The organism is Thermus albus (assembly GCF_022760855.1).
Taxonomy (GTDB): domain Bacteria; phylum Deinococcota; class Deinococci; order Deinococcales; family Thermaceae; genus Thermus; species Thermus albus.
In genome coordinates this window covers 10,939-66,298 of the sequence record NZ_JAKTNR010000010.1, presented here as the reverse complement: position 1 = coordinate 66,298, position 55,360 = coordinate 10,939, and the positions used below count along the sequence as shown (strand labels likewise).

Below are 55,360 nucleotides of genomic sequence, written 5' to 3'. Positions count from 1 at the left end.
CGTCGTAAGGTCCCACCCACTCGGCGGCGTCCACCACGCCCCGCTCCAAGGCCGGGTAGATGTCCCCACCCGCCAACACCTGAGGCACCACCCCAAGCCGGCTCATCACCTGGCCACCTGGGCCAGGAATGCGCATCTTGAGCCCCTTAAGGTCGGCCAGGCCCTTGATCTCCTTGCGGAACCATCCCCCCATCTGGGCACCGGTGTTGCCCCCGGGGAACTGGATGATGCTGAAGTCGGCGAAGATGGGGCGGAAAAGCTCAATACCGCCCCCGTAGTACATCCAGGCGTTCTGCTGCCGGGCGGTGAGGCCAAAGGGGACCGAGGTATCAAAAGCCAAGACCTGGGCCTTGCCCACGAAATAGTAGCTGGCGGTATGGCCGATCTCCACCGTGCCCTGTTGCACGGCATCCATCACCTGTAGCCCGGGCACGATCTCCCCGGCCTGGTAGGGGCGGATTTGGAACCTCCCGCCGGTTAGGGCGGAAACCCGCTCCGCTAGGACCTCTGCCGCCCCGTAGATGGTGTCCAAGCTTTTAGGGAAGCTGGAGGCCAGCCGCCACCTCACGCTGGGCTGGGCCTGGGCAAAGGCTGGTCCGAAAGCCGCGCTGGCCGCTACGCCGATACCTGCTTTCTTCAAGAAGTCACGCCGCTTCATCTTTGACCTCCTTAGCGGTCCGGGGGGATTATACCCCACCTGGGGGTAGGAGGCGCAAGCCCCTTCCGCAACTTCTTGCAGTCCAGCGGCTAGCGGATGTAAAAGTAGGTCTCCGCCACCTGGTAACGGCGGGCCCCGGAGGTTTCCAAGTACAGCCTTAGCCGGGCATCCCAGTCAGTGAATACCCCTTCCAAGCGCAGGCTCCCGGGATGGGTATCCGTGTAGATGGCCCGCACCCGCTGGAGCCCTCGAGGCGGCGTGACCGTGTAGCGGTAGGCCCCCGGGGGCAGGACATGGGTGCCCCGGCCCAGGTAGAAGCGGTCAAACTCGTAGGTGCGCCCGTCGGGATCTATGGCCACCAGGCTTATCCAGCCGGGTTCAGCCAGGGTGAGGAAGAAGCGCACCTCCTCCCCCACGTAATAGGTGGCCCCTGCCCCCCGGTCCGGCTCAAAGCGCAGGATGGCCGGGGTGAAGTCCAAGCGGTAGCTTACCGTGACCCCCTCGAGGGTCACGGTGCAGGCGGAAAGTAGCCCCACCAAAAGAAGGCCCAAAAGCCGCATACCCACCTCCTCCTCCAGCTTAGCCCTAAGGGCACCTACTCCCCTTCAGAAAACCTTAAGGGAGCTTGGGCCACAGGGGAAAAGCGCCTGCGGTGCACAGGGGAGGGCCCCAAGGTCTTAAGGGCTTCCCGGTGCTCTGGGGTGCCGTATCCCTTGTGCTGGGCAAAGCCATAACCAGGGTAAAGGCGGTCTAGCTCCTCCATGAGCCGGTCCCGGTGCACCTTGGCCAGGATGCTGGCCGCAGCCACGCTGGGGCTATGCTGGTCCGCCTTGGGAGGAGCCAGGAGGGGCAAGGAGGTGGCCACCTGGAGGTAATCGGTGACCAGGGCCTCCGGAGGAGGGTGCAAAAGGGCCAAGGCCCTTTGGGCCGCAAGGAGGGTGGCCCTTAGGACCCCCAGTCGGTCCACCTCCGCCACCTCCGCTACCCCCAAGGCGTAGGTCAAGGCCACCCCCTTCACCTCCTCCGCCAGGCGCTGGCGTTCCTCAGGCCTTAGAAGCTTGGAATCCCGAAAGGGGTAGCGGCCAGGCGGTAGGATCACCGCCCCCACCACGATGGGCCCCGCCCAGGCTCCCCGGCCCGCCTCGTCTATCCCGGCCACCCTTAGGCCCATGGCCCAGAAGGACGCCTCGAGGCCCTCCATCCCTTGGCATTATGCCTCTCCCCCAGGGTTGACACCCCCGGTTATATTCTGGATACACTTTATATATGCTCCCCCTTGCCCTCCTTATGGCATCCGCGCTGGCGCTGGGCCTCTCCCTAGCCCAGGAGGTGGTGGTCCAGACCCCCCTGGGCCCAGCCCAAGGCCAGGTGGAAAAGGGAGCCATCGCTTTCTATGGGCTTCCCTATGCAGAGGCGGGCCGCTTCCAAGCCCCTAGGCCCGTGGCCTCCTGGCCCAAAGGGGTGGGGAAGGAAAGGCTCTCCTGCCCCCAAAGACCAGGCACCACTGCCCGCCTAGGAGGGTACATCCCTCCGCAACAGGAAGACTGCCTGGTCCTTAACCTCTTTCTACCCCTAAGGCCCCCACCCCCAGGGGGGTTCCCGGTGATGGTTTACCTGCACGGGGGCGGCTTCACCTCAGGAAGCGCCGCCGAGCCCCTTTATGGGGGGCACCTCTTAGCCCAGGAAGGGGTGGTGGTGGTCTCGGTGAACTATCGCCTGGGGCCCTTGGGGTTCTTGGCCCTTCCCGCCTTGGCCCAAGAAGACCCTCGGGCCGTGGGCAACTATGGGCTTTTAGACGTAATAGAGGCCCTCCGCTTTACCCAGCGCTACATCCCATTCTTTGGCGGCAACCCGCAGAACGTCACCCTCTTCGGGGAATCGGCGGGGGCCATGCTGGCCTGCGCCCTGCTGGCCACCCCGGAGGCCCAAGGGCTATTCCACAAGGCCATCCTCCAATCGGGAGGGTGCCAAGAGGTGCGCCCCTTGGAGGGAGACCTCGCCTTTGGGGAAAGGTGGGCCAAGCGCCTTGGCTGCCCACCAGACGACCTGGTCTGCCTAAGGAGCCTTCCCCTGACGCGCCTTTTCCCCAGGGAACCCCCCCCGGGGCCCCCCGACATCACCGCCTCGGCCCTGGGCTTTCCCCTTTCCCCCTATAAGCCCCACCTGGGTCCCCTGCTTCCGGAAAGCCCCGAGGAGTCCCTAAGAAAGGGCTGGGCTCGAGGCATCCCCCTCCTTGTGGAGGCCAACGGGGAAGAGCTTAGCTTCCCCGGCCTAGCCAGGCTTTTGGGACCCAGGTCCTGGGAGGAGTTCGGCAAGAGACTCGCTGCCCAAGGCCTTTCCCAAAAGGCCCAGGAAGCCCTAGTCGCCGCCTACCGGAAACGCTTTGCCGATCCTCAAAGGGCCTGGGGGGAGACCCAGACGGACCTTCTTCTCCTCTGTCCTTCCCTAAAGGCTGCGAGGCTGCAAGTCCCCTTTGCCCCCACCTACGCCTACCTCTTCACCTTCCGAGTCCCCGGCTTTGAGGGTTTGGGAGCCTTCCACGGCCTGGAGCTGGCCCCCCTCTTTGGAAACCTGGAGGAGATGCCCTTTCTGCCCCTTTTCCTCAGCGCCGAGGCCCGGGATAAGGCCAGGGTTTTGGGGAAGCGCATGCGCCGCTACTGGGTGAGCTTCGCCCAGGAGGGGGAACCCCGAGGCTGGCCCCGCTGGCCCCAGTATGGGGAAGGGTACCTCCTACGGCTGGACGAGCCCCCAGGCCTCCTCCATGACCCTTACCAGGAGAAGTGTGGTCCCCTCGAGGCCTTAGGGCTACTATAGGCACATGAAGCCCCGCGCCACCTGCCCCCTGGACTGCCCGGATGCCTGTAGCCTCCTCCTCACCCTGGAAGGGGGCCGCCTCGCCCGGGTGGAGGGCGACCCCCGCCACCCCATCACCCAAGGCTACGCCTGCGCCAAAACCTACCGCTACCCCGAAAGGGTACGGGAGCGCCTCCTCTACCCCTTGCGCCGGGTGGGCAGGAAGGGGGAAGGCCGCTTTGAGCGGGTTTCCTGGGAGGAGGCCCTAGGGGAGATTGCGGAACGGCTCAAGGCCATCCTGGACGCCTACGGGGGCGAGGCCGTTCTTCCCTACCACTATGCCGGCACCATGGGGCTCATAGAAAACCAGCACCCCTTGGCCTTTTTCCGGGCCATCGGGGCCAGCGAGCTAGAGGAAACCATCTGCTCGGCTGCGGGGAGCGCCGCCTGGGAGATGACCTACGGGCCTAAGCTGGGCCCCGATCCTGAGGAGGTGCCGGAGGCCCGTTACATCCTCCTTTGGGGCATCAATAGCCTTTCCACCAATAGCCACCTAACGCCCTTTCTCAAGGAAGCGAGAAGGCGAGGGGCCAAGGTGGTGCACCTGGACCCCTACGAGAACCTCACGAGCCGCTTCGCCGACTAGCACATCAAGCTTCGCCCGGGCACCGATGCCGCCTTAGCCTATGCCCTGGCCCACGTGCTCTTCCGGGAAGGACTGGTGGACTGGGAATACCTAAAGGAAGCCGCCACCGGGGTAGAGGATTTCCAAAGGGAAGCCCAGAACTGGACCCCAAGGAGAGCCGAGGCCCTCACGGGGGTGCCCAAGGAGACCATGGAGCGCCTGGCCCGGGAGATGGGGGAGGCCAAACGGGTTTTCCTAAGGGTGGGCTACGGCATGACCCGGCACCCCGGTGGGGGGAACGCCCTAAGGGCGGTGATCCTGCTCCCCGCCCTCCTGGGGGCCTGGCGCTACCCGGGGTGCGGGGCGTTGCTTTCCACCAGCGGGGCCTTTGCCCTCAACAAACGCTTCCTCGGGGGCAGGCACCTTCTAGAAGGAGATCGCCCCCACAAGGGCTACTTCCGGCCCAACCCGAAGGCGCGCCCGGTGAACATGAACCAGCTGGCAAGCGCCCTAACCCGGCTTGAGCCCCCCATCCGGGCCCTTTTCGTCTTCAACGCCAATCCCGCGGTGGTGGCCCCGGATTCGGGAAGGGTACGGGAAGGTCTTTTGCGGGAAGACCTCTTCACCGTGGTGCTGGAACAGGTCTTAACGGAAACCGCCCTTTACGCCGACTACCTCCTTCCCGCCACCTTCTTTTACGAGCACCCCGACCTCTACACCAGCTACGGCCACTACTACCTTTCCTGGAACGAGCCCCTGGGGGAGCCCGAAGGGGAAGCCAGGCCCAACACCTGGGTTTTCCGCGAACTTTCCAAGAGACTTGGCCTAAAGGAGCCCACCCTTTACTGGAAAGCAGAGGAGGTGGCGGAAAGCCTCCTCTCCACGGACCACCCCTATCTAAAGGGCATCACCTTGGAAAGGCTCAAGCGGGAAGGTTTCGTGAAGCTATCCCTTCCCAAACCCTTCCTCCCCTTCCAAAAAGGCCCCGTGCGCTTTAGCCCACCCCCTGAGGTCATTCCCACGAAGGCCCTTCCCGGCTACCCCTTAATCCTCCTCACCCCCCCGGCCCACCGCTTCCTCAACACCACCTACGGAAACATCCGGGCCCTTCTGGAAGCGGAAGGCGGCGAGCCCAGGCTTCTCCTCCACCCCCAGGACGCAAGGGAACGGGGGATCACCGACGGTATGCTGGTCTACATCCACTCCCCCCAAGGGAGGGTGGTGCGCAAGGCCCAGGTGACGGAGGCCCCCATGCCGGGCACGGTGGTCCTCGAGGGGACCTGGTGGGAGAAGTGGGCCCCGGATGCCAAGGGCATCAACCACCTCACCGCGGAAACCCTCACCGACTTAGGGGGTGGCAGCACCTTCCACTCCACCCCGGTGGAGGTGGAGCCCCTCCGCCTGGCCTGATTGCCGCCTGGGCTACGGTTTTGCTACCCTGGTTGGGTGCAGGTGCCTAAGCCCCTTAAGCACGCCGTGGCCCTGGCCGCCTGGTCCCATAAGGGCCTCCTCCTGGTGAAGCGCCCCGAGGAGGACCCCGAGTTCGGCGGGGCCTGGGGCCTGCCAGCGGTGAGCCTAAAGGAGGGGGAAAGCGTGGAAGAAGGGGCCTTGAGGGTGGGCTGGGAAAAACTGGGCTCCCCCGTGGAGGTTCTCCAGCCCGTGGCCTTCGGGGTGGAGGATCGGAGGGCCTACACCCTAAGGCTTTGGGTGGTGGAGGCCAGGCTCCTCACCGAGCCCCTCCTGCCCGAGCCCCAGCCCGGGAAGACCTACTACCGCGCCTACCGTTTCGGCACCCCTCAAGACCTTAAGGAGGCCGCCAGGGAAGGCTCCTTGTGCAGCCGCCTCTACCTGGCGGTGAAAGGCCTTTGCCCATAAGCCATGGAAACCCTGCTTCTCGTAAACCTATTCCACGAGCTGGCCCTAAAAGGGGGCAACCGCCCCTTTTTCCTGAAGAGGGCCAAGGCCCATGTGAAGCGGGCCCTAAAGGGCCTTAGGGCCCAGCTGGAGGCAGCGTGGCCCATGGCTCTTCTCTTTCACCTGCCCGAGGAAGCCTGGCCCGAGGCTAAGGAACGCCTACAGGACACCCTGGGGGTGGAGGGCTTCGCCCGGGTCCTGCGCACGCCTCCGGACCTGAAGGCCCTCGAGGCCGCCTTGGAAAGGGTTTTGGAAGGAGAGCGCTTTTTAAGCTTCCGCATCACCGCCAAGCGCTCCGACAAAACCTTCCCCCTCACCTCCCCCGAGTTGGAGCGCCTGCTTGGGGCCTTTGTCAAGGAGAGGACGGGGGCCAGGGTGCAGCTCAAGGGGGCGGAAAGGGAGTTCGTGGTGCGCATCCTGCCCCATGCCGCCCTTCTGGAGGTGGAGCGCCACCCAGGACCCGGGGGGCTTCCCCCTGGAGTCTCGGGAAAGGTGGTGGCCTTGCTCTCTGGGGGGATTGACTCCCCGGTGGCCGCCTACCGCCTCATGCGCCGGGGGGCCGAGGTAGTCCTGGTGCACTTCCACCCTTTTCCTCTCCTCTCCGGGCAAAGCCGGGAAAAGGCCAAGGCCATCGCCGAGCGCCTGGCCCGCTTCCAGCACCGCCTTACCCTCCACCTGGTCCCCTTCAGCGAGGTGCAAAGGGAGATCATCCTCAAGGCCCCAAAAGCCTACCGGGTGGTCCTCTACCGCCGCTACATGCTCCGCATCGCTGAGGCCATCGCCAAGGAGGAAGGAGCCTTGGCCCTTTGCACAGGGGACAGCCTAGGCCAGGTGGCCTCACAAACCCTGGAGAACCTCCATGTGGTCAACCAGGCCGCCACCCTCCCCGTATTCCGCCCCCTGATCGGTTTTGACAAGGTGGAGATCAAGGCCCAGGCGGAGCGCATCGGCACCTACCCCATCTCCATCCTCCCCGACGAGGAGTGCTGCATCCTTTTCGCCCCCAAGCACCCCGTGACCCGGGCCCAGCTTTCCGTGGTGCTGGAGGCGGAAAGCCGGTTGGATGCGGAAGCCCTCATCGCCTTGGCCCTGGAGGACCGGGAGGTGGTGCGCTACACCTGGCCGGGGCAGAAAACCCTACCGGAAGCCTCCGAAAGGCCCCCTATAATGGGGCATGGACCTCTTAACGGCTAAAGCCCTGCTGGAGCGGGGCGAAACCACCCCTCTGGCCCTTTTGGAAGAGGCCCTGGAAAGGGCCCGGGCCTTCCAGGACCGCAACGCCCTAGCCTACCTGGACGCGGAAGGGGCCAAGGAGGAAGCCCAGCGGCTTACCGAGGAGCTGAGGCAGGGAAAAGTCCGGGGACCCTTGCACGGCATCCCCCTCACGGTGAAGGACCTCTTCCCGGTAAAGGGCATGCCCACCCACGCCGGAACCCGGGCCCCCCTGCCCCCCCTGCCCGAGGAGGCCCAGGCGGTGAGGCGCCTGCGGGAAGCCGGGGCCCTCATCTTCGCCAAGACCAACATGCACGAGATCGCCCTGGGTATCACCGGGGAAAACCCCTGGACTGGCCCCGTGCGCAACGCCCTGGACCCCAGCCGCCAAGCCGGGGGAAGCAGCAGCGGAAGCGCCGTGGCCGTGGCCTTAGGAATCGGCCTGGCCTCCTTGGGCTCGGACACCGGGGGGTCCATCCGCATCCCCGCCGCCTTTAACGGGGTGGTGGGCTTCAAACCCTCCTATGGCCGGGTGAGCTTGAAAGGAGCCCTGCCCCTATCCCGCTCCACCGACCATGCGGGGCCCATCGCCAAGACGGTACGGGATGCCCACTTCCTCACGGAGATCCTGGCGGGGGAGAGCATTCCTTTAGAGGGCCCGCAAAACCCCACCTTCGGCGTGCCCCTGGACTTCCTGGAGGGCCGTCTGGGGGTGGGCGTGCGCCGGGCGTTCCAAAGCCTTTTGCAGGATCTGCCCTCCCTAAGGGCCGAGGTGAGGGAGGTGTCCCTACCCCTTCCCGGGGTCTATGAGGTCTACACCCGCCTGGTGCGCTACGAGGCCGCCCGCATCCACGAAAAGGCCTTAAAGGAACATGCGGAAGGTTTTTCGCCTCAGGTGCGGGAGGCCCTTTTGGCGGGGCTTTCCCTCACGGAGAAGGACTATCGGGATGCGGTGGCGGAAAGGGAGGCCTTGCGCCTGCAGTTGGTAAAGGCCCTGAGGGGGGTGGATGCCCTCCTCCTTCCCACCCAGCCCCTACCCGCCCCCCCCTTGGGCACGGAGGAGGTGGAGCTGGAGTCGGGGAGGAAGAGCCACCGGGAGGCCTTCATCACCCTTACCCTGCCCTTTAGCCTCCTGGGGGTGCCCACCCTAACCCTGCCCTTCGCCCGGGTGGAGGGGATGCCGGTGGGGCTTCAGGTGGTGGGCCCCTACGCCGAAGATGGCCGGGTGCTGGCCATCGGGGGCTGGCTCGAGGCCCGGCTAAAGTAGGGCATAGAGCAGGCCCAGGGTCAGAAGGGTGAGGGGCAGGCCCAGGCGGAGGTGCTCCCAAAGACCAATCCTCACCCCCTCCCTCCCCGCCCCCTCGGCCACGATGAGGTTGGCCACGCTGGCCAAGAGGGTCAGGTTCCCCGCCAGGGTGCTCCCCCCCGCCAGCAAGAGCCAGTCCTGTCGGTCCTGGACCAAGGGCGCCAAGAGCAACACCGCCGGCACGTTGGAGACCAGAAGGGAAAGAAGGGCAGCGCCCAGAAGAAGCCCCCAAGGGGTAGCGGCCAAGGGCAGGAGGTGCTCCACCAAGCCTAGCCTCCGCACCCCCTCGGTGACCACAAAAAGGCCCGCGAACATCACCAGAAGCTCCCAGTCCACCCTCATGAAGTACCGCTCCGAGCGGAGGCGGCGGGTAAAGAGGAGAAGCCCCGCCGCCACCAAGGCCCCTTGGGCCATGGGGTAACCTAGGATAAAGGCCAAGAAAAGCCCAAAGGCCACCCAAAGCCCCTTGGTCAAAAGGGGGCGGTGCAACCGGTAGCGCAAGGGGGGCATGGGGGGAAGAGGTTCCAACGAGCGCACCTCCGGGTAGAGGAGGGCCAGCAGAGCCACTTGAAGAAAGAGGCCCAAGAGGGCCACAGGCCAAAGGGCCGAAACAAACCCCAGGTAGGAGATCCCGGAGAGGCTTGCCACCACGATGTTTTGGGGGTTTCCCGTGGGGGTCATGAGGCTTCCCGTGTTCACCGCCGCCATGAGGGCGAGGAGGTAGGGAACGGGATGGAGCCCCAGGCCCCGGGTGAGGGAGAAGACCAAGGGGGTGAGGAGGAGGGCCATGGTGTCGTTGAGGAAAAGGGCGGAAAGGAGGCCGCTTCCGAAGGTGAGGAGAAGGAGGAGGGAAAAGGGCGTCCTAGCCCATCGCAAAAGCCCCTCCGCCGCCAAGCCAAAGAAGCCGGCATAGCCCAGGTGGGCGTTAAGCACCATGATGCCGAAGAGGAAGGTGAGGGTTTTGGCGTCCAGGGCCTCCCAGGCCTCCTCGAGGTCCAAGGTCCCCAAGAGCACCAAAAAGCTGGCCCCCACCAGGGCCACCCCGGCCCGGTTCATGCGGTATCCGGGGAGCCCCCCTAGGGCCAGGCCCAGGTAGGTGAAGAGGAGAACCAGGAGGCTAAGCCCTTCCCTTATCTCCTGGGAAAACACCATAGAGCTTCTCCTCCAACCTAGCCCTTACCCGGGGCCACTCCTCCCGCAGGACGCCGACTGCCCAGTTCACCCGGCCGGGCACGTACCGGCCCCTAAAAACTTCGGGGAAAACCCACATGCCACCCATTATGGGACCCGCCGGGCCCCTCGCGCGGGAACCCAGCCGGAACCGGCTTGGCCCTTAGGATCTGCGATCTTCCCCACCTTTACATGGGAAAACGCATCCGGACCTTTTTCCAAGGCTGGTAGTAAAATGGTGGCGAAAGGAGGTTAACTCATGAAAAAAGCTTTGGCTTTGCTTTTTCTGCCGCTCTCTTTAGCCTTAGCCCAAAACGTCACCATCACCTACTGGCAGTACGAGTTCCGCAGCAAGGTGGAGGCCATCAACGAGCTCATCCGCCGGTTTGAGGCTCAAAACCCTGGCATCAAAGTGGTCCACCAAACCTTTCCCTACGATGCCTTCCAGCAAAAGGTGGCCGCTGCTATACCTGCGGGCCAAGGGCCGGACGTGGTGAACCTGTACTATGGCTGGGCCCCTACCTGGGTCAAGGCCGGGTATCTGGTGCCCCTGCCCGATGACTGGATCCAGCGCCTGGACCGAGACTTCGTGGCCATGGCCCAGGCCGCCAAAGTGGGCGGAAAACTTTATGGAGTACCCACCGCGGTACGGAGCCTGGCCCTTTTTTATAACAAGGACCTTTTCCGCCAGGCGGGGATTGCCAACCCTCCCAAAACTTGGGAGGAGTTTATCGCTATAGGTCAAAAACTCACCGTAAAACAAGGTGGGCGGTTCGCTCAAATCGGCTACGGGATCGCCCCCGATGGGCAGGACCATCACCTGGTCCGGGAGGTCCTGGTGCGACAGTTCGGAAGCAAGCCCTACTCCGATGACGGAAAACGGGTCCTTTACCAAAACGAGGCTGGGCTTAAGGCTCTCAGCTTCTATACCGACTGGGTGCGCAAACACGAGATCGGGGTCCCCGGTTTCTTCCCCGGAAACAACGGCTACCGGGACGGGTTCATCGCAGGCAGGATCGCCATGATCGTGGACGGCTCTTTCGCCATCGGTACCATCCAACAAGGAGCCCGCTTCAACTTTGGAGTGGCGGAGTTGCCCTTGGAACGGGCAGGAGGGCGAAAGGCCAACTTCGGCTCCTTCTGGATGCACGGCCTCACCCCTTTGGCCACCGGGCCCAAGCGGGAAGCCGCCCTTAAGTTCCTGGCCTTCATCACCTCCGAGGAAACCCAGCGCTACTGGCTGGAAAAGGTGGGGGAACTCCCCGCCAGCAAAAACCTCATCCGGGACCCCAAGCTTTCCCTCCATCCCGTCTATGGCCCCTTCGTGCTGAGCCTGGCCTACGCCAAGGCGACCCCCTTTGTGGACGAAGCCGCCCAGCGCAAGGTGATGGTGGACGCCATCAACCGGGTTCTGCTCCAGGGCATGGACCCCGCCCAGTCGCTTAGGATAGCCGCCGAGGAGGAGCAAAGGATACTGGACCAGTTCTGGAGGTAGGGTGCGGCTCACCCTGGCCCAGCGGGAAGCCCTTTGGGCCTTGGTCTTTCTGGCTGTTCCTCTAGCCTTCTTCCTCTACTTCCGCATCCTCCCCGCCTTCCAGGCCCTCTGGCTTTCCCTTTACGAATGGCACGCCGACCCCTCACAAAGGCGTTTCGTGGGCCTCGAGCACTATGCCCGGCTCCTGGAAGACCCCCTTCTCCGCCGGGCCCTTTGGAATACCCTCCTCTACACCCTTCTGGGCGTTCCGGGCCAGATCGCCTTGGGCCTTATCATCGCCCTCCTGCTGCAAAGGGCTCCCTTTGGCCGGGACCTCTTCCGGGCCATCTACTTTGCCCCCTATGTGACCCCGGCGGTGGCCGTGGCCTGGGTTTGGAGCTGGATGCTTTCCCCCCATTTTGGGCTGGTCAACGAGCTTTTGGCCCTCCTGGGAATCCCCCCGCAGCCCTTTTTGCAAAGCCCGAGCCAAGCCCTGCCCACCGTGACCTGGGTGGTGGTCTGGCAGAACCTAGGCTTCCAGGTGGTCCTCTTCCTGGCAGGCCTGGAGAGCATCCCCCGCCAGTACTACGAGGCTGCCCGCATAGACGGGGCCGAAGGGTGGAGGCTTTTCCGCCACATCACCTGGCCTCTTTTAAACCCGGTCCTGGTCTTCTCCGTGGTCATCGGTACCATCGGCTATCTGCAGCTTTTCACCCAGGTGGTCAACCTGAACTTCACCGATCAGGGGGGACCCCTTAACAGCACCCTGACCCTGGCCCTTTACATCTACCAGCTGGCCTTCTTGCGCTTCCAACTGGGGTATGCCGCAGCGGTTACCGTCCTCCTCTTTGCCCTTATCCTCCTCATCACCCTGGTACAGCTCAGGCTCCTCACCCGGAGGGTGGAGCTATGAGGGTCCAAAACCGCCTTACAGGGTTTCTGGCTCTCCTCCTCCTCCTGTTGGGTAGCAGCCTTATGGTCCTCCCCTTTCTTTGGATGGTACTCACCTCATTTAAGCCCTTCCCTGAGCTCTTTGAACTCAGGTTCTTTCCCCGGGAACCCACCTGGGAAAACTACCGGGTGGTGCTCTGGGAAACGGGGTTTTTGCGCTGGTTCGGAAATAGCCTCCTGGTGGCCTCCCTTACCACCCTTTCCGTTCTCTTCTTTGACAGCCTCGCCGGCTACACCCTGGCCCGGCTCCGCTTTCCCGGCAAGAACCTGATCTTTGTCCTCATCCTTTCCACCCTCATGGTGCCCACGGAGATGCTGGTCATCCCCTGGTACGTGATGAGCGCGGAAAAGGGCTGGATCAACACCTACTGGGGGCTCCTCTTCCCTGGTCTCATCACCGCCTTCGGGGTCTTCCTCATGCGGCAGTTCTTTGAATCCCTGCCCCAGGACCTCTTTGACGCCGGGCGAATGGATGGGCTCTCCGAGTTCGGGGTCTTCTGGCGCATAGGCCTCCCCCTGGTGCGCCCGGCCCTGGCAGCCCTGGGCATCTTCACCTTTTTGGGCAACTGGAACGCTTTCCTTTGGCCCCTCATCGTGGTCCAGACCCCGGAGATGCGCACCCTTCCCGTGGGCATCGCCCTCTTCTCCGGAGAGGCGGGCACCGCCTGGAACCTGATCATGGCCGCCTCCAGCCTGGCGGTACTGCCAGTCCTCTTGGTCTTTTTCTTCTTCCAACGGCAGATCATCGAGGGCGTGGTCCTCACGGGGGTAAAGGGATGAGGGAGCTTCAGGAAATACTCAAATTGCTTCATCTCCCCCACCGGGGAAGCGCCACGGCCCTCGAGGCCGAGGCCTTCCGCCGCCTGCGGACCTTTTTGGAGGAACGGGGGCATGTGGTACACCCCCTTCCCTTCCGCGGGGTGAGGAGCTACGGGTGGGAACTCTTTGGCATCAGCCTCCTCCTCAGCCTCACCCCCCTTTCCCCATGGCCGCCTCTTTTAGGGGCCTTGGCCTTCTTCCTCTACTTCAATGGGGTCCGCCCTTGGGGTTTCCTTTTGGACCGCTACCCCTCGCAAAACCTTCTCACCTGGAAGGGCCGAGGGGAAAAGGCCCTTCTCCTCATGGCCCACGTGGACACCGCCAAGACCTTCTTCCTTTACCATCCCAAAAGGGTCCGCCACTTTAGGGCAAACTTTTTGCTCAACGCCGCCTTGGCCTTCTTAGCCCCCCTCCTTGCCCTTACCCCCTTGAGATGGCCCGTGGGCCTCTACTTTCTGGTCCAAGCGATTCTCCTCCTCCACCGAGAACTACGGGCCCCCTACGTGGAAGGGGGAAACGACAACGGAAGCGGGGTGGCGGTGGCCACGGCCCTGTTCCTGGAAACCGAGCCCCCAGAGGGCTGGCGGCTCGGCCTTGCCCTCACGGGCTGCGAGGAGGTGGGGACCTTAGGGGCCAAGGCCTTGATCCCCCACCTGCCCCCTGGCACCCTGGTCCTCAACCTGGACAACGTGGGCCGGGGAGAACTATTCTACGCCGAAGGGGAGGGCATGCTGCTTTTTGTTCCCTACCGGGGGGCGCTCCTGGAGGCTGCCCGGAAGACCCCGGGGGCCCGGCCCCTCCGCTACCGCCTGGCCTACTTGGACACCCTGCCCTTGGGGCAAAGGGGCTTTCCCTGCCTTTCGCTCATCCGCCTGGAAAACGGGGTGCCTCCCCACTGGCACTGGCCCACGGATACCTTTGCCCAGCTGGATGAAGGGGCTCTTAAGGACACCTTGGCCTACGCCCATACCCTTTTGCAAAAGGTCTTTAAAGGGTAAGCTCTAGACAAATGTTCCGCGTGGGCATCCTAACCGTGTCCGATAAGGGCTATAGGGGGGAGCGGGAGGACACCACCCACCTGGCCATCCGCGAGGCCTTAAAAGGAGGGCCCTTTGAGGTGGCGGCCTACGAGATGGTCCCCGACGAGCCCCCCCTCATCAAGAAGGTCATCCGGCTTTGGGCCGACCGGGAGGGCTTGGACCTCATCCTTACCAACGGGGGCACGGGCCTAGCCCCCAGGGACAAGACCCCCGAGGCCACCCGGGAGCTCCTGGACAAGGAGGTGCCGGGCCTTGCCGAGCTCATGCGCCTTAAGGGATTGGCGAAAACCCCCATGGCCGCCCTCTCCCGGGGCCTTGCGGGGGTAAGGGGGAAAAGCCTCATCCTGAACCTGCCGGGAAGCCCCAAGGGGGCCCGGGAATCCCTGGAGGCGGTGCTTCCCGTCCTGCCCCACGCCCTAAGCCTCATCACCGGCAAGGTCTGGCGGGAGGGGCACCATGAGTAGGGTCCCTGAGGCCTCGGTCTTCCTGGTGGTGGACGAGGCCAAGAGTAAGGCCCGGGAAAAGGGGCTAAAGCTCATAGACCTCTCCATCGGCTCCAGCGACCTTCTGCCGCCACCGGGGCCCATAGAGGCCCTAAGGGAGGCCCTTTCCGACCCCAGCACCTACGGCTACTGCCTGAAAAGCTGCACCCTTCCCTTCTTGCAGGAGGCCACCCGCTGGTACCAGGACCGTTACGGGGTACGCCTGGACCCCGGCCGGGAAGCCCTGGCCTTGATCGGAAGCCAGGAGGGCCTGGCCCATCTCCTTCTGGCCCTCACCGAACCCCAAGACCTCCTCCTTCTCCCCGAGGTGGCCTACCCCAGCTACTTCGGCGCCGCCCGGGTGGCCTCCTTAAGGACCTTCCTCATCCCCTTACGGGAGGACGGCCTGGCGGATCTCTCCCGGGTGCCGGAAGAGGTCTGGAAGGAGGCCAAGGTCCTTCTCCTCAACTACCCCAACAACCCCACGGGAGCCCTGGCGGACTGGGGTTACTTTGAGGAGGCCTTGGCCTTAGCGGAAAAACATCGCCTATGGCTGGTCCACGACAACCCCTATGTGGACCAGGTGTACGAGGGCGAGGCCCCTTCCCCCTTGGCCCTTCCCGGAGGCCGGGAGCGGGTGGCGGAGCTCTTTAGCCTCTCCAAAAGCTACCACCTGGCGGGCTTCCGCCTGGGCTTCGCCCTGGGGAGCGAGGAAGCCATCGCCCGGCTGGAAAGGGTCAAGGGGGTCATAGACTTCAACCAGTATGCCGGTATCCTGCGCATGGGGGTCGCCGCCCTCAAGACCCCCAGGGAGGTGACCCAGGGCTTCGCCCAGGTGTATCAGCAAAGGGCCTTAACCATGGCGGAAGCCCTGAAGGGAGCGCTGGACCTCCTCCCCCCCAAGGCCACCATGTACCTTTGGGGGAAGCTTCCCCAAGGCGTGGACGACCTGGAGTTCGCCCTAAGCCTGGTGGAGCGGGGCGTGGCCGTGGCCCCAGGGAGGGGGTTTGGCCCCGGCGGGAAAGGGCATGTGCGCCTGGCTCTGGTGCAGCCCGTGGAGAAGCTTCTGGAAGCCGCCCGCATCCTAAAAGAAGCCTTGGATTGAGCTTTCTCCCTGCCCGCCAACCAAGCCGCAGGATCCGCCGGGGTGCCCAGGACGGGGCCGCCCTATTGCCACCTTTCCTCCGGGGGAAGCCCCAAAAGGGCCCGCTTCACCTCCCCCACCAGATACAGGCTTCCCGCCACCACCACCCGGTCCTCCAGGGCCAAGGCCTTTTCCAAGGCCTTCAGGGGATCCTCCTCCACCAGGGCCCCGGGGAAAAGGGGGAGAAGGGCCTTGGGGTCTTGGCTCCTAGGGGAAGCGTAGCGGGTGAGGACCACCGGCCCCAATCCCCCAAGGGCCTCGGCCATGGCCCGGTGGTCCTTCTCCCGGCTGAAGCCCAGCACCAAGACCGCGGGCAAAAGCCCGTGAAAACGCAAAGCTTCCCGCAAGGCCCAAGCCCCTTCCGGGTTATGGGCCCCATCCAAAATAAGCTCCCTTCCCCCAGGCCATGGGAGGCGCTCCAGACGGCCAGGGTTTTCCACCCGGGAAAGGCCCCTTGCCACCGCTTCCCAACTGGCCCCAAGGAGCCTCCCTCCCACCGCGGCCAAAGCCAGATTCTCCGCCTGGTGGGGGCCTAAAAGCCGGCTTTTAAAGGGCCTTTCCTCCCCTTTTAGCCGCAAGCGAAAGGCGATGCCCCCTTCCCAGGCCTCCACCCCTTCCAGGTCGAATTCTTCCCCCAAGACCCAAAGGGGCGTGCCCAAATCCTCCGCCTGGGCCTTCAGCTCCCCAAGCCCCTCCCCCTTAGCGGCGGTGAGGGCCGGCACCCCTTTGCGGAAGATACCCGCCTTCTCCCGGGCCACGTCCTTTAGGGTGGGACCCAGGATCTCCAAATGGTCGTGACCGATGTTGGTGACCACGCAAAGGTGGGGATCGGCCGCGTTGGTGGCATCCCAACGCCCCCCGAGGCCCACCTCCAGCACCGCAAACTCCACCCCCTCCTGGGCAAAGTGAAGGAGGGCGAGGGCGGTGGCCACCTCAAAAAAACTGGCCTCTAAAGCCTCCGCGTGGGGACGGACCTCTTCCAAAAGGGCCAACAGCATCGCCTCCGAAAGAAGCTGGCCCTGGACGGCCACGCGCTCCCGGAAGTCCACCAGGTGGGGGCTGGTGTAAAGCCCTACCCTTAAACCCGTTTCCTCCAGGATCGCCGCCAGGGCCCGGGCGGTGGTGCCCTTGCCGTTGGTTCCCCCGATGAGGGCCACGGGGTAGGCCTCCTGGGGGTTGCCCAGGCGGGCCAGGAGGGCTCGGATGCGTTCCAGGCCAGGCTTCACCTGGCCCTGCCGGGCGTAAAGCCAGGCCAAGGGATCCATCTACCCTTTAAGGGCCGCCTTGCAGGCGGGGCAAAGGCCCCTATAGGTCACCTCCACCCCCCTTACCTCCAACTGGGGATAGGCCTCCTGAACGGGGGCGAGAAGGTCGGGAAGGGGCACCTCCAGGTCCACGATTTCCCCACACCTCTCGCAGACCAGGTGCAGGTGGGGGTGCAGGTTGGCGTCGTAGCGGGTGGCCTCCCCGGCCTTGGTGATGGGGATAAGGTAGCCCTCCTCCACCAGGGCCTCGAGGGTGCGGTAGATGGTCCCCAGGCTTACCTTGGGCACCACCTTGCGCACCTCCTGGTAGATCCAAGCGGCATCGGGGTGGTTATGGGCCTTCCTCACCACCTCCAAGACAGCCTTGCGTTGGCGGGTCAAGCGCTTAAGCGCCATCTACCCCACTATACCCCAGGCCAGGGGGAAACTCCAGCAATCCTATCGGGTTTGGGCCAAAATCTCCCGCCCGCCCTGCTCCAGCACGTCCTGGGCCAGCTCCAGGCCCAGCTCCTCGGCCTCGGAAGCGTCGCCTTCAATCTCCGCCCGGATAAAGCTCTTGCCGTCGGGGGTGAGGACCATCCCCTCCAGAAGGAGGGTGCCGTCCTCCGCCACCTGGGCCAGGGCCCCCACCGGGGCCAGGCACCCGGCCCCCAGGCCCTTTAAAAAGGCCCGCTCCGCCCGTACCCGGTCGTGGGAGGGGTGGTGGTGGAGGGCATAGCAAAGCTCCTCCGCCAGGTCATCCCCCACCCGCACCTCCAGGGCCAAGGCCCCTTGGCCAGGGGCGGGAAGCATCACCTCGGGTTCCAGGAACTGGTCTATGCGGTTGCGCAAGTCCAGCCGGATGAGCCCCGCCGCCGCCAGGATGATCCCGTCGTACTCCCCATTGCCCAAGGCCGCCAGGCGGGTGTCCACATTGCCCCTGAGGTCCTTTACCACCAGGTCCGGCCGGTGGGCCAAAAGCTGGGCCTTGCGCCTTACGGAGCTGGTACCCACCACGGCGCCTTGGGGAAGGTCCTCGAGGCGCTTATACACCTTGCCCAAAAAGGCATCCCGGGGGTCCTGCCTGCGGGGTATGGCGGCGATCTTAAGCCCCGGGGGTTCCTCCGTGGGGAGGTCCTTCAGGGAGTGCACGGCGATGTCAATCTCCCGGGAAAGGAGGGCCTCCTGCAACTCCTTAACAAAGATGGCCTGCTCCAGGGGGCTTGCCCCCTGGTCCCCCCGGGTCTTGATGGTTTTCACCTTGAACTCCGCCTCGGGCCAGCTTTCCTTAAGACGCTCCACCACAAAGCGGGTCTGGGCCAGGGCCAAGGCGCTGCCCCGGGTTCCCACCACGATGACGCGCATACTTTCCCATACTACACGAGAACCCGAAGCCGGGCACCCCCTACTCCAGGGCCAAGCCCAAAGGATCCTGCAAAAGCGCGGCCAGATGCCGGCAGAAGCGGGCCGCCTCAGCCCCGTCTATAAGGCGGTGGTCATAGGTGAGGGCGTAGGGCATGATGAGGCGGGGCTGGAAAGCCTCCTTCTCCGGATCCCACACCGGCTTCATCTGTGAGCGGGAAACCCCAAGAATGGCCACCTCGGGCCAGTTGACGATGGGGGTGAAGCCCACCCCGCCAATCCCCCCCAGGTTGGAGAGGCTGAAGGTGCCCCCTTGCATCTCCTCGGGGGAAAGCTTCCTTTCCCGGGCCTTTTCGGAAACCTCCTGGAGCTCCTGGGCTAGGCGCAGGACCCCCTTTTGCTCCACATTCCGGATCACCGGCACCAGGAGGCCAAAGGGGGTGTCCACCGCCACCCCGATGTGAACGTAGTCCTTGTAGATGACCTCCCCCTTTTCCGGGTCCAGGGAAGCGTTGAACTTGGGGAAGGCCTTCAGGGTCAGGGCCAAGGCCTTAAGGAGGAAGGCGGTGAGGGTGAGCCTAAAGCCCCGTTCCTCCGCCCTTTTGGCGTAGCGCTTCCTTAGGGCTTCCAGCTCGGTGATGTCCGCCTCGTCAAAGTGGGTGACCATGGGCACCTGGGCCCAGGCCTGGGCCATGGCCCGCAGGGTGGCCTTCCGCACCCCGCTCATGGGCTCGGTGCGCACCGGACCCCACTTGCTAAAGTCAGGGAGCTTGGGGCTTGGGGGCGGTGGGGCCTCGAGGGCCACGGGGGGCTGGGCCAACCCCGCCGCCCGCCTCACATCCTCGGCGGTGATCCGCCCCGCAAGGCCCGTGCCCCGCACCTGGCGGATGTCCACCCCAAGCTCCCGGGCCAAGCGCCGCACCGAGGGAGCGGCGGGGATGAGCCGGCCTTCCTCCTGCCCTACCGGGGCTGGGGCAGGGCTCGGGACCCCTGGGGAAGGCGCGGGCTGGACCTCTTCCTTAGGTGGGGTGGGAGCCTCCTGGGACAAGGGGGCCGCCACCTCCCCCGCCTCCAGCTCCAAGAAGGGCTGCCCCGGGCGTACCTCGTCCCCCACCTTCACCAAAACCCGCTTCACCACCCCGCCCGCCTCCGCGGGCACCTCCATCACCGCCTTGTCGGTTTCCAGCTCCAAAAGGGGCTGGCCGGGGGCCACCCGGTCCCCCTCCTGCACCAGCACCCCCACCACGGTGGCCGCGCTCACGTTGTCGCCCAGTTCGGGAAGCTTTAGCTCCATCCTGCCCTCCAGAATACCCCCTACCTCCGGTGGGGCGGGGTCTCCCTTAGCTCAAGCCCCAGCTCCTTCCGCGCTTTGGCCAAGACCTTAGCCGGCACCTGGCCTTCCTCAGCCAGGAGAACAAGGGCGGCGTAAGCGATGTGCCGGGCATCCACCTCAAAGAAGTCCCTTAGGGCCTCCCGGGTATCCGAGCGGCCAAAGCCATCGGTGCCCAAGGCGCAGAAGGGCCGGTCCAAGTACCCCCTTATGAGGTTGGGCAGGGCCTTGAGGTAATCGCTGGCGGCCACCACCGGGCCCTCGTGGCCTTCCAAGACCTCGGCCACATAGGGCCTCCGGGCCTTCCCCAAAAGCCTGCGCTCCCTTTCCGCCTCAATGGCATCGTAGTAGAGAGCCTTGTAGCTGGTGGCGCTCCAGACATCCGCCACCACCCCGTAGCCCTTCAGCAACTCCTGGGCCTTCGCCGCCTGGGGCAGGATGGGCCCGGAACCCAGAAGTTGGACCCGGGGGCCTTCCCCCTCCCCGGGGCGGAAAAGATAGAGGCCCTTCAGGATCCCCTCCTTCACCTTCTCCCGGGGCCCGGGCATGGGGGGGTGGGGGTAGTTCTCGTTCTCAATGGTGAGGTAGTAGAAGACATCCTCCCCCTTTTGGTACATGCGCCTTAGGCCGTCCTCGAGGATCACCGCCAGCTCATGAGCGAAGGCGGGGTCATAAACCAGCAGGTTGGGGGCAGCCAGGGCGTAGACCTGGCTCTGCCCATCCTGGTGCTGCAGGCCTTCCCCCTCCAGGGTAGTCCGCCCCGCCGTGGCCCCTAGGATAAAACCTTTGGCGCGCTGGTCGGCGGCCGCCCAGACCAGGTCCCCGATACGCTGCAGGCCAAACATGGAGTAGGTGATGAGGAAGGGGATGGTGGAGATGCCCCAGTGGGCGTAGGCGGTGCCGGCGGCGATGAAGTCCGCCATGGCCCCGGCTTCGGTGATCCCCTCCTCCAGGATCTGCCCCTCCTTGCTCTCCTTGTAGGCGGTGAGGGTGCCGGCATCCACCGGGATGTAAAGCTGCCCCTGCGGGGAGTAGATGCCCACCTGGGCGATCAGGGCCTCCATGCCGAAGGTGCGAGCCTCGTCGGGCACAATGGGCACGATGAGTTTCCCGATCTTGGGGTGGCGCAGGAGCTTGGCCAGGATGCGCACGAAGGCCATGGTGGTGGAGATCTCCCGCCCCCCCGTGCCCTCGTAGAACTCCTGGAAGAACTCCTCCCCCGGCACCTCCAGATAACCTTCCAGCTGACCCAGGCCCCCGGTAAACCGTACCCGGCGCTCGGGGACAAAGCCCCCCAGGGCCTTCCTACGTTCTAGGAGGTATTTCACCTCGGGAGAGTCCGGCCCCGGGTGGTAGTAGGGAAGCTCCGATAGCCTTTCCTCGGGGATGGGGATGCCCAAAAAGGAGCGCGCCTCCTTTAGGTCCTCCTCGGTGAGCTTCTTCACCTGGTGGGCCACGTTCTTGGCCATGGCGGTGGGCCCCATGCCGTAGCCCTTGATGGTGCGGGCCAGGATAACCACCGGGCTTCCCCTGTGCTCCACCGCCGCCTTGTAGGCGGCATGGATCTTCACCAAGTCGTGCCCACCCCGGCTACGGGTGAGCTCATCCAGCTCCTCGTCCGTCATCCCCTCGATGAGCCGCTTGAGCTCGGGGGTGTTGAAGAAGCGCTCCCTGAGCTCCTTGGCCCCAAAGGCGGCATAGCGCTGCGACTCCCCGTCCACCAGGGCCTCAAAGCGCCTCAGGAGGTGGCCCTCCTGATCCTTGGCCAGGAGCCGGTCCCAGGCGGAACCCCAGACCATCTTGATCACCCACCAGCCCGCACCCCTATACAGCCTTTCCAGCTCCTGGATGATCTTGGAGTTGCCCCGCACGGGCCCATCCAGGCGCTGCAGGTTGGCGTTCACCACGAAGATGAGGTTGTCCAGTCCCTCCCGGGCCGCCAGGTGCAAAGCTCCCACGGTCTCCGGTTCGTCGTGCTCCCCGTCCCCCAAGAAGGCCCAGACCTTGGCGGTGCTCCTGGGCTTCAGGCCCCGGTCCTCCAGGTAGCGCATGAAACGGGCCTGGTAGATGGCCTGGATGGGGCCAAGGCCCATGCTGACCGTGGGGAACTCCCAGAAGTCCGGCATCAGCCAGGGATGGGGATAGCTGGAAAGCCCCCGGCCACCCGGCACCGGAGGGTGCACCTCCCGGCGGAAGTTCTCCAGGTCCGCTTCGCTTAACCTCCCTTCCAGGAAGGCCCGGGCGTAGATGCCAGGGGAGGAGTGCCCCTGGAAGAAGACCAAATCCCGGTCCAACCCCGCCTCGGGCCCGCGGAAGAAGTGGTTGAAGCCCACCTCGTACAGCTCCGCGATGGAGGCGTAGGTGGAGATATGCCCTCCGATCCCATCCGCCTTCTTGTTGGCCCGGGCCACCATCATGGCCGCGTTCCAGCGCAGGATGTTGGCGATGCGCCTTTCCAGATCTAGGTCCCCTGGGTAAGGAGGCTCCTTTTCCTTGGGGATGGTGTTGAGGTAAGGGGTGGAGAGGCGGTTTGCAGGGGTGTAGCCCGCCAGGTAGAGAAACTCGTCCAATAGGCGCAAAAGCTCCTCCACCCGGGCAAACCCCTCCACCCGGAGCACATACTCCAAAGACTCCCGCCACTCCCGGTTCTCCTCCTCCTTAAGCCGGGCCAGTTCCTCTGGGGAAAGGGCCTCTAGGGCTTCCTTGAGCACATCCTCCGTCATCTTCCCCCCTTTTGCGCAAAACTACACTACACCGACTCCTCTTCCCAGTTTGGGGCAGAGGCGACCCTTTGTCCAATAGAAAAGCCTGGAGCTTAATGATAAGCTAGCCTTATCATGGACCTGCGCCGCCTGCGGCTTTTCCTTCTTCTGGCCGAGGAAGGGAACTTCCACCGGGCTGCGGAGAAGGCCTACCTTTCCCAGCCCGCCCTTTCCCAGCACATCCAGGCCTTGGAGAAGGCTCTAGGCGTCAAGCTTCTTGAGCGCAGACCCTTCCGCCTTACCCCGGCGGGGGAGGTGCTGCAGCGGGAAGGCAAGCGGCTGTTGGCGGAGGTGGAGGCCCTAAAAGAGCAGGTGCGCCAAGCAGGGCGGGGCCAGCCCGGGAAGGACTACCTTGGGGAGCTCCGCTTCGGGGTGCCGGAAAACCTCCTTCCCGACCTCATGCCCCTTTTGGACCACCTGCGCCGGGGCTTGGGCCAGCCGGTGGAAATCCTAGAGATGCACACCCCTGAGCAGGTAAAGGCCCTCAAGGAGGGCCAGCTGGACTACGGCCTGGCAGGGCTTAGGGTGGAGGACCCTACCATCGGCCAGGAACCCCTTTTGCAGGTGCCCATCGTGGTAGCCCTGCCCGAGGGGCACCCCTTGGCCTCCCGAAAACGGGTGCCCCTTAAGGCTTTGCGGGAGGAACCTTTCCTCCTCCTCCCCAAGGAGGTCCTACCCCCCCTTCACGAGGCCTTCATGGCGGTCTTCCAGCAGGCAGGCTTCACCCCTAAGGTGGTCCGGGAGGTGGCCCGGTTCTCCCAGGCGGTAAGCCTGGTGGCGGCGGGGGTGGGGGTCTACCTCACCCTGGCTCCCTACCGGGTCTTTCCTCATCCCGGGGTGGTGCTTAAGCCCCTGGAGGAAGAGGCGGCCTTGCAGGTTTCCCTCATCTACCGCACCCATCCCGCTCCCCCCAGGCTTTCGGAGGTGCGGGCACTCCTAAAGGCTTTGGTCCTTTAGGCCTGAAGGCCCGGGGCCTCCGCCTCCCCCCAGGCCAGTTCCACCAGGCCGATAAGCTCCTCCACCGGCAGGCCATAGTCGCGGGAAAGGCGCGTGATCTCGTGCCCAAGCCTTCTCAGGTGGGCCAGCTGGGAAGGGCTGGCCTCCCGTGCCAGGTCCAAAAGCCAGGAGAGAAGGGCTTCCGCCTCCTCATCGGTGAGGCCGTCGGTCAAGGCTTCGTCCTCCAGAAAGAGTGTCGCCGGGTCTTCCTTCATCGCCTCTTTAGTATCTCCTCTTGCCGCACAAAACCCAACCTGCGCACCAGGGCCTCGAGGTGGGCGGGATCCCTGGCCGCCTTCACCTCGGCCTGGAGGCGGGCCACCCGGGCCTCCGCCTGCCGCAAGGCCTCCTCTAGCCTAGCCCTTTCCTGGGCCAGCTGGTAGGCCCTAACCCCCTCCTGCCCCAGAAGAAAAAGGGCGTGGGCCAGGCCCAGGGCGAAGATCACGTGCAGAATCCGGTAAATGGGCCGCTCCAAGATGGCTCCATTATATCTTCCGAGGCATATGGACCAAAGGTGACCATCTACCGGGAAGGAAACCTGGGTCCCAAAAAGAGGAGCGTTGTCTATACCACCCTTTGGGTTTTAAGGGTGTTGCATTTGCACACGGCCTGTGTATACTGGAATGGAAAGGAAGGAGGAGCCATGCCAAGGATGAAGGAAAAGGAGAACTACCGGGCGCGGCTAAAGGCGGTGGGGCTGAGGCACACCCTGCCTCGCGAGCGGATCCTCAGCTACCTGGACCGCAAGAACGTCCACCCCACTCCGGAGGAGCTCTATAACGGCCTCAAGAAGCGGGGCTACGACATCGGCCTCTCCACGGTATACCTTAACCTCCACGTCCTCCGGGAGCATGGCCTCATCTACGAGTTCCGCGACCCCAAGGGCCTGACCCGCTACGACGGCTACACCGAGCCCCATGTGCACCTGGTCTGCACCTCCTGCGGGAAAGTGGAGGACCTGCTCTTGAAGAACCTGCCGGAGCTGGACCTTTCCCAGGCACAAAAGGCCGCCGCCGAAAAGTCCGGCTGGTCACTGGAGGGTTTCCGCTTGGAGTTCAGGGGGCTCTGCCCCAACTGCCAGGAGTAATACCTTCCCCCGGGGCCAATCCCGAGAAAGTTTCCCCACCCCGCTTTATGGCAGGGCGGGGAAACTTTATGGTGTACAATCGGGACCCCCAGCCTGACGACGTCAGGCTGGGGTGGTATCGGTTAACCCCCGGGCCACCTCGAGGACCGTCCGCACCCCAAACCCCGTGCCCCCTTCGGGACCCAGGGCGTGGGCCTTTTTGGTAAAGGCGGGCCCGGCGATGTCCAGGTGCACCAAGGGCACCGTCACGAACTCCGCCAGGAAAAGCGCGGCGGTGATGGCCCCGCCATTCCGGTCCCCCACGTTTTTGAGATCGGCCACGGGGCTTTTCAGCTTCTCCCGGTAGGCCCTTTCCAAGGGAAGGGGCCAGACCTTTTCCCCTGCCCTCCTTGCGGCTTCTTCCACCTGCTTGCCCCAGGCCTCCTCGGTGGCGAAGAGGGCAGCCACCTCTTCCCCTAAGGCCACCACCGCCGAGCCCGTGAGGGTGGAAAGCTCCAAAATACGCCTCGCCCCTTGCCTTTCCGCATAGGCCAAGGCATCCACCAGGGTGAGCCTTCCCTCCGCGTCGGTGTTCATCACCTCCACCGTCTTCCCGGCAAGAGTCTTGAGCACATCCCCAAGCCGGTAGGCCCGGCCCGAGACCATGTTCTCGCAGGCGGCGATGTAACCCCCGATCTCCAGGGGAAGGCCGAGAAGGGCCGCGCTCTTCAGGGCTCCAAGCACCGCCGCCCCTCCCGCCATGTCCCCCTTCATGGTGGCCATGCTCTCCGTGGGCTTTAAGGAGTAGCCCCCGGAATCAAAGGTAAGCCCCTTGCCCACCAGGTCCAGCCTCTCTTGGGCCCCCTCGGGGGCGTATCGTAGGTGGATAAAACGGGGAGGGTGGTGCGAACCCTGGGCCACTGCCAGGAAGGCCCCCATGCCCAGGGCCTCTATGGCCTCCTCATCCAAAACCTCCACCTCTATGCCCAAAGCCCTCAGGGAAAGGGCGGCCTCCGCCAGGGCCTCAGGGGTTAGGACGTTGGGGGGCTCGTTCACCAGGTCCCGGGCCCAGTAGACCCCTGCCGCCACCCCCTTGGCCCTTTCCAGGTCCTCGGGCCGGGCCCCGGAAAGGTAAAGGGTTAGCGCTCTATCCTCCTTTTCGCCCTTGTAACGGTCAAAGCGGTAGGCCCCAAGGAGCAGGCCCTCCGCCAAGGGATAGGCCTCCAGAGCCTCCACGAGCACCTCGGGAAAGGCCAGCTTGGCCAACGCCTGGGCTAGCCTTCCCCCTGCAGCCCGGATGTCCTCGCCTAGGCCAAAAAGGAGGAAGTTCCCCTCCGAAGTGGCCAGAAGAAGGCTTTCCCCCGCCTCCCCCTTGAAGCCCGCCTGGGCCATGGCCTGGCGGAGAAGACCATCCAGACGGGCATCCAAAACCTGGCCCTGGGGGGTAAGCTCCCCCTGCTTGACCCATACCACCTTAAGGGGCGCCTTGCCTTCTTCCAGTGTGGCCGTCGTGGCATGTAGGGTGATCACGCCTGGAAGATACCACGCCCCCGTGGCAGAATGGGAGGGATGCGGCTTCTTCTCCTTTTGGCTAAGCAGGTGACCCTGGGGGGCTCGGCGGCCCTCGAGGGGGTGATGATGAAGTCCCCCTGGGCCTGGGCCCTGGCGGTGCGCCTGCCCGATGGAAGGGTGCACGTGGAGCGCCATGCGGAGCCTGCCCTAGGCCAGCGCTACCCTTGGGCTAAGCTTCCCCTCATCCGGGGGGTGGTGGCCCTGTGGGACGCCCTTTCCGTGAGCTACCGGGCCCTGGCCCGGAGCGCCGAACTCGTAGGGGGCGAGGAGGAGGTGCCCAAAGGGGCCCTGTGGGGCACGGTGGCGGTGAGCCTTCTTCTGGGGATTGCCCTTTTCATCGTACTTCCCGGTTTCCTGGCCGGCCTCTTCCTGGACCCTGCTCGCATCCCCGTCCTCTACAACCTGCTGGCGGGTCTCATCAAGGTGGGCATCCTGGTGGGCTACCTCCGCTTCATCGGGCGCCTGCCGGACATAGGGCGCTTTTTCATGTACCACGGTGCGGAACACAAGGCCATCCACGCCTTTGAGAAGGGGCTTCCCCTGACCGTGGAGAACGTCATGGCCCAGCCCCGCTTCCACCCCCGGTGCGGCACCACCTTCATCGCCTTCGTGATCGTGGTCTCTATCCTGGTCTATAGCTTCATCCCTGCCCCCGAGGTCCTCTGGTGGCGGCTACTGGCCCGGGTCCTCTTCCTGCCGGTGGTGGCGGCCTTGGCCTTTGAGCTCCTCTACTTCTCCGCCCGCCATGAGGATCCCCTTTCCCGCCTCCTACGGGAACTGGGATTCCGCTTCCAGGCCCTCACCGTGGCCGAGCCCACCCCGGAGATGGTGGAGGTGGCCATAAGGAGCACGGAAGCCGCCTTGGGCGAACGGGTGGTGGCATGAGGAAGACGGTCCTGGTGGCCATGTCGGGAGGGGTGGACTCCTCGGTTTCCGCCTACCTCCTGAAGGAGGCGGGGTACGAGGTGGTGGGGGCCATGATGCGCTTCTGGCCCGAGGAGCCGCCCAAGCCTTCCCTGGAACTCCCGGCAGGGCGGGCCTGGGAAAGCTGCTGCACCCCCGAGGCCGCCTACGAGGCCCGAAGGGTGGCGGAAACCTTGGGCATCCCCTTCTACCTGCTGGATTACCGGGAGACCTTTGAGGAGGCCATCATAAAGCCTTTCCTCCAGGATTACGCCCGGGGCCGCACCCCCAACCCCTGCGCCCGCTGCAACACCTTTGTGAAGTTCGGGGCCCTCCTCAAGCAGGCGAAGCGCCTGGGGCTGGACTACGTGGCCACGGGGCACTACGTGCGCCGGGAAGGGAAGGCCCTCCTGAGGGGCGTGGACCCCCGGAAGGACCAAAGCTACTTCCTGTGGGGCACCTCCAAGGAGGCCCTTCCCCACCTCCTCTTTCCCGTGGGGGGGATGACCAAGGCCGAGGTGCGGGCCCTGGCGGAAAAGGCCGGGCTCCCCACCGCCAGGAAGCCGGAAAGCCAAAACCTCTGCTTCGTAGCCGGGGACCTAAGGTCCTTCCTTAAGGAAAGGCTTAAGCCCCGCCCTGGACCCCTGGTGGACGCCCTTACCGGGGAGGTGGTGGGGGAGCACCAAGGGGCAAGCCTCTACACCATCGGCCAGCGCAAGGGCCTTGGGCTTTACAAGCCCCACCTGGAGCGGTACGTGGTGGGGCTAGACCCCGTGGCCAACGTGGTCTACGTGGGACCCAAGGAGGCCGCCCTATGGCAGGGCCTAGAGGGAGAAGGGGCTAACCTCCTCACCGAGCTCCCCGAGGAGGTGGAGGTGCAGGTGCGCTACCGCACCCTCCCGGTGAAGGCCCGAGTGGAGTCCCTAAGCCCCTTGCGCCTCCGCTTCGCCAGTCCGGTCTTCGCCGTGACCCCGGGGCAAAGCGCCGCCTTCTACCGGGGGGAAAGGCTCTTGGGGGGTGCGGTGATCCGCCAGGGGCTTTACAACCTGGCGGGCCTCGCTCAACCGGAAGGTTATCTCGAGGCCGAACGGACGATGGGGCACCTGACCTTTTCCTGACAAACAACCCCCATAGTAGGGCTGGGAGGTTTGAGATGCGAAAGCTAGCGGTCCTAGGAATCTTGGCTTTGGTAGGCTCGGCAGTGGCCCAAGGCACCGTAACCCTGGTGGGAGCAGGGGCCACCTTCCCCTATCCCTTGTTGGCTAAATACGGGGATGAGTACACCCGCCTCACGGAGGGGAAGGTGCGCATCAACTACCAGTCCATCGGTTCCGGTGGCGGTATCCGCCAGTTTCTGGAGCAAACGGTGCACTTTGGCGCCAGCGATGCTCCCCTTTCCGACGAGATAATGAAGGACGTGCGGACCCGTTTTAAAACCAACGCCCTTAACATCGGCTACGCCTTGGGAGCCGTGGTGCCAGCCTATAACCTACCCGGGGTACGGGAAACCCTTCATTTCTCCGGCCCGGTGCTCGCGGACATCTTCCTGGGTAAGATCAAGACCTGGAATGACCCTGCCCTGCAAGCGTTGAACCCCCAGGTGAAGCTTCCCCCCCTGCCCATCACCGTGGTGCACCGTTCCGACGGGTCGGGCACCACCTACGTCTGGGTGGACTACCTTTCCAAGGTTTCCTCCGAATGGGCCAGCAAGGTGGGGAGGGGCACCAGCGTCCAGTGGCCGGTGGGCATAGGAGGCAAGGGCAATGAGGGGGTAGCTGGAGCGGTGAAGCAAACTCCTGGCGCCATCGGTTACGTGGAGGTCACTTACGCTAAGCAGAACAACCTAAGCTACGGAGCCGTACAGAACAAGTCGGGGCGCTTCATCTTAGCAGACCTGCCCTCCATCAAGGCTGCCGCCAACGTGCCCCTCCCTGGGGACATGCGGGTCTCCATCACCGATACCCAGGCTCCTGACGGCTATCCCATCGCCAGCTTCACCTACATGCTGCTTTACGAAGACCTCTCCGCTAACAAGGCGGTGAAGAACGAAGCTGAGGCCCGTGCCCTGGTGGAGTTCGTGAAGTGGGTCCTCACTGAGGGGCAAAAGTACAACGAGCCCCTCACCTACGGGGCCTTGGCTTCGGTGCCCCAGCAACGGGCCCTATCCCTCCTTTCCCGGGTGACCTACGGGAGTAAGCCCATCGGGAAGGAGATCGTAGGGCGCTAGGCTTCCAATGGGGAAAGGGGTGGCCTTTCTGCGGGCCACCCCTTATCTTGAAAAGGGGTTGTCCATGAAGCGGCTTTACACCCATTTCGGCGACCGCGCCTTTGCCGGGACCCTGCTCCTTTTGGCCTTGGGAGTGGCCGTTCTGGCCGTTCTCATGGCCTTTGAGCTTTACCAAGGGGGAAGCTTGGCCCTAAGCCGCTTTGGCCTTTGGGGGTTTGCCCTTGGCAGCCAATGGGACCCGGTAATCCAAAAGTCCTTTGGTGCGTGGCCCTATATTTTGGGAACGGTCCTTGTAAGCCTCTCTGCCCTTCTTCTTTCCTTCTTTCCCGCCTTGGCCACCGCCATCTTTGCCGCCGAGTACGCCCCTAGGTGGCTAGCCCAGATCATCAACTTCCTGCTGGACCTCATGGCAGCGGTGCCCAGCGTGGTGTATGGGCTTTGGGGCATCTTCGTCCTGGCCCCTTGGATCCGGGACCAGGTGCAGCTTCCCCTCTACCTGTGGGCCGCGGAGAAAGCCCCTTGGCTTCTCCCCCTCCTGGGAAATCCCACGGGCTATGGGCTTATGACCGCGATCCTGATCCTGGCCTCCATGATCATCCCTTTCACCGCGGCCTTAGCCCGGGACGCCATCGCCCTGGTACCTCGGGAGCACAGGGAAGCAGCCTACGCCTTGGGTGCCACCCGCTGGGAAGTCATGCGCATGGCCATCCTGCCCCTGGCCCGGGGAGGCATTATCGCCGGCGCCTTTCTCGCCTTAGCCCGAGCCATAGGTGAAACCATGGCGGTGACCATGGTTATCGGCAACTCCCACAAGCTTCCCTACACCCTCTTCGGTGGAGCAGCCACCATGCCCAGCGTCATCGCCAACGAGTTCACCGAAGCCGTTGAGGACCTCCACCTCTCCGCCCTTATAGCCGTAGGCTTCCTGCTTTTTTGGGTTTCCATGGCGGTTAACTTCATCGCCGCCTACCTCCTGAGACGCCAAGAACGCCTGGTCAAAGGGGTGATGTGATGCTTCCTGCTGGTCAAGTACGAAGACCGGAAAAGGAACTGGCCCTTAGAGCCCGCTACCGCAAAGAACGCTTCATGATGATTTTGGTGGGCCTAGGCACCGGCCTAGCTTTCCTGGTCCTCTTCCTGGTCATAGCCTACGCCTTGGCCCAAGGGGCAGGTGCCCTCAACCTGGATTTTTTCCTTAAGGACATGCGTCCGCCGGGGGAAACTGGCGGTGGCTTAAGGCAGGCTATTGTGGGAACCCTGATCGTGGACGGGCTAGGGCTCCTCATCGCCTTACCCTTTGGCCTGGCAGCGGGAATTCTTTTGGCGGAGTACCCCGATCACCCGGTAAATCCCTTCCTGAGGCTCCTCTCCGATACCCTAAACGGGATGCCGGCCATTCTTTTTGGTCTTCTGGCCTTTGTCCTTCTCGTCAAGCCCATGGGGGGGTTCTCCGGCCTATCCGGCAGTTTCGCCCTGGGCTTCCTCATGATCCCCATCCTGGCCAGAAGTACCGAGGGGGTGCTTAGCCTAGTACCCAAGGAGATCCGGGAAGCAGGGCTGGCCTTAGGCCTTCCCCGCTGGCGCGTGATCCTTTCCCTTGTCCTGCCCACCGCCCGGGCTGGACTCATCACCGGGGTGCTCTTGGCCTTCGCCCGGGCGGCAGGAGAGGCAGCTCCGCTCCTCTTTACCGCTTTCGGTAGCCCTCTTTTGGAGCTCAACCCCCTTAAGCCCATGGATACCCTTCCCTTGCGACTATTTGCCTTTGCCATAAGCCCCTATGATGACTGGCACCGCCAGGCCTGGGCGGCAGGGCTAGTGCTCTTTGGGCTGATTACCCTGACCAGCCTGCTGGCACGGTGGGCCTCGAGGAGGATCTAAATGTTCCAGGACACCAAGGAAAAGGAAGCCGTAAGCGTGCACATGGAATCCAGGAGCCTAGTGGTCCGCTACGGGAACCGCGTGGGCGTAGGGGTTGGAAATGGGGTAAACCTCCCCATTTACCGGCACCAGATCACAGCCCTCATCGGGCCCTCAGGATGCGGCAAGACCACTTTTTTGCGCGCCCTGAACCGGATGCATGACCTAACCCCCATCGCCCGGGTGGAAGGAGAGGTGCTTTTGGATGGGAAAAACATCTACGCTCCCGGGGTGGACCCGGTACTGATACGCCGGCGGGTGGGGATGGTTTTCCAAAAGCCCACGGCCTTTCCCACCATGTCCATCTACGATAACGTGGCGGCGGGACTAAAGCTGGTAGGCATAAGGGACAAGCGCCGCCTGGACGAGGCTGTGGAACGGGCGCTCCGGGGAGCCGCTTTGTGGGATGAGGTGAAAGACCGCCTCCGGGCTCCAGCCAGCGGCCTATCCGGTGGGCAGCAACAACGCCTCACCATTGCCCGGGCCTTGGCGGTGGAGCCTGAGGTGCTCCTCATGGACGAACCCACCGCCAGCCTGGATCCCATCTCCACCCAGGCTATAGAAGACCTCCTTCTCTCATTGAAGGAGCAGGTGACCATCGTCATCGTAACCCATAACATGCAGCAGGCAGCCCGCGTTTCCAACTACACCGCCTTCTTTCTCAACGGGGAAATGGTGGAATTCGGTCCCACGGAAGCCATCTTCACCAAACCGCGGGATCCTCGCACGGAAGCCTACGTTACCGGCCGTTTCGGCTAAACTTGGGGGCATGTCTCCCCTTGGCCTCCTCTTCCTAACCCTTTTCAACAGCATCCTGGGGCTTTCCATCCTCTTTCCCATCCTGGGGCCCCTGGGGCGGGAGCTTGGGCTCACCGAGGTCCAGGTGGGTCTCTTCTCCACCGGCTATGCCCTCATGCAGTTTCTCCTTTCCCCTTTATGGGGAAGGCTTAGCGAGCGCGGGCGCAAGCCCATCCTCCTTTTGGGCATCCTGGGCTTTGGCATCAGCTTCCTGCTCTTTGGCCTGTTTGCCCTTCTGGGGCAAAAGGGGTTCTTCTCCCCCGGACTCCTCTTCCTCCTCCTTCTCCTAACCCGGCTTCTGGGAGGGGCCTTCAGCTCCGCTACCCTGCCCACCGCCCAGGCCTATGTGGCGGACGTCACCGGCAGGGAAAACCGCACCGCGGGCATGGCCCTCCTGGGGGCGGCCTTTGGCCTGGCGGTGATCCTGGGGCCCGCCTTGGGAGCGGGGCTTGCGGCCTTTTTCGGCCTCCTGGCCCCGGTGTTTTTCTCCGCAGGGATTGCCCTCCTGAACGCCCTCTTTGTGGCCCTGGTGCTCCCCGAGTCCCGGCCCCAGGGTTCCCGGGAGATGGGCCGGCTTTCCCCTTGGGAGGGCCACATCCTTCCCCTTCTCCTCTTGGGCTTTGCCCTGAACCTCTCCAGCGTGGCCCTGGAGCAGACCATCGCCTTCTACTTCCAAGACCGCCTAGGGCTTTCCGGGGTGGAAACCGCCAGGAGCGTGGGCCTGGCCCTGGTGCTTTATGGGCTGGTGGCGGTGTTTATCCAGGGTTTTTTGGTGCGGCGCTTCTCCTGGCCACCCCGGACCCTTCTCCTCACCGGGGTACCCCTGGGCCTTTTGGGCTTCCTCCTTTTGGTGGCGGCCCATTCCTTCCCCCTTCTGGTGCTGGGCCTGGCCCTGCAGGGGGCGGGGGTAGCCCTGGCTGGGCCAGGGGTGACGGCTGCCCTCTCCCTGGCCGTGGGGGAAGGGGAGCAGGGCCTGGTGGCAGGGCTCAACAGTTCCGCCCAGGCCCTGGGGCGGATGCTGGGCCCTATACTGGGTACAGGGCTTTACCGGCTCACCCCCGAAGCCCCCTACCTCCTAGGGGCCGGGCTTTTGCTGATGGTCCTCCTCCTCCTTCCTGTACTTTTTCGCCGGGTTAAGCTTTAGATGCACCTCATATCCTTTCGGCAAAGGAACTTCCGCAACCTGGCCCTAGCCGCCTTCCACCCTCCCCAGGGGCTTTTCGCCCTGGTGGGGGGAAACGCCCAGGGCAAGACCAGCCTGCTTTTGGGCCTCCACCTGGCCCTAGGGGGAGAGGTGCGAAGCCCTTTGGCCGACCTCATCCGCTTTGGGGAAAAGGAAGCTTGGCTTTTCGCCGAGGTGGAAACGGAGCTGGGCCTCTACCGCATAGAGCAAAGGCTTGGCCCAGAGGGAAGGGAGGTCTTCTTAAACGAAAGGGCCGTAAGCCTCCGGGCACTGCAGGAGCTTCCGGGCTCGGTCTTGGTCCTGCCTGAGGACGTGGAGGTGGTCCTGGGAAGCCGGGAGGAGAGGCGCACCTTCTTGGACCGCCTTATCGGGCGCTTTTCCCGGCGGTACACCGCCTTCCTTGCCGCCTACGAGAAGGCGCTTCGCCAGCGGAATGCCCTCTTAAAAGCGGGGGGCAATGGGCTTGCGGTGTGGGACCAGGAGCTTGCCCGTTACGGCACCGAGATCATGGCCCTTAGGGGGCGTTTTCTAAAGCGCTTCCTGCCCATCTTCCGGTCCGTCCACCAAACCCTGGCCCCAGGGGAGGCAGGGCTCCTTTTGGAGGAGACCGCCCCAGGGGACTTCCTCGAGGCCCTCCAGGCCCGGCGGGAAGAGGAGCTCCTAAAAGGCCAGACCCTGGTGGGCCCCCACCGGGACGATCTGGTCTTCCTGCTCTCGGGCCGCCCGGTGCACCGCTTTGCTAGCCGGGGGGAGGCCAAGGCCATCGCCCTGGCCCTGCGCCTGGCCGAGCACCAGCTTCTTACCGAACACCACGGGGAAGCCCCCCTCCTCCTGGTGGACGAGTGGAGCGAGGAGCTGGACGAGGGCAAGCGGCAGGCGGTCTTGGCCTACGCCCGTAGCCTTCCCCAGGCTGCCCTGGCTGGACTTTGGGCCCCCAAAGGGGTGCCGGTATGCTGGGTGGAAGGGGGGGTGGTCCTGGGCTAACCCAACCCCACCCTGGCGCCAGGGTGGGGGCCCCGGAAAAACCCCTCTTTGGGTCCATCCTGGGAAGTATAATCCCCAAGGAGGCTTACCATGCCCTGGCGGCTTAAGGAGGTGATCCCCGAGGCCCTCAAGAAGGCCGGGGGGAAGGAAAAGCTGAAGCGGGGCCTGGTGCTGGCCGCCTGGCGGGAGGTGGCGGGCAAGGAGCTGGCCCGTCTGAGCGAGCCCCTTTCCCTCGAGGGGGGCGTCCTCACCGTCCGGGTGGCTGACCCCGTCATGGCCCACCAGCTCACCTATAGCCGCCTGGCCCTCTTAAGGCGATACGAGGAGCGTTTTCCTGGAGCGGTGAAGGAGATCCGCTTCGTGGTGGGCGCCTTGGAACAGGAGGCGCCTAGCCCCCAAGAGGCTCCGGAAGATCCCGAGAGGCTCCTTTGGGCAAACCGCCGGGCCCTGGAGCTGGCGGCTAAGGCTCCGCCGGAGCTGCAGCAGAAGGTGGCCCGGGCCGCCCTGGCCCTGTTAAAACAAGACCGGGGGCAACCCTGCCCCATCTGCAATAGCCCAAGCCCCAAACACCCATGCTCCACCTGCCGCCGCCTTCTGGAAAGCCCTTGGGTGCGCAAGGAAGCCGAGCGCCTGAAGCGGGGCCGGCCCACCTCCCTTGAAGGTGAAGCCCTTCTGGTGGCCCGCCATCTGGCCCGGAAATCCCTTCTGGAGGAAATGGAGGCCCTCTTTCCCCAGGCCCTGCGGGACGTGGGGCTACGTCCCCTCCTCAAGGACCTGGCCAACCGCTTCCAAACCCTCTTCCCCGGGGAACCCTTGCCCGAGGCGGTGAAAAGCCTCTTGACCAAGGAGCCCTAGGCGTTCGGCGTTATAGGGGGCAGCACCGCATCTGCGGGGCTTCCGCCCAAGTTCTCCACAAAGAGGTCCTCGAGGTGTCCGCAAGAGCAAGCCATTAGGTCTTTAATACCGTTTTCTCATGTCTCGTTCCCCGAGTTCCACGGGCTTTTCCGGGGCCCCCACCCCGGCTTGCCCCAAGGTGGGGCCCAATCTCGCGAACGCTAATCCCTTCATTTCCTCCCCCCTTCCCCTCAACTCGGAAGCGCATCTGCTAGGCTCTAGCTCTAAACCCATAGGCCCTCAAAGCAACTTCCCCCCTCGGCAGTGGGGGAAGTTTTGCCTTCCCATCACGGTGGGCGGCAGAGGATTTGAACTTAGAGCCTCTCCGAGGGGAGGTCCACAGGGTCAGGTAACCCCCGGGTGCGCGAGGACATCCAGGGACAAGGTAAAGGGGGTATAACCAGGTGATGGGGGACGAAGAGGACGCGGTGCTCCTCCGCCGGGTGTTTTGGGGGATGAAGAGGCTCTCTTGGCCCTTTACCGTCGCCACGCTCCTTATGTGCACGCCCTAGCCCGGCGGATCCTAAGGGATGGGGAGGAGGCCAAGAGCGTCGTACAGGATACTTTCTTGCGCATATGGCAGAGGTCCGAGCGCTTTGACCCCTCCTTGGGAACACCCCGCACCTGGATCCTCACCATCGCCCACCGGCTGGCGCTGAAAGCGCTGAAGCGCCGCCGGGAGGCTCTGCCCCTCGAGGACTGGGACGCCCCCACGGAAGCGGTTGGGGATGAGGAGCACCTGGAACGGATCCAGATCTCCCGGGTGCTGGAACGCATGGATGGGGAGGAGCGGCGGCTCTTAGAACTGGCCTACTTTCACGGGTACAGCCATAGCGAGCTGGCCCTCCCGCTGGGGTGGCCTTTGGGAACGGTAAAAAGCCGCCTGCGGCGAGCGCTGGAGAGGTTAAGGGCACATCTATGACGACCCACCCCGATCCCGACACCCTTGTGGCCCTGGCCCTGGATACCCTGCCCGAGGAGCGGCGGGAAGCTATCCTACGCCACGTGCGCCGCTGCCCCTCCTGTCGGGCGGTCTACCGGGACCACCTCGAGGCCTTAGGCCACCTGGCCGCCCACCAGCCGCTGCCCATCCCTCCGGGGTGGGAGGATGAGCTACGCGAGCGGCTTACCCCCTCCCCGGCCACTCGGCACCCGGGGCTTCTCTCCCGCCGACGCGTGCTGGTGGCCGCGTTGGGGGCGATCCTCCTTAGCTGGCTTAGCTGGTTCGGCTACCGCGGAGCCTGCGCCCCTTCCACCAAGGCCCCACCCCCCACGGCGCCCCCTCCCCTGGCTGAACTAGAGGTAGCCTTGGTGGACCATACCTTCAGGCCCGATACCCTTCGGATAGCCCCAGGCACCCTTGTGGTCTTCAAGAACCAGGGCCAGGCTCTCCACACCGTAACCGAGGGCACGGGCCTTTTTGATAGCGGCATCCTGGCTCCTGGGGCAGAGTTCCGCTACGCCTTCCAGGTGCCGGGAACCTACCAGATCTACTGCAAAATCCACCCCTACATGACATTTAGCCTAGAGGTGGGGCCGTAGTCCTTCCCCGGCCCTCCGCTGGCGCCTCAGCCAGGCAAGGGGGTCCCACCATCCACCCCCTAAGGCTTAAACCCTGCCCCCTCTCCAGGCTGGCCGCACGGCTATCTTGCAGGGAAAGACCCCCCTGCTTATACAAGCCCGTTTACCCGAAAGGCCAAGGTACGGGCTGCGCCCATGGCACGAGCGGTTACGGGCGTAGCCCGGACCTTGCAGCTCGCATCTCAGGCTTGCACCTTGGCATTCCCTTGGTTTTGACCACGTGTCAGTATTTAATCCCGAGGCCCCCACCCTGGCGCAAGCCAGAGCGGGATGGTATCAGACCCCGTTGTCTTCTTTACAAAGTCTAGCCCTTCAATCCCCCGGGCCCTGCACCCTATACCCAGTCCCGCAACCCCCCCACCAAAAGCCCCAGGGCATAGACCAAGAGATCCCGGAAACCTTCCTCCCTCTACATCCTTGGCCCACCAATGGCCAACCCCTACTCCGGCCCAAACCGGTAACCACCCACAAGACTCCCCTTTGGAGCCCCTACCCTATACCCCAAATGCACCGCCAGCCTCAGCAACGGAAAGGACCCCGGATGCCTAGCGGACCTCCTTGAGGCTATAGCGGGTGCAGGGGTTACGGGGTTTGGAGAAGTCGCAGTAGATAAAGTAGGCTAACCAACCGTCCTTACGGTAGGCGATTTCTATGCGATTCTTCTCGTCCTGAAGGCTATAGAGGATCAAGTCCCCTTGGGCCACGCGGGCGAAGGTGTCCCCCCCTATGTTGGTCCTTCCCGTATGCCACACGGGGGGCAGGAGCACCTCCTTCCCCTCCTCTAGGCCCAGTCCGTCCAGGAGGTAGGTTTCCTCGCTTTTTCCCTCTGTGTCCTCCACCACCTCCGTCACCCGCCAGCGCCCGTTTCCCGCGGGCTCGATGCGGTAGTAGAGTCCCCCTAAAGCCACGGCGAACTGACGTCCATCCCCCACCTCCTTCCCGTAGCGAAGCTGCACCACCCGGTCAGCAGGGGGGGTGAAGGAGGGCTGGGCGGCGGTAAGGGTAGGCGACGGGGGCAGGGAGGGCATGCCCGGGCCCGTGCCCCCGGGCCCGGGCATGGGGTAGCCTGGGGTCTCTGGCATCCCGGGTGGGGAAGCGGGGTAGCCCGGCAGGAGGGGAGCGGAAGTGCTTCCCCCCGCCAGCTGTACCTGCCCTAGAAGCCCCTGGAAGAGGGGCTGCAGTTGGGCAAATACCTGCGCGGGCGCGGTGAGTTGCAGGGCGTAGACCCGGCCCCCATCCACGGTATAGACGGCCAGGTCCGTGTAGTTTTGGCCCTGAAAGACGATCTGGCTCAGCACCCCAAGGGCGGGCCTACCCCCAAGGGAAAGGCCCGATAGGGGCTGGCGTTGGGCCCGGATCCCCTGCTGGGCCAGGCGCTGCAGGTTGAACTGGTGGGCAAAGCAGCCCGCTCAGCCCGGAGCCCATCCCGGCGACCGCGTCAAAGTCCACCCAGCCCTGTTCCCGGAAAAACGCCTCCAGGCGCTGGATCCGGTGCCAGAGGTCATCCTTTGGGTCGCTGGAGGAAACCCGGGCGTAGCCCGTACCTCGCACACCGGGCCACCTACCGGGTTGGGCTCCTTCACCAAAACGGCGCCCGTGGAGAAGGGCACGGTCGGAGAGCTTTACCGCCGAACGAATTCCACGATCCAGGCAGCTGCCAACCTACGGCCTTAGCCGTAGGGAGGTTCAGAGGCCGGGGGAAGAGGACTAGGATGTTAGAATGGCCTGGGGTTTGAGACCCCTTCCCATGGCAGAAGGGCTTTCGTCCAGTACCCCATAGAGGCCAGGGGGGAGGAGCCTCCCCGGCCTGGCCGGAAGGGAGGCGCCTTTGTCCCTGGTGAGGATCTCCCCACGCTTCAACCGCTACGACCTGCTGGCCTTGGGGCTGGTGGTGTTTGTCCTGGCCCTGTTTCTTCAAGCTTCCAGGGAGGTGGCAGGCCCCTTTCAACCCCAGGAGATCTCCCTGAATCCCAGGCATCTCCCCGAGTACGCCCTGCGCACGGTGTTTCGCATGGGGATTGCCCTGGTGCTCTCGGGCCTATTCACCCTCATCTATGCCCCCCTAGCGGCCAAGACCCGCCTCGAGCCCCTATTGCTGTCCTTGCTGGACATCCTGCAGTCGGTCCCCATCCTGGGGTTTCTGGCCGCCACCGTGGCCGCCTTTGCCTCCCTCTTCCCTGGCAAGGCCCTGGGCTACGAGCTGGCGGCCATCTTCGCCGTCTTCACCTCCCAGGCCTGGAACATGGCCTTCAGCTTCTACCAGTCCCTGAAAACGCTCCCCAGGGAACTGGTGGAGGCAGCCACGCTTTTTAGGCTTTCCCCTTGGCAGCGCTTTGTGCGGCTGGAGCTGCCCTTTGCCCTTCCGGGACTGGTCTGGAACGCCATGATGTCCATGTCCGGAGGCTGGTTCTTCGTGGTGGCCTCCGAGGCCATCACCGTGGGGAAGACCGAGGTCCATCTTCCAGGAATCGGCTCCTACCTGGCCACCGCCATCGCCAAGGGGGACCTCACCGCTGTGGGATGGGCCACCCTCACCATGCTCCTGGTGATTCTGGCCTACGACCAGTTGCTCTTCCGGCCCCTGGTGGCCTGGAGCCAGCGGTTCGTCTACGAAGAGCGCCCGGGGGCCGCGGCGACTGGGAGCTGGCTTCTGAACCTGCTTCGCCGCACCAAGGCCATAAGCCGGGCCGTAGAGGGCTTTTCCCTTTGGTTGTTGGAGTCCCTCTGGTCGCTTGAGCGAAGGATGCCTCGAGGCTCGTGGACCCTCCCCCCTTGGGTCCTTTTGGCTCCCTTGGTCCTGGTAGCCTTTTGGGGCGGGAGGGCCCTTTGGCTCCAGATCGCCCCCTTAGGGCTAGGGGAGGTGGGCAGGGTCTTGGTCCTGGGCCTTTTAACCCTGGCGCGGGTGCTGGGAATCCTGGTTTTAGCCGCCCTCATCTGGGTCCCAGTGGGTATCCTCCTGGGCTTAAGGCCCAAGTTGGCGCAGCAGGTCCAGGCGGTGTTGCAGTTCCTAGCCGCTTTCCCGGCCAACCTCCTCTACCCCCTTTTCGCCTACCTCTTCCTTCGTTACCACCTTTCCTTAGAGTACTTCTCCGCCTTTCTCATGGTCTTGGGAACCCAGTGGTACATCCTCTTCAACGCGGTGGCGGGGAGCATGGCCCTGCCGGAGGATCTCAAGGAAGCAGCCAGGGTCTTGGGTTTGCGGGGCTGGACCCTTTGGCGCAGGCTTCTACTCCCGGGCACCTTTCCCTACCTCATCACGGGTCTCATCACCGCCAGCGGAGGTACTTGGAACGCATCCATCGTGGCAGAGGTGGTGCAGTGGGGAACCACCACCCTCGAGGCCACCGGGCTGGGAAGCTACATCGCCCAGTGGACCCTCAAGGAGGGGCAAGGACCCCATCTCTTGCTGGGCATTGTGGTCATGAGCCTGTACGTGGTCCTGCTAAACCGCTTCCTCTGGCGGCGGTTGTACCGTATGGCGGAGGAGCGGTTGCACCTATAGGGGGGAGCATGCTTTTGGTGGCTAAGGATGTGTCCAAGTCCTACCGGGCTCAGGAGGCCGCCTACCCCGTTCTACAGGGGGTAAACCTGGCCTTGGAGGAAGGGCAGATCGTAGCGCTTTTGGGCCGATCGGGGAGCGGGAAGAGCACCCTGTTGCGCATCCTGGCAGGCCTTATCCCCCCCGACAGCGGGGAGGTGTCCTTCAAGGGCAGGCCGGTGAAGGGTCCCGTGGAGGGGGTGGCCATGGTGTTCCAGAGCTTTGCCCTTTTCCCCTGGCTTACGGTGTTAGAGAACGTGGCCCTGGGCCTGGAGGCGCGGGGTGTCCCCCTTCGGGAGCGGATGGAAAGGGCCAGGGAGGCCATCGCCCTCATCGGCCTGCGGGGCTTTGAGGAGGCTTTGCCCAAGGAGCTTTCCGGTGGCATGAGGCAGCGGGTGGGCTTCGCCAGGGCCTTGGTGGTGGAACCCGAGGTCCTGCTTTTGGATGAGGCCTTCTCCGCCTTGGATCCCCTCACCGCCGAGGGGCTCCGGGGGGATTTCCTGGACCTCTGGCTGGCCGGTAGCCTTTCCACGAAGGCGGTCCTCATGGTGACCCACAACATCGAGGAGGCCGTGGCGTTGGCGGACCGGGCCCTCATCCTCCAAGGCAGCCCAGCCCGCATCGGCCGCGAGATCCCCATCCCCCTTCCCCACCCCCGCGAGCCCGAGGACCCGCGCTTTCGGTCCCTGGTGGACCAGATCTATGAGATCCTGACCCTCAGGGAGGTGGTGGAACAGAGGCTAGAAGAGGAGCTCCTGCGCCTTCCGGAGGCCCAGGTGGGGGCCCTCATGAGCCTGGCCGAGGCCATCGCCCGCTTTGGGGGGAAGGCCGACCTACCCCTTTTGGCGGAGGAGGAGGGTTTGGAGGTGGACGACCTCTTCCCCCTCCTGGAGGCCTTGGAACTCCTGGGCTTTGCTCGTGTGGAGCGGGGGGATGTGGAGCTAACCCCTGCGGGTATGGCCTGGGCTGAGGCCGGCCCGAAGGAACGCCAGGAGATGTTCGCCGAACACCTGGTGAGAGAGGTGCCGCTCCTGCGCCGCATCCACGGGTTGTTGCTCCAACGGAGGCGCCTCTCCCAGGAGCGGGTCCTGGCCTGGCTTCAGGACCATTTGCCCGCGCCCGAGGCCAAGAAGGTTCTTGGGGTAATCCTGGAGTGGGGCCGCTATGCGGGACTCCTAGGGTACGACGAACGGGCGGGGATCCTCACCCTACCCAAGGAGCCTCGAGCCCCCCAATCCTAAATGGCCCGGGCGGAGCCCAGCTGGGGTCTGACCCCCAAGGAGGCCTTGGGCCATCCCAGTAGGGAGGGCAGCCCATCCCGAAGAATGGGCTATAGAGAGCTCAGCCGGGAAGGGTCGCCTTAAGGTTGTGGTGGATAAACTAGCCCACGAGATGGACTTCATGGCGGTGGTTTTGCCCCTGTTCGTTTTCCCAAAGCGGTCCTAGGGACGGGGTTCCCGCCCTCTTCAGCTTGGGGATGCCCAAGGCCACAGGCTATGACTTTGGGGCCTTTCAGCGGAAGGGGTCCAGCCCGTCGGGGTTGCGCAGGAGGCCCGGGCCATCCCCTGGCGTATCCGTCTTCCCATACTGGAAGACCACCCGCTGGGTCTTGCGATCCAGAACCAAGACCCGGTGCCGCCAATCGTCGGTAAGGACCACGAGGCCATTCCCTAGCCCCACGGCCACCGAGGGGTGGTTGAGGCGCGCCTCCTTTCCCGTGGGGGCATAGCGCCAGAGGACGTGGCCTTTCAGGTCCAGCTCCAACACCGCTCCCGGAGACCACCAGTCCACCACCAAGACGGTTCCCCATGGGGTCAGGTTGGCGTCCGAGGGGTAGTGGAGGGGGAGGGGATAGGTGGCCAGGCGGTGGCCATTGAGGTCCACCACCGCCACGTCGTGGCCCACGATCTCTGTCACCAGGAGGCGGTCCTTGCCTAGGGGGAAGGCCCCGTTGGGCTTGTTGAAGAAGCCATCCGCGTTGCGGCAGGTGCCGGTTTGCCCGAGGACCTTGGTGAGCTTTCCCTCCGGGGTAAGGAGGAGGACGCGGCAGTTTTTGATATCGGCCACGGCCAGGAGGCCTGAGGGAAGGGGGACCAGGTCGTCGGGGTTGTTGAGCTGACCGGGACCCCGCCCGGGGCGGCCCGGTGTTCCGTAGAGCCAAAGCAGCTGGCCCGAGGGGTAGCGCACCGCACCCACCGCATCCACTTCTGGATCGGTGATGTAGGCCACGGGCCTCTTGGGATCCAGGAACACGTCGTCAGTGTAGCGAAAGGGCCGCGGTAAGGGGACGATGCGCACCAGGCGGCCCTCCCCGGAAAGCTCCACCAAGCGGTGATTTCCGGCATCCGCGATCACCAGCCCCTTATCCAGGGGCTTGGCCGCCAGGGCCGGAAGGAGGAACACCAAGAGGGTGTAGACCAGGGGGCGAGGCCTCATAGGCTAAAGGAAAGGGCCCCAACCTGAAAGGCGCCTGAAATCGGCCCAAGGGCGGCCTCCTGGGCCCGGATGCCCCTCCTCACGCCCCCATGGCTTGGACTAGGAGCAGGAGGTTTAGCCCGAGGACCAAAAGGGCCGCCGCCCAGGCCAGGAGGCGGACCGAAAAAGGCGTGGCCCAGGCCCCCATGGTGGCGGGGTCTGAGGTGAGGCGTACCAAAGGGAAGAGGGTAAAGGGAAGTTGCAAAGAGAGCACAACTTGGGAAAAGACGATGAGGGCCATGGGAGAGGCGTGCAGGGTCAGGGCCAAGGAGGCGGGGAGGACCGCCAAGAGCCGCACCAGGAGGCGGAGCCGGGCGGGGTTCGCCCGAGCCTGCAAGAACCCTTCCACCACCACCTGGGCCGCCAGGGTACCGGTGGTGGTGCTGGAAAGCCCGCTCGCCAGGAGGCCCACGCCAAAGGCCGTGGCCGCCAGGGGTCCCAAGAGGGGGGCTAGGGTGTGGTAGGCCTGGGCCAGATCCGCGATCACCAGGCCCCGCTGGTGGAAGACGGCGGCCGCCATGACCAGGATGGCGGCATTCACCAGCCAAGCTCCGGTGAGGGCCAAGAAGGTATCCACCAGGAGCAGGCGGTGTACCCGCTTCAGGTTTTCCCCTAGGCGGGTCTTCACCTGGGCCGAATGCAGGAAGAGGTTGTGGGGCATCACCGTGGCCCCCAGGATACCCAGGGCCAGGTAGAGGGCCCCTGGCTCCCCTAAGGTGGCGTTGGGAAGAAAAAGGGAGGGGAGGAGCTCGGCCCAACTCGGTTTGGACAAGGCTATCTCCACCAGATAGCTCAAGCCGATGATCCCCACCAGGGAGGTCACCGCGGCCTCCACGGCTCGGAAGCCGAAGCGCTCCAGATACAGGATGAGGAAGACGTCCAATACGGTGATCCAGGCGGCCAATACCAAGGGGAGTCCCAGGAGGAGGTTAAGGGCCACCGCCATGCCCATGAATTCCGCAAGATCCGTGGCCACCATGGCCAGAAAGGCGGTGAGGAAGAGGAAACGCCCCAGGACCCCGGGATGGCGAAGCCTCATATGCTGGGCCAGATCCAGGCCTGTGGCCACCCCTAGCCGAACCGCCAGGGACTGGAAGAGGATGGCCATGGCGCTGGAAAGGGTGACGATGAAGAGCAGGCTGTACCCGTAGCGGCTTCCCGCCTCGAGGCTGGTGGCCCAGTTGCCCGGGTCCATGTAGCCCACGGACACGATGAAACCCGGGCCCAGGTACCACCACCAGGGCCGGGGTTTAGGTAAACCTAAAAAACCCATACCGCCAAGATAGCACACTCTGGGGCCCGGAACACCCGATTTCAGGTTCCTTTAAGCTAAGGGATCCATGCTGGCCTTGGAGGTGCATATGGGAAGGCTGGTTTACAAGATGGGCGTTTTGGCCTTGGGATTGGGGTTTGGTTTGGCCTTGGGCCAGAGCGGGCAGGCCCTTTACGGGCAGTACTGCGCCAGCTGCCACCAGGCCAACGGCCAGGGTATTGCCGGCGCCTTTCCTCCCCTGGCGGGGCACGTGCAGGAGATCCTGGCCAAAAAGGAGGGACGCACCTATCTGGTGGACCTGGTCCTCTATGGCCTGCAGGGGTCCATTCGGGTGAAGGGGCAGACCTACAATGGCAACATGCCCGCCTGGGAGGCTCAGCTGAAGGACGACCAGATCGCCTCCATCCTCAACTACGTGGCCACCAGCTTCGGCAATAAACCTCCTGCCGGCTTTAAGCCCTACACCCCGGAGGAGGTGAAGAAGGAGCGGGCCAAGAAGCTCACCCCCAGCAAGGTGTACGCCCTGCGGCAATCCCTTAAGCTCTGATGGTGGCTAGGCTTCTCCTGGTGGAGGATGACCCAGACTTGGGGCGGGCCGTGGCCCAAGCCCTGGAGGAGTTCAGCTTTCAGGTGGTCTGGGTCACCTCCCAGGAGGAGGCTTGGGAGGCCCTTTGGGAGCACCCCTTTCAGGTTTTGGTTCTGGATGTCCGCCTACCCGAGGGGGAGGAAGCCGGGTTCCGCCTGGCCCAGGCATTGCGGGAGGCGGGCTTCGCCCAACCCATCCTCTTCCTCACCGCCAAAGACGCCTTGGACGACCGGCTGCGGGGGCTGGACCTGGGGGAGGACTACCTGCCCAAGCCCTTTGCCCTGCCGGAGCTGGTGGCCCGTATCCGGGCCCTCCTCCGCCGGGGGGAGGTGCGCCCCAGGCGGGTGGAGGTGGGGGACGTGGCCTTGGAGGTGGAAGCGCGGCGGGTCTTTAAGGCCGGGGTTCCGGTAACCTTAACCGCCAAGGAGTACCAGGTGTTGGAGCTTCTCTTTTTGAGCCCGGGGAGGATCTTTTCCAAAGAGGAGATCCTGGAGCGCATCTGGGGCCCCGGCTACGAGGGGGCTTCCAACCTGGTGGAGGTGTATGTGAAGAACTTGCGCAAAAAGCTGGGGGAAGGGGTCATTGAAACCGTGCGGGGCCTGGGGTACCGTGTTTCCGGATGAGCTTGGGCACCCGCCTAGCCCTAATTGCCGGGTTTCTGGCCGTGCTGGGCTTGGGGCTAGGCCTTTGGGCCTCCAGCGTGTTGCTGACCCGGCTGGCCTTAGCTGAGGTGGACCGGGCCCTCCAGCTCCAGGCCAGGGTTCTGCTGGAGGCGGCCCGGGCGGCCCCGGATCACCTGGTGCCCCCGGAGGTGGAGGACGAGGTCCTGGGAGGGGATTTCCCTGGGACGGCCTGGCTTTACCAGGGGGGAAGGCTGGTATGGCAGGGGGGCTTGGCCTCGGCCCCCGCCATGCTGCGCACCGTGGAGCAGGAGAAGGCCCGGAGCCTGGCGGGGTGGCGGGTACTGGCCCGGCAGGAGCAGGGCTACCGCCTGGTGGTGGCCCAGCCCCTAGGGGTCGTGGAGCGCTTAGCCCTCCTCTACCTGCGCCTGGGCCTGCCCCTCTCCCTTCTCCTGGGAGGGGTGACCGCGCTCGTGGCTTACTTTTTGGTGGGCCTGGCCCTTACCCCCTTGCGCCGTTTGGCCGAAGGGGCATCCCGTTTCCAGGTGGTGGAGCCCCCGGAGGGCAAGGACGAGGTGGCCCGCCTGGCCCAGGCATTCGCCAAGCTGCTCCGTACCCTTAAGGAGGAGAGGGAGCGGGAACGAGCGTTTTGGGCTCTGGCAAGCCACGAGTTGCGCACCCCCATTACCGCCTTTCGGGTGGGGCTGGAGCGCCTTCTTAGGGCCCCGAGCCTGGAACGGGAGACCCTTTCTAAGCTGAAAATCCAGGCGGAGCGCCTGGAGGCCCTGGCGGAGAACCTCCTGGCCCTTACCCGGGCTCAAGCCCAGGACCTCCATTTGGTGGAGGTGGACCTTAACGAGCTGGCCGGTGTAGTGTTTGATAGGTTTCAGCCCCTTTTCGTGGCCCGGGGCCGGGAATTGGTTTTGGAAGGCCAGACGGCATGGGTTAAGGCAGATCCGCGCCTGCTGGAGCGGGTGATGAACAACCTGGTGCACAACGCCTTGGTTCACGGCCAGGGCACGGTTTTCTTGCGAACGGGCCTGAAGGAAGGCCGGGCCTACCTGGAGGTGCAGGACGGGGGTCCAGGCCTCTCCGCCCGGGCCCGCGAAGGCCTGGGGATGCGGGTGGTGCGCCAGGTGGCCGAGGCCTTGGGGGCCGAGCTTTCCTGGGTAAACGAGAAGGGGCTCCTGGTGCGGCTGAGCTTCAGGCTCCCTTCAGCTTCTCCCCTTGCAATGGGCTCTGGAGCGGATGCTCCGGAGGTGAAGCGATGAAGCGGATCATGGGGTTGTTGGTGGCTACGGCCTTGGCTTTGGCGGCATCTACGGGTGGCCTTAAGGTGTCCAGCGTTTTTCCCCCGAGGGCGTTGCCTGCTGGGACCGCCCTGGTTTTGGAGGACGCCAAGGGGCAGGCGCTTTGGCAGACGGGAAAGGGGATGCTGCCCACGGCGGAGGAGCTCAACAAGGCGGCCTACGTGGTCTTTGCCCTTCCTAAAGGGCTCAGCTACCGCTACGCCATCGTGGGCAAGGCCTCGAGCCTCGAGGGCCTAAGGGTGCGGATCGGCAAGAACACCTACGCCCTGTCCACCCTGCTGAAAAACCGCCATGTGGCCATCGGTAAGGATGGGAGGCTTGAGGCGGTGAAGGCCTCGGCGCCCATGGCCCACGGCGGAGCCCATGTCTCCACGGCTGCGCCCAAGAAGCCCTAGGGGGGTTATACTGGGTTAGGGCGATGGAGTCCGCCTGAACCGCCCGCGAGGGCTGATGACTCCTACCGGCGTGCCGGTAGGAGTTTTTCCTTCATCCGGAGGGGGCCATGGTTAAGGGTGCAAAGATCCCAGAGAAGATCCCTAGCCTCATGGGGCCTTCTTCGCTAACCTACCCAGAGGTTTCCAGGCCATCCTACTTCCCGGACCTCCATCTGGACGAGTTGGAGGGGCTTCTTTTCTCGGCGCAAGCCGGATACGGCCTCGAGGGGTTCTTCCGTAGCCCCCTAAGGGATGGGGCTTCCCTGGCCCACCGCCAGGCCGTGGCCCGGGAGCTTGAGGAAGGGGAGGCCTCGCTCCCCCTTAGGGGCTTCCTGCGGACCATGGAGGCGGTGCGGGGGTTCCTGGGGCTCGCCGAGAAGACCCGGCACTCCTGGCAGAAGGCCCTCTACTTTTTGCAGGCGGCCGGCGCCTACATCGGGGGGCTTGAAAGCCTAAGGGGGGCCTGGGAAAAGGCTTTCCCGCGCTCGCAAGGGCTCAGGTCCTACGCGGCCTACCTGGTTGCCTACCAGGAGGACCCGGCCTTCTCGGCCTTTCGCCAGGAGGTGGCGGAGGCCAAGGAGGGCTTGGATGAGGTGCGCTATAGGCTTCACGTGCACGAGGGGCGCCTCGTAGTTCAGGCCTACCAGGGCGGGGAGGACTATGGGGAACGGGTCAAGGAGACCTTCCGCCCCTTCTTCGGGCCTGGGGGTTCCAAAGTACCCCGCCTCCCCCAGGGGGGGGCAGAGGCAAACCCCTGGCTGAACCACATCGAGGAATGGATCCTGGACCGCCTGGCGGAGCTCTTTCCCCAGGCCTTTGCCCGTGTGGGCTCCCTATATCAGGGGCACCAGAGGTTTGTAGATCCGGTCCTGATGCAGCTGGAACGGGAGGCCCGCTTCTTCCTGGCCTACTTGGACTTCATCGCCCCCTTGCGCAAGGCGGGCTTGCCTTTCACTTACCCCGAGGCCGGGGAAAACCCTCCCTACTTCGCCCAAGAGGCCTTTGACCTCGTCCTGGGGGCCAAGCTGGTGGCGGAGGGCAAAAAGCCGGTGCTTAACGACTTTCTGGTGGAGGGGGAGAGGATCCTCTTGGTCAGCGGGGCCAACCAAGGGGGCAAGACCACCTTCGCCCGCATGGTGGGCCAGCTCCACCACCTCTTCGCCCTGGGCCTTCCCGTGCCCGGAAGGAGGGCGAGGCTTAGCTTGCCTGAGCGGATCCTCACCCACTTTGAGGCCCGGGAAAACCCTGAGGATCCCAGGAGCAAGCTGGAAGCGGACCTGGTGCGCCTTAAGGAGCTCTTGGATCAGGCTAGCCCACAGTCCCTGGTCCTCTTAAACGAACCTTTGGCCTCGGCGGCCTTGCTGGATGCCCGAGCCATCGGTCGGTTTCTCCTGGATAGGCTCAGGGAGAAGGGGAGCCTTACGGTGATGGTTACCTTCCTGGATGAACTAGCCCGGCTTAAAGGGGTTAAGAGCCTGGTGGCGGAGGTGAACCCCAAGGACCCTGCCCAGAGGACCTTCCGAATCCGGGAAAGGCCCGCCGACGGCAAGGCCTATGCCCTTTCCCTGGCGGAGACGTATGGCCTTACGTATGACGCCTTACGGGGGCGTTTAGGAGGTGGCGCGTGAGGGTAGGCCTGTTACATCCCCAAGAGGACCTGGACCTAAGTAGGCCCCTCCCCTTCGCCTGGGAGGAGGTGGAGCACGACCTTGGTCTAGGAGCGGTCTTGGAGGCCATGGCCGAGGGGGATTCCTTCTTGGAGGAGGTGGCCCGAAAGGTATTGGCGCAGGGGCTGGCCTTAGACCCCGCGGCCATCCTCTACCGGCAGGGGAGCGTAAAGGAGGCCCTAGCCCAGCCCGAGCTGGTGGAAAATCTCTACCGCCTGGCCCACAAAACCTTAGAGGCGAAGCGCCGGGAAAGCTGGGGCCTTTTCCGCCGAGACCGCCCGGATCTCTACGGGGGCATAAAGGCCATGGAGGCCCTGCTGCGGGGCTTAAAAGAGCTGCTAGGGCTTCTTCACGCCTCCCCAGGGGATGGTCGCTTTTTTTCCCCGGGGTTTTCGGAGCTTAGCGCCCGCCTGGCCCAGCACCTCACCCCGCGGTTTTTCCAGGAAGCGGAAGCCCACCTCCAGGCTCTGCGCTTCCCGCGCGGGGTATGGATGGCAGCCCGCTTGGGCCCGGAGGGGAGGGGGCAGGATTACGTGCTCCTCAACCCCTCCCCGCCCAGGCGGCGTTGGCCTTTGGGGAGAGGGCCTAAGGCCTTTACCCTCACCCTCCACCCCCGGGATGAATCGGGGGCGAGGATCCTGGGGGAGATACGGGAACATGGGGTCTACGCGGCCGCTTGGGCCTTGGCCGCGGCGGTGGAGGAGGTTACCCGGTTTTTCGAGGCCCTTAGGGCCGAGGTGGGCTTCCTCCTAGGGGCCGTACACCTCTTCCGGCGCCTCCAGTCCCTGGGTCTTCCCCTGGCCTTTCCCTTTCCCAGCCGGGGGACGCGCCTAGCCTTCCGCAACCTGTACGATGTGGGCTTGGCCCTACGCCAAGGCCATGCGGTGGGCAACGACCTCGAGGCCCATGGGAGAAACCCCATCCTGATCACCGGGGCCAACCGGGGGGGCAAGACCACCTTCCTAAGAAGCCTGGGCCTCGCCCAGCTCATGATGCAGGCCGGGCTTTTCGTAGGGGGGGAGGCCTTCGAAAGCGGGGTGGTGGACGGCCTTTTCACCCACTTCAAGCGGGAAGAGGACCCGGCCTTGGAGGCGGGCAAGCTCGAGGAGGAACTGAAACGGCTGAGCCGCCTGGTGGACCGCCTAACCCCTGCTCCCCTTTTCCTCTTCAACGAGAGCTTTGCCGCCACCAACGAACCGGAGGGATCGGAGCTTGGGGTTGGGGTGATCCGGGCCTTGGTGGAGCGGGGGGTGCGGGTGGTGTTCGTCACCCACTTCTACACCCTGGCCGCGGCCTTCATGGGAGATCCAAAGGCCTTTTTCCTGAGGGCAGAGCGGCTTCCCGACGGCCGGCGCACCTACCGCTTGCAGCCGGCTCCACCCGAGCCCACCGCCTATGGCCAGGACCTTCTGCGCCAGATCTTCGGCCATGGGACGTAGGGAACCCACGCCTCCGCTTTGGAGCCCCTCCTCGCCCCAGGTGGCCAGAAACCTCTGCCAGTTGCTGCCGAAGCCGTTCCAGGGTTTGCATCCTGAGGATTTTTGCGATGTGGATTTAAAAGCCCTACGATCCCTACCTCCTAAGGCGGGCCAGGAGGCCCAAAAGGGCCATAAGGGCTAGACCCTCGGCCAGGAGGGCAAAGGCCATCACCTGACCAGGGGAACGGTCGTAAAGGAGCCCCATGGCCACGCTGCCCAAGAGCCAGGAGAGGCCAAAGGTGGTGTCAAACAGCCCATAGGCGAAGGCGGTGCCTCCAAGGCGGCCCACCCCGGCCCGCATCACGCTTTCCTGAAGGCCCACGGCCCCGCCCCAAAGTAGGCTTCCTAGCCACCAGAGGCCCGGGCCATCGCCTAGGAGGAGGACCGGGGAGGCCAGGGCCAGAAGGGGTGCCAGGAGGAGGAGCCTAAGACCCCAGCGGTCAAAGAGGAAGCCCGCCAGGAGGGCAAAAAGGGCATCGGCTCCCATGGCCAAAGCATAAAAAAGGGGGATGTGCACCGGGTCCGCCCCCGCTTTACCCAGGTGGAAGGCCAGGAGCTGAAAGTGGACCAGGCCCAGGGCAAAGAGGGCGGTGTAGGCGAGGTATAAGGGCAGGTTCGAGGCCAGGCCCGGGCTTGGGCTTGTTCTCTCCTCCTTGGGTTCCAAGCCTTTAGCGCCCGAAAGGACCAAAAGGGCCAGGAGGGCGGGAAGAAGCAGGAGGGCAAAGCCCATGCGGTAACCCCCAAGGGCCACGCCTAAGGCCACCAACAGGGGGCCGAGGACAGCCCCCACCTGGTCCATGGTCTCGTGCACACCAAAGGCCTTGCCATACCCCACCTTCTCCCCAGCCCTGGCCAGGAGGGCGTCCCGGGCGGGAGTACGAAGCCCTTTGCCAAAGCGTTCCAGGAAGAGGAGGAGGCTAGCCCAGGCGGCGCTTGGGGCCAAGGCCAGGGCGGGAACCGATAGGAGGTTGACGGCATAGCCCAGGTAAAGGAGGGGCCAGTGGAGACGGAAGCGGTCGGCAAGGCGCCCAGAGGCTAGCCGGGTCAGGTAGCCCAAAAACTCTCCCACCCCCGCCACCAGGCCCACCAGGGCCCCGGAAGCCCCCAAAGCGCCCAAAAAGGCCCCGGATATACTCCGCCCCCCTTCGTAGGTGAGGTCCGCAAGGAGGCTCACTAGGCCGATGGCCACCACGAACCGCCAGGCTGGGTTCATGCTTCCTCCAAGGTTGGGGCAACGTTCCCTCCTTGCGGAGAGGCATGGCAAGCCGCACCCTCTAGAGTATAGGCCTTTAGACGCCTTTTTGGCCTGCGGCGGGGGAGGGCATGCCACCTTAGCCTCTGACCATCCCCTGACCGAGCCCCTATAGCCTGCAGGTGGTATGAAGCGTACCATAGCCGTCCTTGCCCTGGCCTAGGGCTTGCTCCGGCCCAGGAAGTTCAGGTTCTAGGCGTTTTCACCTTACCCCCCACGCCCATCCAGCGGCTGAACCCCCATCTGGGCCTAGCAGAGGTGGCAGCTAGCCTGGAGGCAGGCTGGCCCACGTCGGATCGGCCGGCCTTGGGCTCGGGGCTTTTCCACCTGGGCAATGGCCGGTTCGTGGGGGTAACCGACCGCGGGCCCAACGGGGATTCCCCTGACAAGAAGGGCAAGTATTTCCCCCTGCCCCGCTTCACCCCGAGCCCCCTCTTCTTCCGTTTGGAGGGAACCGGCATAGTCCTGGAAAGGTCCTTGCCCTTACAAAACCTGACCGGTAAGCCCCTCAGCGGTCTTCCCAACCTGCCCGGGGAGAATCTTCCCTTCCGGGACAAGGCCTGCCGGGAGCCCTTGGCCCTGGACCCGGACGGCCTGGACGTGGAGGACGTGGCGGTGGCCCCCAATGGGGGTTTTTGGCTGGTGGAGGAGAACTCCCCTTCTCTGGTGTATGCCAACCGGCAAGGGCGCATCCTGATGCGGTATGTACCTCAGGGATTGCGCCTTAACGCCAGCTACCCCGTGCGGGACATCCTGCCCTCCATCCTCCGCCAACGTCGGAACAACCGGGGCTTGGAGAACCTGGCCCTTTCCGCGGACGGCAAGACGGCCTGGATCATCCTGCAAAGCCCCATTGGGCCCACTTCAGACCCCGCTTTTGACCGGAGCCTGGTAGCCCGGGCGGTCCGGCTGGATGTGAGCGATCCTCTGCGGGCCCGGGTGACGGGCCTTTACCTGGTGCCCTTCTCTGATCCCGCCGACTATCCCAAACCAAACCGCCCCTGGGACATGAAGTTCAGCGCCGCCACTTGGCTTAAGGACCAGCAGATCCTCCTTCTGGAACGGGCCGAGGGGGGTGCCCGGATCCTGGTAGTGAACTTTGGCCAGGCCACCAACCTCCTGGACCGGCCTGATGGGGATACCGACCGTCTGGACCGGGCGGGGGTGGACTATGCCGCCTTGGGGGTTATCCTTCCCACCCGGCGCCTGGTCTTGGAAACCTGGAGGTTGCCCCAGTTTGACACGGATAAGTTGGAGGGGATAGCCCTTCTGGAGGATGGTCAGACCCTGGCCATTGTGGATGACAACGACTTTGCCATCACCGGAAAGGAGGGTCCCTCCAGGCTTTGGCTGGTGCGGCTCCCGGAAAGGCTCCGCTAGCCCCTGGCCATGCGGAACTTCCCACCCTGGCCAACGCCAGGGTGGGCCCTACTTAACAAGGGTTCCTCCTCAAGGGCTCGCCGCTGGGGGCGCGAAGGAGGCTGCCTCTAAGGTCTTGAGAAATTTTAGGGATGGGGTTGGGTCCTCCCGCACCTCCAACACCAGGGTGCGGTCCAGATAGGGGGGAAGCCATATGCTATGGCCCAGGACTCCTTCCCCCAGTTGCCCGTGGCCGTCATAAACGCCGTCGTTATCGTTCAGATGGAGGTGTCCCGGGTCCAGGGCCAACCAGGGGGTGGGATCGGGGGTCCGGCTGAACACCCGGGCGTAGGCGGCATCAAAACAGAAACCCAGTTCAGGGTAGGCCACCAGGAGGGGCTCCAGGCCCTCGGGCCCAGGCTCGTGGGTGTTTTCCAAAAAAAGCTCCACTCCCAGGAGGAAGGCCCTGCGCACCACAGGCTTTAGGGCCTCCACCAGCCTTTGTGCCCGCTCCAGGGCTTCCTTCGGCGTACGGCCGTGGGGGATGCCGGAGTGGAAAACCGCCCGGTCCGCCTCCAGCTCCGCGGCCCTTTCCAGGCCGAAGAGGAGGCGTCTTAGGGTGAGGGTCCTGATCTCGGGGTCGGGGGAAAGGAGGTCCAGGTTCCAAAAGGGTAGGTGCACGGAAAGGGGATAGGCCACCCTTTCCCGAAGCCTTTGGAAAAGGCCGTCGTCCAGGAGGTGGGCGGGGTCCAGGTACACCTCCAGGCCCACCCCTAGGCCCTCGAGGGCATCCGCCCGCTCCAAGGCCTCGGCCACCGACAGGGCCACTCTTACGTCCATAGGTCTACCTTAGGAGGCTTCCGTCAGGGTCTGGTCAGCCGGGGTGGAATAGAAAACCCCTGCCCTTTTGGAGCAGGGGGCTAAGGGATTCTTACCTAGCGCATGCCCCTAGACCTTACAGGGAGCGCTTCAAGAGGGTTTCCCAAGTGGGATTGGGGTTCAGCTTCAACAACTCCTGGGCATTCACCTGTTTCCCCCCTTGGACCGCAACCCGCCACACCCTTATGAGATTGGCCTGGGGATCGTAGGTGACGGAAAAGAGGTTTTGCTTGCCCTCCAGGTAGCGGGCGATGGCGGGATCCTCTTGGGCGGCCCGTTCCACCAACTTCGGACCCCATACCCGGAGGTGGAAGAAGAGGGCCCCTCCGTAGTTGGCGCCTGCCAGGGCCTTGAGGGCGTTCTTGGTGAGGGCGTAGTTGACCTCGGGGCTGGCCTGACCCCCGAAGATGAGGGCTACGGCCTCTTCCTTTGGGCTAAGGGCGGGCACCTCTTCCGGGGCGGCGAAAGCGGTCACCTGGAGCTGACGCCGGCCCTCCAGGTCCAGGTAGCTGGAGGCCATGGACCCCACCAGGGCGGCGCAGATGCTGGTGTTGTTGGTGAGGATGTGGAGGCTATTCCACTTCATCTCCTCGGCCATCACCTGGCCAAAGGCCTTGCCGGTGTAGCCCCGTAGGACCATGTGCTCCCCAAGGGTCAGGGGCTGGGCCAACCCACCTTCCACAGCCGATAGAAAGATGGCAGACATCGCGAGCTTCCTCAAGGTCATACTCTTACCTCTTTAAGGGGCTGTTTCCCGTTAGCCCCTCTAATCATACCTAGCCGGGGTATATGGGTTCGTTCCCAAATGCACAATCCCCTGGCAAGGTGGGTAGCGAAGGTATTTCCTCCAGGTGGACTCGCCCTTGCGCTAAAACCTATACGGGGATGGGGTTTGCGCCAAGCAAGCTGGAGGCCCCGGAAAGGGCCTTGGACCGCCCCCCGTGGGTCTTGGAGGCCATAGCCGTAGCCAAGGGTTTGGGCAAAAGGGGACCGGGTTTCGAGACCCGGTCCCTTCAGCTAGAGCCCCCTAGCGCAGGGCTTGGGCAAAGGCCTGGGCCATGTTGAGGATCAGGTCCCGATAGGAGGCAGCCTTTTCCCCAAGGGCATCCACCAACACCACCTCGAGGCCCATGTTCCGTGCCAAGGGCTCCGCCTGGGTCTTGGCGGGGAGGGGTGCCAGGAGGTGGCGGACCCCCTTTTCCTGGGCCAGCCTCCTGGCCTCGGCCACCGCTTTGGCCGAGGCATCCGGGGCCTCAGGGTTGGGCACCACCACGTAAAGGATGGGGATTTGGTAGCGCTGGGTGAAATAGCGGAAGGGGTTTCGCAAGGCGATAACCCCGGCCTTTGACCGGACCTTCAAATAGTTGGCCACCTCCTTATCCAAATCCTGTAGGGCCTTTTCCAACCTTTGAGCCTTTACCTGGTAGAGGGCTTTTCCGGCCGGGTCCGCCTTGGTTAGGGCTTCCGCCAAGGGGGGCACGACCCTGGCCATGAGCACTGGGTCCACCCAGATGTGGGGGTCGGGTCCCGCTGGGGTGGCGATGAGGTAAGCCCTCACCGCGTCCGCCACCTGGAAGACGGGCACACTGAGGTTGTTGGGACGGACCAGTTTGTCCACCACCCACTTGTCCAGGCCAGCCCCGTTGGCCACCACCAGCCTGGCCTGGGCCACCTCCTTCACCTGAGAGGGGGTGGGTTCGTAGACGTGGGGGTTGAAGGATGGGGGTACCAGCACGCTGACCTGCATCCGGTCTCCCACCAGCTCCTGGAGCAAGAACCGGTAGGGCTCTATGGTCACCACCACCGTGGGCTTCTGGGCGAAAGCCGCCGCCATCACCAGAAGGAAGGCCATCAAGGGGGCTCTCATGTTCCACCTCCGGCCCCACCGTATACCCGGCGGGGGTACGGCTTATTGATACTGAGTTATCGTTTACTTTGTCAACACCCCCACGGGGCTGGGAGGAGGGGCCACAGGGGGTTTAGCCCCTTCCTGATGGACCCCCGACACGGACCGCGTACCCACATGCACGCCGCCTTTGCCCAGGGGGCTACGGGGCGGTGAAGGGCCCCGAGGAGCTGGCC

The 55,360-nt window shown here is 64.4% G+C and carries 51 protein-coding genes, 1 pseudogene and 1 riboswitch (1 of these 53 cut by a window edge); of the genes and pseudogenes, 33 read left to right on the top strand and 19 right to left on the bottom strand.

Translation table 11 applies throughout. The annotated features are described in order from the left end of the window. From L0D18_RS10110 to L0D18_RS10100, 3 genes are all read right to left on the bottom strand, one after another. Positions 1-658 carry the 5' portion of a TRAP transporter substrate-binding protein gene (locus L0D18_RS10110; protein ID WP_243028801.1) on the bottom strand. The gene continues 422 nt to the left of window position 1, outside the view, so 658 of the gene's 1,080 nt are visible here — the first part of the coding sequence; the start codon lies at positions 656-658; its stop codon lies beyond the left edge, outside the window. A gap of 89 nt (positions 659-747) precedes the next feature. Continuing rightward, positions 748-1,218, bottom strand: a complete 471-nt coding sequence (locus L0D18_RS10105) for a DUF4384 domain-containing protein (RefSeq protein WP_243028799.1) — start codon at positions 1,216-1,218, stop codon at positions 748-750. 35 nt (positions 1,219-1,253) lie between these two features. Next, positions 1,254-1,859: a ribonuclease HII gene (locus L0D18_RS10100; RefSeq protein WP_243028798.1), complete on the bottom strand. Its 606-nt coding sequence runs from the start codon at positions 1,857-1,859 to the stop codon at positions 1,254-1,256. 65 nt (positions 1,860-1,924) lie between these two features. Between L0D18_RS10100 and L0D18_RS10095 the strand changes: the two genes are divergently transcribed. From L0D18_RS10095 to L0D18_RS10075, 5 genes and pseudogenes are all read left to right on the top strand, one after another. Then, complete coding sequence (locus L0D18_RS10095) at positions 1,925-3,472, top strand: carboxylesterase/lipase family protein (protein WP_243028796.1); 1,548 nt, start codon at positions 1,925-1,927, stop codon at positions 3,470-3,472. Between the two features lie 4 nt (positions 3,473-3,476). Next, positions 3,477-5,486: pseudogene (locus tag L0D18_RS10090) on the top strand (molybdopterin oxidoreductase family protein). 36 nt (positions 5,487-5,522) lie between these two features. Then, positions 5,523-5,951 carry an NUDIX hydrolase gene (locus tag L0D18_RS10085; RefSeq protein ID WP_243028794.1) on the top strand — a complete coding sequence of 143 codons (429 nt, stop codon included), beginning with the start codon at positions 5,523-5,525 and terminating at the stop codon, positions 5,949-5,951. Between the two features lie 3 nt (positions 5,952-5,954). After that, complete coding sequence (gene thiI / locus L0D18_RS10080) at positions 5,955-7,184, top strand: tRNA uracil 4-sulfurtransferase ThiI (RefSeq protein WP_243028793.1); 1,230 nt, start codon at positions 5,955-5,957, stop codon at positions 7,182-7,184. Beyond that, positions 7,165-8,469: an amidase gene (locus tag L0D18_RS10075; protein WP_243028792.1), complete on the top strand. Its 1,305-nt coding sequence runs from the start codon at positions 7,165-7,167 to the stop codon at positions 8,467-8,469. Before thiI ends, L0D18_RS10075 begins: the two co-directional genes overlap by 20 nt. On the opposite strand, the gene L0D18_RS10070 is transcribed toward L0D18_RS10075, so the two are convergent. After that, on the bottom strand, positions 8,461-9,660 hold the full coding sequence (locus tag L0D18_RS10070; RefSeq protein WP_243028791.1) for an anion transporter: 1,200 nt from the start codon (positions 9,658-9,660) through the stop codon (positions 8,461-8,463). The two genes, L0D18_RS10075 and L0D18_RS10070, sit on opposite strands and share 9 nt — an antisense overlap. A gap of 277 nt (positions 9,661-9,937) precedes the next feature. Between L0D18_RS10070 and L0D18_RS10065 the strand changes: the two genes are divergently transcribed. The 6 genes from L0D18_RS10065 to L0D18_RS10040 are packed head-to-tail and all read left to right on the top strand — an operon-like array spanning position 9,938 to position 15,549. Then, entirely contained in the window at positions 9,938-11,173 is a 1,236-nt protein-coding gene (locus L0D18_RS10065) for an extracellular solute-binding protein (protein WP_243028789.1), read from the top strand. Position 11,174: 1 nt separating this feature from the next. Further along, entirely contained in the window at positions 11,175-12,065 is an 891-nt protein-coding gene (locus L0D18_RS10060; RefSeq protein ID WP_243028788.1) for a carbohydrate ABC transporter permease, read from the top strand. Further along, complete coding sequence (locus tag L0D18_RS10055) at positions 12,062-12,883, top strand: carbohydrate ABC transporter permease (RefSeq protein ID WP_243028787.1); 822 nt, start codon at positions 12,062-12,064, stop codon at positions 12,881-12,883. The genes L0D18_RS10060 and L0D18_RS10055 overlap by 4 nt, the downstream gene beginning before the upstream one ends. Then, the gene (locus tag L0D18_RS10050) at positions 12,880-13,920 is read left to right on the top strand and encodes a M28 family peptidase (RefSeq protein WP_243028786.1); all 1,041 of its coding nucleotides are present in this window, start codon (positions 12,880-12,882) and stop codon (positions 13,918-13,920) included. Before L0D18_RS10055 ends, L0D18_RS10050 begins: the two co-directional genes overlap by 4 nt. 11 nt (positions 13,921-13,931) lie before the next feature. Further along, on the top strand, positions 13,932-14,426 hold the full coding sequence (locus L0D18_RS10045) for a MogA/MoaB family molybdenum cofactor biosynthesis protein (protein ID WP_243028785.1): 495 nt from the start codon (positions 13,932-13,934) through the stop codon (positions 14,424-14,426). After that, positions 14,419-15,549, top strand: a complete 1,131-nt coding sequence (locus L0D18_RS10040; RefSeq protein WP_243028784.1) for an aminotransferase class I/II-fold pyridoxal phosphate-dependent enzyme — start codon at positions 14,419-14,421, stop codon at positions 15,547-15,549. The genes L0D18_RS10045 and L0D18_RS10040 overlap by 8 nt, the downstream gene beginning before the upstream one ends. Positions 15,550-15,611: 62 nt before the next feature. Here the strand turns inward: L0D18_RS10040 and L0D18_RS10035 are convergent, their stop codons facing one another. The 5 genes from L0D18_RS10035 to aceE are packed head-to-tail and all read right to left on the bottom strand — an operon-like array spanning position 15,612 to position 22,247. Further along, positions 15,612-16,853 (bottom strand): bifunctional folylpolyglutamate synthase/dihydrofolate synthase, encoded by a 1,242-nt coding sequence (locus L0D18_RS10035; protein ID WP_243028783.1) that lies wholly within the window; start codon positions 16,851-16,853, stop codon positions 15,612-15,614. Continuing rightward, entirely contained in the window at positions 16,854-17,249 is a 396-nt protein-coding gene (gene perR / locus L0D18_RS10030) for a manganese-dependent transcriptional regulator PerR (RefSeq protein ID WP_243028782.1), read from the bottom strand. It abuts the gene before it with no gap. 42 nt (positions 17,250-17,291) lie between these two features. Beyond that, the gene (gene hemC / locus L0D18_RS10025) at positions 17,292-18,197 is read right to left on the bottom strand and encodes a hydroxymethylbilane synthase (RefSeq protein ID WP_243028781.1); all 906 of its coding nucleotides are present in this window, start codon (positions 18,195-18,197) and stop codon (positions 17,292-17,294) included. Between the two features lie 40 nt (positions 18,198-18,237). Beyond that, positions 18,238-19,488: a 2-oxo acid dehydrogenase subunit E2 gene (locus tag L0D18_RS10020; protein WP_243028780.1), complete on the bottom strand. Its 1,251-nt coding sequence runs from the start codon at positions 19,486-19,488 to the stop codon at positions 18,238-18,240. 20 nt (positions 19,489-19,508) lie between these two features. Further along, entirely contained in the window at positions 19,509-22,247 is a 2,739-nt protein-coding gene (gene aceE, locus L0D18_RS10015; protein ID WP_243028778.1) for a pyruvate dehydrogenase (acetyl-transferring), homodimeric type, read from the bottom strand. Positions 22,248-22,361: 114 nt separating this feature from the next. On the opposite strand from aceE, the gene L0D18_RS10010 reads away from it, so the two are divergent. Further along, positions 22,362-23,243 (top strand): LysR family transcriptional regulator, encoded by an 882-nt coding sequence (locus L0D18_RS10010; RefSeq protein WP_243028776.1) that lies wholly within the window; start codon positions 22,362-22,364, stop codon positions 23,241-23,243. Here L0D18_RS10010 and L0D18_RS10005 read toward each other — a convergent pair. Beyond that, entirely contained in the window at positions 23,240-23,497 is a 258-nt protein-coding gene (locus tag L0D18_RS10005; RefSeq protein WP_243028774.1) for a hypothetical protein, read from the bottom strand. The genes L0D18_RS10010 and L0D18_RS10005 overlap by 4 nt on opposite strands. Further along, positions 23,494-23,757: a septum formation initiator family protein gene (locus L0D18_RS10000; RefSeq protein ID WP_243028773.1), complete on the bottom strand. Its 264-nt coding sequence runs from the start codon at positions 23,755-23,757 to the stop codon at positions 23,494-23,496. Before L0D18_RS10000 ends, L0D18_RS10005 begins: the two co-directional genes overlap by 4 nt. Before the next feature lie 168 nt (positions 23,758-23,925). Here L0D18_RS10000 and L0D18_RS09995 point away from each other — a divergent pair, with 168 nt between their 5' ends. Continuing rightward, positions 23,926-24,369 carry a Fur family transcriptional regulator gene (locus L0D18_RS09995; RefSeq protein WP_243028772.1) on the top strand — a complete coding sequence of 148 codons (444 nt, stop codon included), beginning with the start codon at positions 23,926-23,928 and terminating at the stop codon, positions 24,367-24,369. Between the two features lie 102 nt (positions 24,370-24,471). On the opposite strand, the gene L0D18_RS09990 is transcribed toward L0D18_RS09995, so the two are convergent. Then, entirely contained in the window at positions 24,472-25,878 is a 1,407-nt protein-coding gene (locus L0D18_RS09990) for a leucyl aminopeptidase (protein WP_243028771.1), read from the bottom strand. A 30-nt stretch (positions 25,879-25,908) separates the two neighbouring features. On the opposite strand from L0D18_RS09990, the gene L0D18_RS09985 reads away from it, so the two are divergent. The 11 genes from L0D18_RS09985 to L0D18_RS09935 all read left to right on the top strand — a co-directional run bounded on the left by L0D18_RS09985 (position 25,909) and on the right by L0D18_RS09935 (position 36,368). Next, on the top strand, positions 25,909-26,805 hold the full coding sequence (locus L0D18_RS09985; RefSeq protein WP_423247902.1) for a DUF1385 domain-containing protein: 897 nt from the start codon (positions 25,909-25,911) through the stop codon (positions 26,803-26,805). Beyond that, positions 26,802-27,941 carry a tRNA 2-thiouridine(34) synthase MnmA gene (gene mnmA / locus L0D18_RS09980; RefSeq protein WP_243028769.1) on the top strand — a complete coding sequence of 380 codons (1,140 nt, stop codon included), beginning with the start codon at positions 26,802-26,804 and terminating at the stop codon, positions 27,939-27,941. Before L0D18_RS09985 ends, mnmA begins: the two co-directional genes overlap by 4 nt. Before the next feature lie 35 nt (positions 27,942-27,976). Continuing rightward, complete coding sequence (gene pstS, locus L0D18_RS09975) at positions 27,977-29,050, top strand: phosphate ABC transporter substrate-binding protein PstS (RefSeq protein WP_243028768.1); 1,074 nt, start codon at positions 27,977-27,979, stop codon at positions 29,048-29,050. 64 nt (positions 29,051-29,114) lie between these two features. After that, complete coding sequence (pstC, locus tag L0D18_RS09970) at positions 29,115-30,062, top strand: phosphate ABC transporter permease subunit PstC (RefSeq protein WP_243028767.1); 948 nt, start codon at positions 29,115-29,117, stop codon at positions 30,060-30,062. Then, complete coding sequence (pstA, locus tag L0D18_RS09965) at positions 30,062-30,928, top strand: phosphate ABC transporter permease PstA (protein WP_243028765.1); 867 nt, start codon at positions 30,062-30,064, stop codon at positions 30,926-30,928. The genes pstC and pstA overlap by 1 nt, the downstream gene beginning before the upstream one ends. Continuing rightward, complete coding sequence (pstB, locus tag L0D18_RS09960; protein WP_243028764.1) at positions 30,929-31,726, top strand: phosphate ABC transporter ATP-binding protein PstB; 798 nt, start codon at positions 30,929-30,931, stop codon at positions 31,724-31,726. Positions 31,727-31,736: 10 nt separating this feature from the next. Then, positions 31,737-32,909: an MFS transporter gene (locus L0D18_RS09955; RefSeq protein ID WP_243028763.1), complete on the top strand. Its 1,173-nt coding sequence runs from the start codon at positions 31,737-31,739 to the stop codon at positions 32,907-32,909. Then, a complete protein-coding gene (gene recF / locus L0D18_RS09950; protein WP_243028762.1) occupies positions 32,910-33,932 on the top strand; it encodes a DNA replication/repair protein RecF in 1,023 nt (340 codons plus the stop codon). Positions 33,933-34,022: 90 nt separating this feature from the next. Beyond that, positions 34,023-34,787 carry a DciA family protein gene (locus tag L0D18_RS09945; protein WP_243028761.1) on the top strand — a complete coding sequence of 255 codons (765 nt, stop codon included), beginning with the start codon at positions 34,023-34,025 and terminating at the stop codon, positions 34,785-34,787. Positions 34,788-35,295: 508 nt separating this feature from the next. Next, positions 35,296-35,748, top strand: coding sequence for a sigma-70 family RNA polymerase sigma factor (locus tag L0D18_RS09940; protein WP_243028760.1), 453 nt, complete (start codon positions 35,296-35,298; stop codon positions 35,746-35,748). Next, complete coding sequence (locus L0D18_RS09935) at positions 35,745-36,368, top strand: cupredoxin domain-containing protein (protein WP_279232333.1); 624 nt, start codon at positions 35,745-35,747, stop codon at positions 36,366-36,368. The genes L0D18_RS09940 and L0D18_RS09935 overlap by 4 nt, the downstream gene beginning before the upstream one ends. Before the next feature lie 584 nt (positions 36,369-36,952). Here the strand turns inward: L0D18_RS09935 and L0D18_RS09930 are convergent. Then, positions 36,953-37,705 (bottom strand): hypothetical protein, encoded by a 753-nt coding sequence (locus tag L0D18_RS09930; protein ID WP_243028759.1) that lies wholly within the window; start codon positions 37,703-37,705, stop codon positions 36,953-36,955. A 539-nt stretch (positions 37,706-38,244) separates the two neighbouring features. Here L0D18_RS09930 and L0D18_RS09925 point away from each other — a divergent pair. Together L0D18_RS09925 and L0D18_RS09920 are read left to right on the top strand one after the other, a co-directional pair. Then, the gene (locus L0D18_RS09925; RefSeq protein WP_341474593.1) at positions 38,245-39,909 is read left to right on the top strand and encodes an ABC transporter permease; all 1,665 of its coding nucleotides are present in this window, start codon (positions 38,245-38,247) and stop codon (positions 39,907-39,909) included. An 8-nt stretch (positions 39,910-39,917) separates the two neighbouring features. Continuing rightward, on the top strand, positions 39,918-41,186 hold the full coding sequence (locus tag L0D18_RS09920; protein ID WP_243028757.1) for an ABC transporter ATP-binding protein: 1,269 nt from the start codon (positions 39,918-39,920) through the stop codon (positions 41,184-41,186). Between the two features lie 271 nt (positions 41,187-41,457). Here L0D18_RS09920 and L0D18_RS09915 read toward each other — a convergent pair whose 3' ends face one another. Together L0D18_RS09915 and L0D18_RS09910 are read right to left on the bottom strand one after the other, a co-directional pair. After that, a complete protein-coding gene (locus tag L0D18_RS09915) occupies positions 41,458-42,381 on the bottom strand; it encodes an NHL repeat-containing protein (RefSeq protein ID WP_243028756.1) in 924 nt (307 codons plus the stop codon). 79 nt (positions 42,382-42,460) lie between these two features. Then, on the bottom strand, positions 42,461-43,693 hold the full coding sequence (locus L0D18_RS09910) for an Nramp family divalent metal transporter (RefSeq protein WP_243028754.1): 1,233 nt from the start codon (positions 43,691-43,693) through the stop codon (positions 42,461-42,463). A gap of 88 nt (positions 43,694-43,781) precedes the next feature. Between L0D18_RS09910 and L0D18_RS09905 the strand changes: the two genes are divergently transcribed. From L0D18_RS09905 to L0D18_RS11975, 6 genes are all read left to right on the top strand, one after another. Further along, positions 43,782-44,240 carry a c-type cytochrome gene (locus L0D18_RS09905; RefSeq protein ID WP_243028752.1) on the top strand — a complete coding sequence of 153 codons (459 nt, stop codon included), beginning with the start codon at positions 43,782-43,784 and terminating at the stop codon, positions 44,238-44,240. Next, positions 44,240-44,902 carry a response regulator transcription factor gene (locus L0D18_RS09900; RefSeq protein ID WP_243028750.1) on the top strand — a complete coding sequence of 221 codons (663 nt, stop codon included), beginning with the start codon at positions 44,240-44,242 and terminating at the stop codon, positions 44,900-44,902. The genes L0D18_RS09905 and L0D18_RS09900 overlap by 1 nt, the downstream gene beginning before the upstream one ends. Then, positions 44,899-46,170: a sensor histidine kinase gene (locus tag L0D18_RS09895; RefSeq protein ID WP_243028748.1), complete on the top strand. Its 1,272-nt coding sequence runs from the start codon at positions 44,899-44,901 to the stop codon at positions 46,168-46,170. The genes L0D18_RS09900 and L0D18_RS09895 overlap by 4 nt, the downstream gene beginning before the upstream one ends. Continuing rightward, positions 46,167-46,604: a hypothetical protein gene (locus L0D18_RS09890; protein WP_243028746.1), complete on the top strand. Its 438-nt coding sequence runs from the start codon at positions 46,167-46,169 to the stop codon at positions 46,602-46,604. Before L0D18_RS09895 ends, L0D18_RS09890 begins: the two co-directional genes overlap by 4 nt. Before the next feature lie 10 nt (positions 46,605-46,614). Further along, positions 46,615-46,676, top strand: a riboswitch (Fluoride riboswitch). A 35-nt stretch (positions 46,677-46,711) separates the two neighbouring features. Continuing rightward, positions 46,712-48,271 carry a MutS-related protein gene (locus L0D18_RS09885; RefSeq protein ID WP_243028744.1) on the top strand — a complete coding sequence of 520 codons (1,560 nt, stop codon included), beginning with the start codon at positions 46,712-46,714 and terminating at the stop codon, positions 48,269-48,271. After that, positions 48,268-49,749 (top strand): MutS-related protein, encoded by a 1,482-nt coding sequence (locus tag L0D18_RS11975; protein ID WP_243028742.1) that lies wholly within the window; start codon positions 48,268-48,270, stop codon positions 49,747-49,749. Before L0D18_RS09885 ends, L0D18_RS11975 begins: the two co-directional genes overlap by 4 nt. Before the next feature lie 133 nt (positions 49,750-49,882). Here the strand turns inward: L0D18_RS11975 and L0D18_RS09875 are convergent, their stop codons facing one another. Further along, positions 49,883-51,001, bottom strand: a complete 1,119-nt coding sequence (locus L0D18_RS09875; protein ID WP_243028741.1) for an MFS transporter — start codon at positions 50,999-51,001, stop codon at positions 49,883-49,885. A gap of 297 nt (positions 51,002-51,298) precedes the next feature. Here L0D18_RS09875 and L0D18_RS09870 point away from each other — a divergent pair, with 297 nt between their 5' ends. After that, positions 51,299-52,420, top strand: a complete 1,122-nt coding sequence (locus tag L0D18_RS09870; protein WP_243028740.1) for an esterase-like activity of phytase family protein — start codon at positions 51,299-51,301, stop codon at positions 52,418-52,420. Positions 52,421-52,489: 69 nt separating this feature from the next. On the opposite strand, the gene L0D18_RS09865 is transcribed toward L0D18_RS09870, so the two are convergent. The 3 genes from L0D18_RS09865 to L0D18_RS09855 all read right to left on the bottom strand — a co-directional run bounded on the left by L0D18_RS09865 (position 52,490) and on the right by L0D18_RS09855 (position 55,145). Further along, positions 52,490-53,239 carry a sugar phosphate isomerase/epimerase family protein gene (locus L0D18_RS09865; protein ID WP_243028739.1) on the bottom strand — a complete coding sequence of 250 codons (750 nt, stop codon included), beginning with the start codon at positions 53,237-53,239 and terminating at the stop codon, positions 52,490-52,492. A gap of 115 nt (positions 53,240-53,354) precedes the next feature. After that, positions 53,355-53,984, bottom strand: a complete 630-nt coding sequence (locus L0D18_RS09860; protein ID WP_243028738.1) for a hypothetical protein — start codon at positions 53,982-53,984, stop codon at positions 53,355-53,357. 321 nt (positions 53,985-54,305) lie between these two features. Then, on the bottom strand, positions 54,306-55,145 hold the full coding sequence (locus L0D18_RS09855; protein WP_243028737.1) for a metal ABC transporter substrate-binding protein: 840 nt from the start codon (positions 55,143-55,145) through the stop codon (positions 54,306-54,308). Positions 55,146-55,360 lie beyond the last annotated feature (215 nt).

Bases quoted from the DNA above. Each gene is read 5' to 3' on its own strand.
- L0D18_RS10055 (WP_243028787.1), top strand. From the start codon at position 12,062: ATGAGGGTCCAAAACCGCCTTACAGGGTTTCTGGCTCTCCTCCTCCTC.
- L0D18_RS09885 (WP_243028744.1), top strand. From the start codon at position 46,712: ATGGTTAAGGGTGCAAAGATCCCAGAGAAGATCCCTAGCCTCATGGGG.
- L0D18_RS09875 (WP_243028741.1), bottom strand. From the start codon at position 51,001: ATGAACCCAGCCTGGCGGTTCGTGGTGGCCATCGGCCTAGTGAGCCTC.
- L0D18_RS09905 (WP_243028752.1), top strand. From the start codon at position 43,782: ATGGGAAGGCTGGTTTACAAGATGGGCGTTTTGGCCTTGGGATTGGGG.
- hemC (WP_243028781.1), bottom strand. From the start codon at position 18,197: ATGCGCGTCATCGTGGTGGGAACCCGGGGCAGCGCCTTGGCCCTGGCC.
- L0D18_RS10045 (WP_243028785.1), top strand. From the start codon at position 13,932: ATGTTCCGCGTGGGCATCCTAACCGTGTCCGATAAGGGCTATAGGGGG.
- L0D18_RS10005 (WP_243028774.1), bottom strand. From the start codon at position 23,497: ATGAAGGAAGACCCGGCGACACTCTTTCTGGAGGACGAAGCCTTGACC.
- L0D18_RS10050 (WP_243028786.1), top strand. From the start codon at position 12,880: ATGAGGGAGCTTCAGGAAATACTCAAATTGCTTCATCTCCCCCACCGG.
- L0D18_RS09945 (WP_243028761.1), top strand. From the start codon at position 34,023: ATGCCCTGGCGGCTTAAGGAGGTGATCCCCGAGGCCCTCAAGAAGGCC.
- L0D18_RS10105 (WP_243028799.1), bottom strand. From the start codon at position 1,218: ATGCGGCTTTTGGGCCTTCTTTTGGTGGGGCTACTTTCCGCCTGCACC.
- L0D18_RS10010 (WP_243028776.1), top strand. From the start codon at position 22,362: ATGGACCTGCGCCGCCTGCGGCTTTTCCTTCTTCTGGCCGAGGAAGGG.
- L0D18_RS10065 (WP_243028789.1), top strand. From the start codon at position 9,938: ATGAAAAAAGCTTTGGCTTTGCTTTTTCTGCCGCTCTCTTTAGCCTTA.
- recF (WP_243028762.1), top strand. From the start codon at position 32,910: ATGCACCTCATATCCTTTCGGCAAAGGAACTTCCGCAACCTGGCCCTA.
- L0D18_RS09865 (WP_243028739.1), bottom strand. From the start codon at position 53,239: ATGGACGTAAGAGTGGCCCTGTCGGTGGCCGAGGCCTTGGAGCGGGCG.
- L0D18_RS09995 (WP_243028772.1), top strand. From the start codon at position 23,926: ATGCCAAGGATGAAGGAAAAGGAGAACTACCGGGCGCGGCTAAAGGCG.
- L0D18_RS09890 (WP_243028746.1), top strand. From the start codon at position 46,167: ATGAAGCGGATCATGGGGTTGTTGGTGGCTACGGCCTTGGCTTTGGCG.
- L0D18_RS09935 (WP_279232333.1), top strand. From the start codon at position 35,745: ATGACGACCCACCCCGATCCCGACACCCTTGTGGCCCTGGCCCTGGAT.
- L0D18_RS10035 (WP_243028783.1), bottom strand. From the start codon at position 16,853: ATGGATCCCTTGGCCTGGCTTTACGCCCGGCAGGGCCAGGTGAAGCCT.
- thiI (WP_243028793.1), top strand. From the start codon at position 5,955: ATGGAAACCCTGCTTCTCGTAAACCTATTCCACGAGCTGGCCCTAAAA.
- L0D18_RS10100 (WP_243028798.1), bottom strand. From the start codon at position 1,859: ATGGAGGGCCTCGAGGCGTCCTTCTGGGCCATGGGCCTAAGGGTGGCC.
- L0D18_RS10095 (WP_243028796.1), top strand. From the start codon at position 1,925: ATGCTCCCCCTTGCCCTCCTTATGGCATCCGCGCTGGCGCTGGGCCTC.
- L0D18_RS09985 (WP_423247902.1), top strand. From the start codon at position 25,909: ATGGGAGGGATGCGGCTTCTTCTCCTTTTGGCTAAGCAGGTGACCCTG.
- mnmA (WP_243028769.1), top strand. From the start codon at position 26,802: ATGAGGAAGACGGTCCTGGTGGCCATGTCGGGAGGGGTGGACTCCTCG.
- pstA (WP_243028765.1), top strand. From the start codon at position 30,062: ATGCTTCCTGCTGGTCAAGTACGAAGACCGGAAAAGGAACTGGCCCTT.
- L0D18_RS09900 (WP_243028750.1), top strand. From the start codon at position 44,240: ATGGTGGCTAGGCTTCTCCTGGTGGAGGATGACCCAGACTTGGGGCGG.
- L0D18_RS09895 (WP_243028748.1), top strand. From the start codon at position 44,899: ATGAGCTTGGGCACCCGCCTAGCCCTAATTGCCGGGTTTCTGGCCGTG.
- L0D18_RS09860 (WP_243028738.1), bottom strand. From the start codon at position 53,984: ATGTCTGCCATCTTTCTATCGGCTGTGGAAGGTGGGTTGGCCCAGCCC.
- L0D18_RS10020 (WP_243028780.1), bottom strand. From the start codon at position 19,488: ATGGAGCTAAAGCTTCCCGAACTGGGCGACAACGTGAGCGCGGCCACC.
- L0D18_RS09855 (WP_243028737.1), bottom strand. From the start codon at position 55,145: ATGAGAGCCCCCTTGATGGCCTTCCTTCTGGTGATGGCGGCGGCTTTC.
- L0D18_RS10070 (WP_243028791.1), bottom strand. From the start codon at position 9,660: ATGGTGTTTTCCCAGGAGATAAGGGAAGGGCTTAGCCTCCTGGTTCTC.
- L0D18_RS10075 (WP_243028792.1), top strand. From the start codon at position 7,165: ATGGACCTCTTAACGGCTAAAGCCCTGCTGGAGCGGGGCGAAACCACC.
- perR (WP_243028782.1), bottom strand. From the start codon at position 17,249: ATGGCGCTTAAGCGCTTGACCCGCCAACGCAAGGCTGTCTTGGAGGTG.
- pstS (WP_243028768.1), top strand. From the start codon at position 27,977: ATGCGAAAGCTAGCGGTCCTAGGAATCTTGGCTTTGGTAGGCTCGGCA.
- pstC (WP_243028767.1), top strand. From the start codon at position 29,115: ATGAAGCGGCTTTACACCCATTTCGGCGACCGCGCCTTTGCCGGGACC.
- L0D18_RS09915 (WP_243028756.1), bottom strand. From the start codon at position 42,381: ATGAGGCCTCGCCCCCTGGTCTACACCCTCTTGGTGTTCCTCCTTCCG.
- pstB (WP_243028764.1), top strand. From the start codon at position 30,929: ATGTTCCAGGACACCAAGGAAAAGGAAGCCGTAAGCGTGCACATGGAA.
- L0D18_RS09955 (WP_243028763.1), top strand. From the start codon at position 31,737: ATGTCTCCCCTTGGCCTCCTCTTCCTAACCCTTTTCAACAGCATCCTG.
- L0D18_RS10040 (WP_243028784.1), top strand. From the start codon at position 14,419: ATGAGTAGGGTCCCTGAGGCCTCGGTCTTCCTGGTGGTGGACGAGGCC.
- L0D18_RS09920 (WP_243028757.1), top strand. From the start codon at position 39,918: ATGCTTTTGGTGGCTAAGGATGTGTCCAAGTCCTACCGGGCTCAGGAG.
- L0D18_RS09910 (WP_243028754.1), bottom strand. From the start codon at position 43,693: ATGGGTTTTTTAGGTTTACCTAAACCCCGGCCCTGGTGGTGGTACCTG.
- aceE (WP_243028778.1), bottom strand. From the start codon at position 22,247: ATGACGGAGGATGTGCTCAAGGAAGCCCTAGAGGCCCTTTCCCCAGAG.